General features: G+C 71.7%; 41 protein-coding genes and 2 pseudogenes (1 of these 43 only partly in view). 20 read left to right on the plus strand and 23 right to left on the minus strand.

Annotation, left to right across the window (positions count from 1 at the left end; all coding sequences use genetic code 11):
- Nucleotides 1–4614: pseudogene (locus Q5762_RS17175) on the minus strand (DNRLRE domain-containing protein) (it extends 4131 nt beyond the left edge of the window).
- Between the two features lie 315 nt (nt 4615–4929).
- Here Q5762_RS17175 and Q5762_RS17185 point away from each other — a divergent pair.
- Nucleotides 4930–5484 carry a hypothetical protein gene (locus Q5762_RS17185; protein WP_315892986.1) on the plus strand — a complete coding sequence of 185 codons (555 nt, stop codon included), beginning with the start codon at nt 4930–4932 and terminating at the stop codon, nt 5482–5484.
- 351 nt (nt 5485–5835) lie between these two features.
- On the opposite strand, the gene Q5762_RS17190 is transcribed toward Q5762_RS17185, so the two are convergent.
- Nucleotides 5836–7866: a sigma-70 family RNA polymerase sigma factor gene (locus Q5762_RS17190; protein WP_315892987.1), complete on the minus strand. Its 2031-nt coding sequence runs from the start codon at nt 7864–7866 to the stop codon at nt 5836–5838.
- Between the two features lie 361 nt (nt 7867–8227).
- On the opposite strand from Q5762_RS17190, the gene Q5762_RS17195 reads away from it, so the two are divergent.
- Together Q5762_RS17195 and Q5762_RS17200 are read left to right on the plus strand one after the other, a co-directional pair.
- Entirely contained in the window at nt 8228–9292 is a 1065-nt protein-coding gene (locus Q5762_RS17195) for a mechanosensitive ion channel domain-containing protein (RefSeq protein WP_315892988.1), read from the plus strand.
- Between the two features lie 108 nt (nt 9293–9400).
- The gene (locus tag Q5762_RS17200; protein WP_315892989.1) at nt 9401–10084 is read left to right on the plus strand and encodes a beta-glucanase; all 684 of its coding nucleotides are present in this window, start codon (nt 9401–9403) and stop codon (nt 10082–10084) included.
- Here the strand turns inward: Q5762_RS17200 and Q5762_RS17205 are convergent.
- Nucleotides 10068–10292: a hypothetical protein gene (locus Q5762_RS17205; RefSeq protein ID WP_315892990.1), complete on the minus strand. Its 225-nt coding sequence runs from the start codon at nt 10290–10292 to the stop codon at nt 10068–10070. The genes Q5762_RS17200 and Q5762_RS17205 overlap by 17 nt on opposite strands.
- A gap of 496 nt (nt 10293–10788) precedes the next feature.
- Between Q5762_RS17205 and Q5762_RS17210 the strand changes: the two genes are divergently transcribed.
- Nucleotides 10789–12606: an ABC transporter ATP-binding protein gene (locus Q5762_RS17210; protein ID WP_315892991.1), complete on the plus strand. Its 1818-nt coding sequence runs from the start codon at nt 10789–10791 to the stop codon at nt 12604–12606.
- Nucleotides 12607–12744: 138 nt separating this feature from the next.
- The gene (locus tag Q5762_RS17215; protein WP_315892992.1) at nt 12745–13317 is read left to right on the plus strand and encodes an antibiotic biosynthesis monooxygenase; all 573 of its coding nucleotides are present in this window, start codon (nt 12745–12747) and stop codon (nt 13315–13317) included.
- Here Q5762_RS17215 and Q5762_RS17220 read toward each other — a convergent pair.
- Complete coding sequence (locus Q5762_RS17220; RefSeq protein WP_315892993.1) at nt 13307–14242, minus strand: ketopantoate reductase family protein; 936 nt, start codon at nt 14240–14242, stop codon at nt 13307–13309. The genes Q5762_RS17215 and Q5762_RS17220 overlap by 11 nt on opposite strands.
- The gene (locus Q5762_RS17225) at nt 14239–14802 is read right to left on the minus strand and encodes a helix-turn-helix domain-containing protein (protein WP_315892994.1); all 564 of its coding nucleotides are present in this window, start codon (nt 14800–14802) and stop codon (nt 14239–14241) included. The genes Q5762_RS17220 and Q5762_RS17225 overlap by 4 nt, the downstream gene beginning before the upstream one ends.
- A gap of 180 nt (nt 14803–14982) precedes the next feature.
- Here Q5762_RS17225 and Q5762_RS17230 point away from each other — a divergent pair, with 180 nt between their 5' ends.
- From Q5762_RS17230 to Q5762_RS17245, 4 genes are all read left to right on the plus strand, one after another.
- The gene (locus Q5762_RS17230) at nt 14983–16191 is read left to right on the plus strand and encodes an ROK family transcriptional regulator (protein ID WP_315892995.1); all 1209 of its coding nucleotides are present in this window, start codon (nt 14983–14985) and stop codon (nt 16189–16191) included.
- 312 nt (nt 16192–16503) lie between these two features.
- Nucleotides 16504–17994, plus strand: a complete 1491-nt coding sequence (locus Q5762_RS17235; RefSeq protein WP_315892996.1) for an ABC transporter permease — start codon at nt 16504–16506, stop codon at nt 17992–17994.
- A gap of 67 nt (nt 17995–18061) precedes the next feature.
- A complete protein-coding gene (locus Q5762_RS17240; RefSeq protein WP_315892997.1) occupies nt 18062–18760 on the plus strand; it encodes an ABC transporter ATP-binding protein in 699 nt (232 codons plus the stop codon).
- A gap of 89 nt (nt 18761–18849) precedes the next feature.
- Nucleotides 18850–19578: a CDP-alcohol phosphatidyltransferase family protein gene (locus Q5762_RS17245; protein ID WP_315892998.1), complete on the plus strand. Its 729-nt coding sequence runs from the start codon at nt 18850–18852 to the stop codon at nt 19576–19578.
- Here Q5762_RS17245 and Q5762_RS17250 read toward each other — a convergent pair.
- Complete coding sequence (locus Q5762_RS17250) at nt 19559–20050, minus strand: adenylyltransferase/cytidyltransferase family protein (RefSeq protein WP_315892999.1); 492 nt, start codon at nt 20048–20050, stop codon at nt 19559–19561. The two genes, Q5762_RS17245 and Q5762_RS17250, sit on opposite strands and share 20 nt — an antisense overlap.
- A 196-nt stretch (nt 20051–20246) precedes the next feature.
- On the opposite strand from Q5762_RS17250, the gene Q5762_RS17255 reads away from it, so the two are divergent.
- Genes Q5762_RS17255 through Q5762_RS17265 form a run of 3 tightly spaced genes read left to right on the plus strand, consistent with a single transcriptional unit; the run spans nt 20247 to nt 24441 of the window.
- Nucleotides 20247–21452 carry a glycosyltransferase family 4 protein gene (locus Q5762_RS17255; RefSeq protein WP_315893034.1) on the plus strand — a complete coding sequence of 402 codons (1206 nt, stop codon included), beginning with the start codon at nt 20247–20249 and terminating at the stop codon, nt 21450–21452.
- Nucleotides 21449–23200 carry a lipopolysaccharide biosynthesis protein gene (locus tag Q5762_RS17260; RefSeq protein ID WP_315893000.1) on the plus strand — a complete coding sequence of 584 codons (1752 nt, stop codon included), beginning with the start codon at nt 21449–21451 and terminating at the stop codon, nt 23198–23200. The genes Q5762_RS17255 and Q5762_RS17260 overlap by 4 nt, the downstream gene beginning before the upstream one ends.
- The gene (locus Q5762_RS17265; protein WP_315893001.1) at nt 23197–24441 is read left to right on the plus strand and encodes a hypothetical protein; all 1245 of its coding nucleotides are present in this window, start codon (nt 23197–23199) and stop codon (nt 24439–24441) included. The genes Q5762_RS17260 and Q5762_RS17265 overlap by 4 nt, the downstream gene beginning before the upstream one ends.
- On the opposite strand, the gene Q5762_RS17270 is transcribed toward Q5762_RS17265, so the two are convergent.
- Entirely contained in the window at nt 24414–25943 is a 1530-nt protein-coding gene (locus Q5762_RS17270; protein ID WP_315893002.1) for a hypothetical protein, read from the minus strand. The two genes, Q5762_RS17265 and Q5762_RS17270, sit on opposite strands and share 28 nt — an antisense overlap.
- A gap of 158 nt (nt 25944–26101) precedes the next feature.
- Between Q5762_RS17270 and Q5762_RS17275 the strand changes: the two genes are divergently transcribed.
- Both Q5762_RS17275 and Q5762_RS17280 read left to right on the plus strand, forming a co-directional pair.
- Nucleotides 26102–26638 (plus strand): WcaF family extracellular polysaccharide biosynthesis acetyltransferase, encoded by a 537-nt coding sequence (locus Q5762_RS17275; protein ID WP_315893003.1) that lies wholly within the window; start codon nt 26102–26104, stop codon nt 26636–26638.
- Nucleotides 26635–27771, plus strand: coding sequence for a glycosyltransferase (locus tag Q5762_RS17280; protein WP_315893004.1), 1137 nt, complete (start codon nt 26635–26637; stop codon nt 27769–27771). Before Q5762_RS17275 ends, Q5762_RS17280 begins: the two co-directional genes overlap by 4 nt.
- 99 nt (nt 27772–27870) lie before the next feature.
- On the opposite strand, the gene Q5762_RS17285 is transcribed toward Q5762_RS17280, so the two are convergent.
- The 3 genes from Q5762_RS17285 to gmd all read right to left on the minus strand — a co-directional run bounded on the left by Q5762_RS17285 (nt 27871) and on the right by gmd (nt 32563).
- Nucleotides 27871–28560 (minus strand): hypothetical protein, encoded by a 690-nt coding sequence (locus Q5762_RS17285; protein ID WP_315893005.1) that lies wholly within the window; start codon nt 28558–28560, stop codon nt 27871–27873.
- 79 nt (nt 28561–28639) lie between these two features.
- Complete coding sequence (locus tag Q5762_RS17290; RefSeq protein WP_315893006.1) at nt 28640–31363, minus strand: DNRLRE domain-containing protein; 2724 nt, start codon at nt 31361–31363, stop codon at nt 28640–28642.
- 186 nt (nt 31364–31549) lie between these two features.
- Nucleotides 31550–32563: a GDP-mannose 4,6-dehydratase gene (gene gmd, locus Q5762_RS17295; protein WP_315893007.1), complete on the minus strand. Its 1014-nt coding sequence runs from the start codon at nt 32561–32563 to the stop codon at nt 31550–31552.
- 125 nt (nt 32564–32688) lie between these two features.
- Between gmd and Q5762_RS17300 the strand changes: the two genes are divergently transcribed.
- Nucleotides 32689–33657, plus strand: a complete 969-nt coding sequence (locus tag Q5762_RS17300; protein ID WP_315893008.1) for a GDP-L-fucose synthase — start codon at nt 32689–32691, stop codon at nt 33655–33657.
- A gap of 21 nt (nt 33658–33678) precedes the next feature.
- On the opposite strand, the gene Q5762_RS17305 is transcribed toward Q5762_RS17300, so the two are convergent.
- Nucleotides 33679–35154, minus strand: coding sequence for a sugar transferase (locus Q5762_RS17305; protein ID WP_315893009.1), 1476 nt, complete (start codon nt 35152–35154; stop codon nt 33679–33681).
- Between the two features lie 445 nt (nt 35155–35599).
- Between Q5762_RS17305 and Q5762_RS17310 the strand changes: the two genes are divergently transcribed.
- Together Q5762_RS17310 and Q5762_RS17315 are read left to right on the plus strand one after the other, a co-directional pair.
- On the plus strand, nt 35600–37141 hold the full coding sequence (locus Q5762_RS17310) for a glycoside hydrolase family 71 protein (protein WP_315893010.1): 1542 nt from the start codon (nt 35600–35602) through the stop codon (nt 37139–37141).
- A 64-nt stretch (nt 37142–37205) separates the two neighbouring features.
- Nucleotides 37206–37691, plus strand: a complete 486-nt coding sequence (locus tag Q5762_RS17315; protein WP_315893011.1) for a hypothetical protein — start codon at nt 37206–37208, stop codon at nt 37689–37691.
- 67 nt (nt 37692–37758) lie between these two features.
- Here the strand turns inward: Q5762_RS17315 and Q5762_RS17320 are convergent, their stop codons facing one another.
- Both Q5762_RS17320 and Q5762_RS17325 read right to left on the minus strand, forming a co-directional pair.
- A complete protein-coding gene (locus tag Q5762_RS17320) occupies nt 37759–38181 on the minus strand; it encodes a DUF350 domain-containing protein (protein ID WP_315893012.1) in 423 nt (140 codons plus the stop codon).
- Nucleotides 38182–38301: 120 nt separating this feature from the next.
- On the minus strand, nt 38302–38928 hold the full coding sequence (locus Q5762_RS17325; protein WP_315893013.1) for an HdeD family acid-resistance protein: 627 nt from the start codon (nt 38926–38928) through the stop codon (nt 38302–38304).
- 222 nt (nt 38929–39150) lie between these two features.
- Between Q5762_RS17325 and Q5762_RS17330 the strand changes: the two genes are divergently transcribed.
- Together Q5762_RS17330 and Q5762_RS17335 are read left to right on the plus strand one after the other, a co-directional pair.
- Complete coding sequence (locus Q5762_RS17330) at nt 39151–39690, plus strand: DoxX family membrane protein (protein WP_315893014.1); 540 nt, start codon at nt 39151–39153, stop codon at nt 39688–39690.
- A gap of 335 nt (nt 39691–40025) precedes the next feature.
- Entirely contained in the window at nt 40026–41648 is a 1623-nt protein-coding gene (locus Q5762_RS17335; RefSeq protein WP_315893015.1) for a phosphodiester glycosidase family protein, read from the plus strand.
- Between the two features lie 140 nt (nt 41649–41788).
- Here the strand turns inward: Q5762_RS17335 and Q5762_RS17340 are convergent, their stop codons facing one another.
- The 9 genes from Q5762_RS17340 to Q5762_RS17380 form a co-directional block, all read right to left on the minus strand.
- Nucleotides 41789–43111: an amidohydrolase gene (locus Q5762_RS17340; protein WP_315893016.1), complete on the minus strand. Its 1323-nt coding sequence runs from the start codon at nt 43109–43111 to the stop codon at nt 41789–41791.
- A gap of 208 nt (nt 43112–43319) precedes the next feature.
- The gene (locus Q5762_RS17345) at nt 43320–44594 is read right to left on the minus strand and encodes an amidohydrolase family protein (RefSeq protein WP_315893017.1); all 1275 of its coding nucleotides are present in this window, start codon (nt 44592–44594) and stop codon (nt 43320–43322) included.
- A gap of 172 nt (nt 44595–44766) precedes the next feature.
- Entirely contained in the window at nt 44767–45432 is a 666-nt protein-coding gene (locus tag Q5762_RS17350) for a GntR family transcriptional regulator (RefSeq protein WP_315893018.1), read from the minus strand.
- Between the two features lie 86 nt (nt 45433–45518).
- Nucleotides 45519–46400, minus strand: coding sequence for a PfkB family carbohydrate kinase (locus tag Q5762_RS17355; RefSeq protein ID WP_315893019.1), 882 nt, complete (start codon nt 46398–46400; stop codon nt 45519–45521).
- A 101-nt stretch (nt 46401–46501) separates the two neighbouring features.
- Nucleotides 46502–47491, minus strand: coding sequence for a zinc-dependent alcohol dehydrogenase family protein (locus tag Q5762_RS17360; RefSeq protein WP_315893020.1), 990 nt, complete (start codon nt 47489–47491; stop codon nt 46502–46504).
- Nucleotides 47488–48354 (minus strand): carbohydrate ABC transporter permease, encoded by an 867-nt coding sequence (locus Q5762_RS17365; protein ID WP_315893021.1) that lies wholly within the window; start codon nt 48352–48354, stop codon nt 47488–47490. Before Q5762_RS17365 ends, Q5762_RS17360 begins: the two co-directional genes overlap by 4 nt.
- Entirely contained in the window at nt 48351–49346 is a 996-nt protein-coding gene (locus tag Q5762_RS17370; protein ID WP_315893022.1) for a sugar ABC transporter permease, read from the minus strand. The genes Q5762_RS17365 and Q5762_RS17370 overlap by 4 nt, the downstream gene beginning before the upstream one ends.
- Nucleotides 49343–50701 carry a sugar ABC transporter substrate-binding protein gene (locus tag Q5762_RS17375; RefSeq protein WP_315893023.1) on the minus strand — a complete coding sequence of 453 codons (1359 nt, stop codon included), beginning with the start codon at nt 50699–50701 and terminating at the stop codon, nt 49343–49345. The genes Q5762_RS17370 and Q5762_RS17375 overlap by 4 nt, the downstream gene beginning before the upstream one ends.
- A 50-nt stretch (nt 50702–50751) precedes the next feature.
- Nucleotides 50752–51513: a DeoR/GlpR family DNA-binding transcription regulator gene (locus tag Q5762_RS17380; RefSeq protein ID WP_315893024.1), complete on the minus strand. Its 762-nt coding sequence runs from the start codon at nt 51511–51513 to the stop codon at nt 50752–50754.
- A gap of 383 nt (nt 51514–51896) precedes the next feature.
- Here Q5762_RS17380 and Q5762_RS17385 point away from each other — a divergent pair, with 383 nt between their 5' ends.
- Nucleotides 51897–52658 (plus strand): DeoR/GlpR family DNA-binding transcription regulator, encoded by a 762-nt coding sequence (locus Q5762_RS17385; protein ID WP_315893025.1) that lies wholly within the window; start codon nt 51897–51899, stop codon nt 52656–52658.
- Nucleotides 52659–52883: 225 nt separating this feature from the next.
- On the opposite strand, the pseudogene Q5762_RS17390 reads toward Q5762_RS17385, so the two are convergent.
- Nucleotides 52884–53083, minus strand: a pseudogene (locus Q5762_RS17390) (hypothetical protein); the annotation flags it as partial.

The raw sequence follows: 53083 nt of genomic DNA on the forward strand, positions 1-53083 counted from the left end.
GAAGAGGTCGGCCGAGAAGCCGTCCAGACGCGTCTGGTAGCTGTAGCGGGAGGAGTTCGCCGGGTACGTGCCCGGCGCGCATTCGGCGCCCGCGGGCACGCCGGCCTTGTTGTTCTCGGCGTCACGCGACCAGAGCGGGTAGCCGGTCTTCTGGTCGTAGCAGTACGCCGTCCTGGCGCCGTTGGCCTCCTCCATGTACGTGACGTTGTTGTCGGCGTCCCACGACATCTTCGTGGTCTGCGACTTGGCGTTGGTCGTCTGGACCGGGCGGCCGAAGTCGTCCGTCACGTAGTCCGTGGCACGGGACTCGGCGTCGGTGACCTTGGTGTCCGTGAACTTCGTGTTCCCGGCGTTCACCGCGTACGCGAAGCCCGTGGCGCCGTTCAGACGGTCGGTGATCGTCTGCGTCCACCAGTGGTACTTCGGGTCGTCGCCCTCCTTCGGGAAGTAGTACCCGAGGGAGGTGGCGTTGGAGCGCGGGTCGGTCGCCTTGACCAGCTTGACGTTCTTGTTCCCCTGCGTGGCGTCGTAGGTGAACGAGAAGACCTTGGGCTGGGCGGAGCCGGCGCCGTCGGTGATGCGGCCGAGCAGGCCCTTGTCCGTGTAGTGGAAGGTGATCGTGCGGCCCGAGACGTCCTTCATGGACTTCACGTGGTCGTAGATTTTGGAGTTGTTCAGGTTCGAGCCGGTGACTTTCGCGCCCGTGTTGTCGATGTACTCGTAGGACCCGTCACCCTTCTTGAAGTAGTCGACGGTGAGCGTCTGACGGCCGGCCGGGTCCGTGATGTAGAGCAGGAACGTGGTCGGCTTGTTGTTGGACTTGCGCTCCTCGTACGTGAACGTCTGGGTGTTGCCGTTCTTGTCGACCGTGGACGTCAGATAGCCGTCGCAGCCGAAGACGAAGCGGGTGCCGTCGGGACGGGTCAGCGTCCAGGCGTCCGGGACCGGGTCCTTGGAGGGCTTGCAGTCCAGGCCCGCCTTCATGGTGACCTTGTAGTGGACGCCCGCCGGGGCCTTCCAGGTGCCGTCGCCCTGCTTGCGGAAGACGTGCGTGGTGCCGTCGCCGTCCGGAAGACGGATCTCCGTCGGGTTCGGGTTGGGGTGGAAGTCCAGCGGAGCGCCGAGCCGGATCGGCCCCGCGGCCTGCATCGACCAGCCGTGACCGGCGACCGTGTCGGAGGTGTCCTGCGAGTTGTACGCGAACCGGACGAAGGTGCTCAGCCCCCGGCCCGGGTTGCTGAAGGCGTTGTACTGCCAGACGCTGTTGCCGGAGGCCAGGTTGTTCATCAGCGTCGAGCCGGCGCCGGTGTTCTTGCCGGTGTAGCTGTAGAACTTCTCCAGGCCGAGGCTGTTCGAGGTGGGGTCCTCGACCGCGACGTTCTGCTTCAGCGACGGGATGGAGCCGGTGCCGGCCGAGAGCCAGCTGCCGTCGGATATCTTGCGGACGTCCCAGCCGAGCACGTACTCGTTGCGCTTGTTGCCCGAGTCCGAGTTGATCGGGGTGGCGACCTGCGCCTGGATCGTCGCCGACTTGCCCGGCAGCAGCGCCGGGATCGCCGTCTCCAGCTGGTTGCCGCCGGTGGTGACGTCCGTGCCGTCGGGCAGCTTCCAGGTGTAGGACAGCTCGCGCTCACCCGCGGCCCACGCCGAGGACGTGGTGTTGGTGACGGTGAACTCCACCGTGTAGGTGGTGTTCGGGGTCATCCGGGACGGGGTCTGCGGCGCGTAGTAGGTGTCCTCCGTCGTGGAGTCCACGTAGATCACGCGCAGCAGCGGGCGCAGCTGCGGGTCGGGCGCGGCGGCGGACAGGAAGATGGAGCGTTCCTGCGGGCCGGCCGTCGTCTCGTCCTTCAGCTTGATCAGGGCGCCCTTGTTACTGGTGGGCGTCCTGACCCAGCCCTGGGTGAGGGACGTGGCGTCCCACCAGTGGCGGCCGAGGTCGGTGGTGAAGGCCGGGACGTAGTCGGAGACGACCGAGGAGTGGTCGCCGCCGGCCGTGGTCCAGGCGGTGGTGGACGTGGCGTTGTTCCAGGTGGCCTGGGTCTCGGTGAAGTCCCGGGTCAGCCCGTGGAGGTCGTACTGCGCCTTGGTGGTGCCGGTGCGCTCGGTGAGCGTGGACCACAGGAAGGCCCGGCTCTCCAGCACCGTGGCGGTGGCGGGGATGGTGGTCGTGGGCCACTTGATGACCGAGCGGGTCTTGCCGTACGTCGCCGAGTTGTTGCCGACGGTCAGCCAGTCCTGGCCGAGGGTGCCCTGCTCGATGGTGTTGAGGTTCGTCGTCGGCTTCAGCGACGACAGGGTGGTGTCGGTGACTCCGGCGCCCGCCTGGATGAGCCGCATGGTGCGGCCGGCCTTGGGGATGCCGACGACGCGGGTCGGGGAGCCGAGGAGCTGCCCGTCCGCCGTCTTGACCGCGATCTGGTAGTAGTACGACTTCCCGATCTCGGCGCTGCTGGAGTCCGGCGTCGGGACGGCGGTGGTGTCCGTGTACGCGGTGACCGTCTTGGCGACCGGTGCGACCAGGGTCGCGGCGGACGGGGTGAACACCTGCTGCGTGGAGCGGTGCAGCTGGTACTCGGTGATGTCGAGGCCGGTGTCGCCCGTGGTGTTCTTGTACGCGGCCCATGACAGCTCGGGGCCGGTGCCGTGGACGACGGTCGGCGAGTCGAGCGAGGTTCCGACCTTGCCGAAGGTGACCGTCAGGCGCGGGACGGTGGAGGTCTCGCCGCCGTAGTCGTAGTCCCCGGCCTGGTACTGGGGACCGCCGAGCGGAGCGGTGGAGGTCTCGTCGAGCGCCTTGATCACGAAGCCGTGGTTCACGGCCGTACCGGAGACCCACTTCTGGACGGTGTCGCCGACCCGGAAGTTGTGCCAGTTGTTGTACTCGCCGATGTCCTTACGGATCTGCGCCGGGTTGACCAGCCGGACACCGTCCGCGATCGTCCGCTTCGTCGCGTCGCCGGTGTCACCGAGGACGATCTTGCCCGCGTTGCCCTGGGCGAAGTCGATCTGCGTGGTGCCGAGTTGGCGCCAGCCGGTGGTGCCGGTGGCCTGGTTGACCGTGAAGTTCGCGGTCGGCTCGGCCGAGGTGACCGTGTACGGGGCGGCCGTCGCGCCGTCCGTCTGCACCGGGGTGTGGACCTCGACCTTGTAGTCGGCCGCCTCGGGGACCATCGGCTGCCAGGTGTACGACTCGCCGGTGGCGGTGTTCTTGTTGTACGCGTAGTCCCCGGCGTTGCCCGTGCCGCTGACGCGGGGCCACTCGCCGACCGCGGCGGTACCGGTGTCGCCGTCGTCCACGGTGACGGTCGTCGCGGACTGCTCACCCGCCAGGGCGCTGGTCTTCTCCCACGTCGCCGTGGTCTCGTCCCAGGCCCCGGTCGCCCGGCGGACCTCGACGTCGACATTGGTGGATCCAGTGGTGTGGACCTGGTCGAAGTACAGGCTCAGCTGGGCCGTGTCGATCTTCGACCCGGCCGGGATCTCGTCCAGCGGGAACTTGATCAGCGAACGGGCGATACCCGTGCTGCTGGTCTTGCCCGCCGACATGTTCCAGGTGCTGTTGAAGTTCGTCGTGGGCGCGTCGGAGCGGACCATGACGTCCTGCGACCCGGCCGCCGACGGCGCGATGGTGATCGTCGGGTCGATCACCACCGGGTACTGCCGCTCGGGGCGCCGCGAGCCACTTCGCGTCCGGGGTCACCGTCAGACGCCACTGCCCGCCGTGCCGGCCGAGGGCTGGGAGACCTTCGGACTCCAGGAGGTGCCGTACGGGGACGCCTTGTCCTTCTTGGCGTCCGTCATGAAGGCGGGCGGGATCACCAGGACCGGGTTCGCCGGGTCCTCACCGAACAGCGCGATCGAACCGTCGCCGCGCTCCTTCGGGGTGAGCTCGCCCGCGTCCAGCGTGAACACGAACTTCACCGGGGCCTTGGGCTGTTCGGCGAGGGTGATGTTCTCCTTCACCCGGCCCGCGGCGACCTCGTACGAGACGTCCGCGCCCGATGCCAGGCCCTTGTAGGTGACCGTGGCGCCCTCGGCGGTCGGCGCGACGCCCTTCGCGGCACCTTCGAGGCCGAGGGTGACCGCCTGGCCGTCCGCCGTCTCGAAGCGGAGCAGCTTCGCGGGGTCGGCGCCGAAGAAACTCCGGCCGGTGTTGGCGGTGTTGGAGAAGGCGAAGCCCTTGTCCTTCGTGGCGCGGACCGTGGTGTCGATCGGCTTCCAGGACGAGCCGGAGCGGTAGGACACGGGCGAGGCCGAGAGTTCGGCCTCCACCCGTCCGTCCGACATCTGCCAGAACCGCGTCTGCGGCGTGCGCAGGCCGGTCAGCTCCTTGACCCGCTCGGCGGGCGGCAGCTTCTTGCCTTTCGGGAGCTTCTGCCGGCTCGGGATTTCCAGGCTTCCGCCGGTCGGGGGCGTCGGGTCCTTCTTGTCGTCGTCGTCCGAGAACCAGCCGGCGATGGTGTCGACGACACTCCGGTCGTCGTCCTTGCCGGGCTCGGACGGCGGGGCCGCATAAGCGACCTGCGGCAGCAGTGTGCCTGCCACGGCTGCCACCACCAGACAGGAGATATATCTCCTGTACGGAATTTTCACGTCACTACCTTTCGGCATTGGCGTGCCTTTTCCGTCGAATGCGAAATGGGCACGCCGAACGAGCCGGAGCGCACATTCCCGCCCGGCCTGGACATGGCTGTGCGGCACCGCGCGAGAAGACGAAAGGCCAGGTCGCGTGGGCAGCAGCGGATTATTGAACCTTCGGCTGACGTCACGTCAACCCCTCAGACAATCAGGGCAATCGACCACCGGATCGGGGGTCGTTGTGCCCCGATTCCTCCGGACGCTCGCGCGGCGCGTTCGGTGTGGTGTATAACCGCCCGGTTCACTGTCAGTCGATTCGTCGAACGCACCGAAAGCCGGGGCCTTTTCATGCAATCCAAGGAATCCACGCAGGCCGAGGAGTCGACGAAGGAGGGCCCCGGGGCGGGGGTTGTCGAGGACGGCGCCGGGGTGGAGGCGGCCGGGGGCGGGTCCGGCGCGCCTGCCAGGTCGGGCAGGAGGGGCGGCGGGTCCGCTGGGGGCGGGGGGCGGGCCGGACGCGCCATCGGCGCGGCTCTGCTGCTCGCCTGCGGCGGCCTGGTGGGCTACGGCCTGGTGAACACGGAGGAGAAGCCGAAGCCCCGTGCGGTGCCGACGGTCGAGGTGACGTACGAGGTCACGGGAGAGGGGCGGGTCGAGATCTCGTACCTGGCCCCCGGCGGGTCGGGCACGGCGACCGTGGTCCGGGACGCTCGACTGCCGTGGCGCGCGGCGGTCCAGGTCCCGCTCGGCCAGGAGCCGACCGTGGCCATCACCCTCGGCGAGGAGGGCGGCCGCGCGGTCTGCACCCTCGCGATCCGCGGCGAGCACGTGCAACTCGCCACCGCTTCGGGCAAGTTCGGCCGCGCGACCTGCGCGGGCGCGCTGCCTGTCGCGGAGAACTGACCGTCACCGGGAGCGGGCCGGCGCCCGTAGCTTGTGTCGGTGGGTCCGGTCCGGGCCGGGCCGCATGCTGGCCGGGGCGAACGCAGCGCCGGTTGTGACGGACCGACCCGCTCGGGCTGTCCGTCGGAGTCCGCCGGGGCGTCAGCGCGTCACCCGGGCCCTGCGGGAGACGACGGCGTGCAGCACGCGGCGGCCTTCGGCGGAGATGTCCAGCGCGTGGCGCAGTCCGTGGCCGCCGGGCGGTTCAGCGACGCCCTTCGGTCCGGTCCCCCGGCAGCGCGCGAGGAGTTGGGGCCGTGGAGGACGTCCCCGCAGCCCTGGTCGCCCTCGCCGGCAAGGACCCCGTCAGCTTCAGCGTGCGCCGAAGACCTGGGTCCAGTAAGGACCGCCGTTGTCGTGGATGCCGACTCCGATCTCCTTGAAGGAGCAGTTGAGGATGTTGGCGCGGTGGCCCGGGCTGTTCATCCAGGACTGCATCACCTGCTCCGCGCTGGTCTGCCCCATGGCGAGGTTCTCGCCGTACGTCGACCAGGGGTACCCCGTGGCCGTGACGCGCTCGCCCGGGCCCTCGCCGTCGGGGTTGGTGTGGTCGAAGTAGTCCCGCGCGGCCATGTCGTCGGAGTGCCCCTGCGCGGCCCTCGTCAGCTGGCCGTTCGCGGTCACGGGGCCACATCCCGCCTTGGCCCGCTCGGCGTTGACCAGACTGATCACCTGGTCGGCGGTGGAGCCCGTGCCGGACCCGCCCTGCGAACCGGCGTCCGACCCCGGGTTCGAGCCGGAGCCTGAGCCCGCCTCCGAGCCAGGGTTCGAGCCCGAGCCGGAGCCGCGGGTGACCTTCGGCCTGGGCGCCGGTGACGAGGTGCGGGGGGCCGCCGTCTTCGAGGGCTCGGCCCGCGCGGTGCGGCTGGGGCGGGCGGACGGGGTCGCGGTCGCACCGGCCGATGTCGACGCCGAGGGCGAGGGCGTCTCCAGGAGGGTGGTCGGCTCCTGGGCGAGGGGCAGGTCCGGCCCGGGAGCCGCGGCACGGTTCGCCTCCACGTCGCCGTCCCCGTCGGGTCCGTTGCTGAGGTAGAAGGACCCGCCCGTGACCGCGACGACCGCCATACCGGCCGCGACGGCCGCCGCCCTGCGACGACCGCGTCGCCGTTCCTGCTCCCGCCGCCTCCGCGCACTCCGCGAGCCGCGGCCGCCCACCGGGGCCGGGGCCGGGGCCGGGCTGACGGTGGTCGGGGGCCCGTCGGACGCGAGGGGCGCGTCGGACGTGAGGGGCTCGTACGGTCCGACCGGCTCGCCCTGCCAGTCCGCCCCGTACGGTGCCATCGGTGTCGGTTCCTGCGTGGGTGTGCCGTACGGCGCTGTCGGCTCGTACGGCCCGGGTATCCCGTACGGTGCCGATCCGTCGTACGGCCCCGGTATCCCGTACGGCTCCGTCGTCTCGTACGCACCGTGCGTCTCGTACGCACCGTGCGTCTCGTACGGTCCAGGCGTCCCGTACGCGACAGGCATCTCGTACGTTCCCGTCGCCCCGTACGGCTCCGACGCCCCGTACGCGGCCTCGTAGCCGTACTGCTGCGCCGCCGCGAGTCCGAAGCCGGCGCTCTCCCGTACCGAGTTCAGCAGCAGCGCCGACGGGGGCACCAGGAGCAGACCGGCCAGCAGCCCCTCGGCGGGGACGAGGTTGCTCCACAGGCCTGCGCAGTGCGCGCAGTCGCGGGCGTGGCGGGCTATGCGCTTGCGCCAGAGGGCGGAGGGGCGGCCGTCCCACGTGCCCAGCTCGGACCGGAGGGTGGGGCAGAGCGGGTTCTCCGCCAGGGCGCGTACGACGACGCGGGCGGCGTCGAGCTGCGCCTTCATGCGCTGCACCCGGACCGCGGTGTGCTGCGGGGACAGCTCCAGGGCTGCCGCCACCTCGTAGCGGGTCAGCTCGCCGGCGCACTCCAGCCACCACAGCGACAGCAGCGCGCTGTCGTCCGGCTCCATCCAGCGGGTCGCCTCGGCGGTCTCGCGGCGCTGCCCGGACAGGTGGAGCCTGATCAGAGTCAGGTCAACGAAGTCCGCGCCGGGATGGGCGAGGTCACGGGCGTCGTCGAGGACGCCCGTGAGCGGGTGGGACTGCTGCCTGTGCCAGTGACCGCGGATCCCGTTCATGGTGATCGCGACGAGCCAGGACCGGAAACTGTCCGGGGCGCGCAGGCTGCCGAGCCCGTCGAGCGCCCGCAGCATCGTCTCCTGGACGACGTCGTCGACGTCGTGGTGGCCGTTCAGGGCCCGGCCCACGATGTTGTACACGAGGGGCAGATAGGCGGAGACGAGCTGGTCCTGCGCCCAGAGGTCCCCGTACTGCGCGGCCCTCACCAGCTCCGTACCGTGCTGTGTTCCCATGCCCTGATTCACTGTGCCTGTCCCGCCTGTTGTCGATGCCCGGCAGTTGGGAGACCGCGGGGCATCTCCCGGATAACAGGAAACGCCGAGAAATCCGCGACACGTTTTCGGGTGCGGTCCCGCCCGAAGCCCAGGAGCCTACGCCAAGGAAATTCGCGCCTTGTTGTCCCGGTATCACCGTGTCGGTCGCGATATGGGCAGAGGTCGAACGGTCCTGAACTCGGCCGAATCGAACCCATCCTCGCGGCTGCCGCTCGCCGCCCGCTGCCGTCGAGGGAGCGCTCGGGGTTTGCCGAGCGGATTGCCGGTGAGGCGAGAGAAGCGGTCCTGTAGACACGCACGACTCATCGACTGGGGAGCTATGGAAAGCCTTCTTCGACTTGCGCTCGTGCTCGGCGGTTCGGCGCTCGTGACGTTCGCCGTCGGGCGGGTGGCCGACCTGTTGCTGCGGCACGCGGACGCCCGCCATCCCGAGACGCCGCTCTGGGGTCTGCTGCGCCGGTGCCGCGCACCGCTGTACGCAGTCCTGGCGACCGCCCTGCTGAGGGGGACGCTCGGCGCGGTGGACTGGGCGCCGGTACGGGAGCACCGGGTGGCGGTCGCCCACGTCCTGCTGCTGTGCCTGATCGGCGGCGGCGCCTGGCTGGCGGTACGGGTGGCCTCGGCCGTCGTGGAGTCGTCGTACGCGCGCTACGCCGGCCGGTCCCGCGACCCGGCCCGGGTGCGCCGGGTCCGTACGCAGGTCACGCTCATCATGCGCGGGGTGGCCGTCGCGGTCGGGGTGATCGCCACGGCCGTGGCCCTGGTGACCTTCCCGTCCTTCCGTACCCTCGGCACGTCCTTGCTCGCGTCGGCCGGGATCATCGGCATCGTGGCGGGTGTCGCGGCGCAGTCGACGCTCGGGAATCTCTTCGCCGGCTTCCAGATCGCGTTCGGCGACATGGTGCGCATCGGTGACACCGTGGTGGTCGAGGGTGAGTGGGGGATCGTGGAGGAGGTGACGCTCACCTTCCTCGCGGTACGGACCTGGGACGAGCGCCGGGTCACGTTGCCCGTCTCCTACTTCACCTCCCGTCCGTTCGAGAACTGGTCGCGCGGCGGTGCGGAGATCACCGGTACGGTCTTCGTGCACTGCGACCATTCGACTCCGGTCGCGCTGATGCGCGCACACCTGCGGGAGTTCCTGGAGACCTGCCCGACGTGGGACCGCCGGGGCTGGGACCTGGTCGTCACGGACACCTCACCCACGGGGATCACGGTCCGCGCGCTGGTCACCGCACGGGACGCCGACGACCTGTGGGCCACGCGCTGTGCCGTACGGGAGGAACTCGTCGGCTGGCTCGCCCGCGAGCACCCTCAGGCGCTCCCGCGCATCGTCACCGGGCCGGCGTCTGGTCCTACACATAGTGACGAGTTCTCGACATGAAGTAACTGTCGGTGCATGGCGGCGGGTCCTGAGGGCAGGAATCGAAGGCAAGCACTTCCTGCTCGTTCCCGTTCCGTTCCCGTTCCCTTCTCGATCCGAGGAGTCGCCATGGCGCCGCCCGGGCCTCCGGCCTCCGCCTCCGAACCTGTCTTCACCGCGGACTTCGACTCGCGCGAACAGTGGCTCGCCGGCCACTCGTGGGCGTATCCCGACGGGGGGCCGGTCAATCCGGCGGACAACAAGCTGGACCACCTGGTGGAGGACCCCTCCTACAGCCGCTCCGGGGTCTTCCGCGCGACCCGTCGGCGCGACGGGCGGTGGGACACCGGACTGTTGACGACGGAGGGCAGCCCGGAGGGGTTCGAGGTGCGCGCGGGGGACGTGTTGGAGGCGCGGGTGCGGCTCCCGGAGGAGACCGGGGCCTGGCCCGCGATCTGGACCTGGCGTGACGGCGGGCAGGAGGTCGACGTCTTCGAGTACCACCCCGACAACCCTGACCTGCTCGAACTCTCGAACCGCGTGCGCGGCACCCACCTCTACCACCGCTCTCCCTCGGTGCGGCCCGGCGGGTGGATACGTCTGCGGACCGAGTTCGGGGCGCGGTCGGTGGTGTGGTGGCTGGACGACGAGGAGGTGTTCGCCGACGGGCGCGGGGTCGGATCGTCCTGGCACGCCTACCTGATCGTCAACCTCTCGGTCTGTGCGGGCCGTTACCACCCCGCGCCGGATGCGGGGACGAGCGAGATGTCGTACGAGGTGGGCGAGTTGCGCGTGTTCAGACCGGGCGGGTGACACGCGGCGGGCCGGGCTCGTGACTGGTCACGATGACGGAGCGCCAGGACTCGTTTCGCGCGCTCTTCGTGATGTCCAGGTCCGCGATGGCCAGCGCGCCGAAGGGCTCGATGATCAGGGCGCTGGAGGTGCCGACGATCTCCAGGGTCGTCTGGGATCCGATCCGCAGGTCATGCCGGACACGAGGCGAGCCGCCCTGCGCGGGCATGGCGTGGATGCGTGACGCCGGGTAGTCCAGCGCCACCAGCCTGCTGCGCAGAGCCTCGGCGCTGGTCGTGCCCTCGCCGCCGAAGGCCTCGCGGATGCGGTCCGCGTGCCGGTCGGCGATGCACCGACCCTCCCCGTCCGGCGGGACCTCGGTGAAGTCCTTGGGTGTGAACTCGTGGACGTACTCCTCCGCGGGGCCTATGAAGACGTTCGGGTCCTGGCCGATGCCGTCGACCGACTCCCAGCACCGTTATCAATCCGCCCAGCAGGAATTCCATTCAAGCCCCCCGAAGTGTTCGGTTTTCAGAGCAGATCGTCGTCCATGCCGTCCGCCCCGGGCAAGAGGAGCGACGGCTTGTTCTCGACAGCCCTCTGCGCGCCGGATGGGGCGGCAGGGGCTGCCGTGACGGGTGCGGCGGAAAAACGCTTGGACCCCGCGCTCCGCGACGCGGGAGACTCGCTCAGCTCACCTTTCGTTACGAAAGCACAGGGTTGGGATGGGATCTCCGCAATCTCCCGAAGGCGCCCCGAGCAGGGGCTCCGTACTCCTCGCACTCCGCTACTACGGACGGGAACTGGCCCGTCTCCGCCAGATGACCGTGCCGGCGATGCTGATGCCGGCCCTCGGCAACGTCGGCATTCATTACATCGCGCCGCTGATCGTCGCCAAGCTCGTCGGCCGGATCGCCGGCGGCGAAGGCGCCACCGGCATCGGCCCGATGCTGCCGTACGTCCTCGGCTTCGCAGGCGTCCTGCTGCTCTCCGAGGTGCTGTGGCGCATCGGTCTGCACTGCCTGAACCGCCTCGACGCCCGGGGCATCGAGCACCTGTACGTCGTCGGAATGGGTGAACTCTTCGCCAAGGACACCGCGTTCTTCCACGACAACTTCGCCGGATCGCTGACCAAACGCGTCCTCAGCTTCGCCTCCCGCTTCGAGGAGTTCGTCGACACGCTGACGTTCTCGGTCATGGGCAGCCTCGTACCGCTGACGTTCGCCTCGGTGGTGCTCTGGCAGTACGACCCGCTGCTCGTCGTCGGCCTGCTCACGTTGATCGCGATCACGGGGCTCGTCGTGGCCCCGCTCATCCGGCGCCGGCAGGCGCTCGTCGCCGAGCGCGAGCAGGCCATCGCCCGCGTCTCCGGCCATGTCGCCGACAGCCTGATGAACATGGACACCGTCCGGTCCTTCGCCGCCGAGGACCGGGAGGCCGCCGAACACCGGTCGCGCGTCGCGGAGTCGCGGCGCCTCACCCTCCGTTCGTGGGACTACGGCAACCTGCGCATCGACACCCTCGTCGCGCCGATGTCCGTCCTCACCAACGTCCTCGGACTGCTGCTCGCGCTCACGCTCGGCGCGGGAGAGCTCGGTGTGGAGGCGGTCATCGTCGCGTTCACCTACTACGCCCACGCCACCCGGATCATGTTCGAGTTCAACCAGATCTACCGGCGGCTGGAAAGCTCCATGACGGAGGCCGCGCAGTTCACCGAACTGCTGCTGGAACCACCCACCGTGGTCGACCCACCGACCCCAGAACCGCTGCTCGCCCGGGCCGCCGACGTGCGCTTCGAGCGGGTGACCTTCTCCCACGCGGGCGCCGAGCCGCTCTTCAAGGGCCTCGACCTCGCAGTGCCCAGCGGGGCGAGGTTCGGCCTGGTCGGCAGGTCCGGCGGGGGCAAGACCTCTCTCACCCGGCTGTTGCTCCGGATGACCGACATCGACGACGGCCGGATCCTGATCGGCGGACAGGACATCAGCCTGCTGCGCCAGGCCGACCTGCGCAGCCAGATCGCGTACGTACCGCAGGACCCGTCCATGTTCCACCGCACGCTCCGCGACAACATCGCCTTCGCCCGGCCGGACGCCACCGAGGCCGAGATCCGGCGCGCCGCCGAGGCCGCGCACGTCACCGAGTTCGCCGACGCGCTGCCGGACGGCTTCGACACCATGGTGGGCGAGCGCGGGGTGAAGCTGTCCGGCGGCCAGCGCCAGCGGGTCGCCCTCGCCCGGGCGATCCTGCGGGACGCGCCCATCCTGCTGCTCGACGAGGCCACCAGCGCCCTGGACTCGGAGAGCGAGATCCTCGTGCAGGACGCGCTGTGGCGGCTGATGGAGGGACGGACGGCACTCGTCGTGGCGCACCGGCTGAGCACGGTCGCCACCATGGACCGCCTCATCGTCCTCGACCGCGGGCAGATCATCGAGCAGGGCTCCCACCAGGAGCTGCTCGCCACGGGCGGCGCCTACGCGAAGCTGTGGCAGCACCAGTCGGGCGGCTTCCTGGACGACGGTCCCGTGGGGGTGGAGGTGAACTGAGGCTGGGGGTGGGGGGTACGGGGGGGTAGGGGATGCGGATCTCGCGGGCCCCCGCACTCCCGGGCGGCCGCCCCGCCCGGCCGGGTCTCGGCGCCGCGTACAGTGTGGTCGGGCGCGGCGTGATCACGAGGAGTACCAGTGACCGCGGTGAGTCTTGAGCACGCCACCGTCCCCGCCGACACCGGCGAGGTGACCCTGCTGATAGCCCGCCGGGTGGAGCCCGGCTACGAAGCCGCCTTCGAGCGGTGGGCCAAGGGCATTCTCGAAAGCGCCGCCGCCTTCCCCGGTCACCTCGGATACGGCTTCTTCCGCTCGTCCGGCGGCGACGCCCCCTGGTTCCTGGTCCACCGGTTCCGGGACGCGGATGCCTGCCGGACCTGGCAGGAGTCGCCGGAGCGCGCGGCCTGGTTCGCCGACGTCGAGGGCCACCACCACACCGAGATCGCCCGGCGGAAGCTGACCGGCATGGAGACCTGGTTCGCCAAGCCGGGCTCGACGCGGCCCGCGCCGCCGCGCTGGAAGATGGCGATCAGCGCGACGCTCGCGATCTATCCGATCTCCCTGCTCGGCAGCTATGTCCTCGTGCCCCGGCTGACCGCGCTGCCCCTCGTGCTGAGCAGCGCGGTCATCGCCTGCGTCTTCAACGTCCTGATGACATACGTGGCGATGCCGGCCGTGAGCCGGCTGCTGCGGGGCTGGCTCAGCCGCTGACGGGAGCTCCGCCGGCCCGTGCCTGGTGGACACGGAGGTGGAGGGTGGCCAGGTCGAGCAGCGGAGTGGGCACCGACAGGGCACGCGCGCGTGCCACCAGGTCGCCGAAGAGGTGCTCGACCTCCGTCGGGCGTCCGGCGACCAGGTCCCGGTACAGCGAGGGCACCATGGGCGACCCGTTCGCGGTGACGATGCCCAGCGTCGCCGTCCGTTCCGCCTCCGGTACGGGATGGCCCGCCGCGGCCGACACCGCCGCCGCCTCGGCGAGGACGGCCGGGCCCAGCTCGGCTCCGCCCGCGATGGCGTTGACCTCGCCGACCGTGCCGCGCATCAGGCTCGTCACCGCGCCGAAGGTGGTGATGAAGACCCACTTGTGCCACATGGCGGTCATGACGTCCGCGGGCACCAGGACGTCGATCCCGGCCTCCGTAAGGACGGAGCGGATCTTCTCCACGCGGGCGGAGGGGGTCCCGTCCTGCTCGCCGATCGTCAGATGGGCGAGCGGCGCGAGACGGACGATGTCCCCGGCGTCGTCGAGGGTGGTGACCACCTTGGCGACCCCGCCGAGGACCGGCGTGGCGCCGAAGCGGGCGTTCAGGGCGTCGACATGGGCGAGCCCGTTGAGCAGCGGCACGATCGCCGTGTCCGGGCCGACGGCCGGGGCGACGTCCTCGATCGCCTGCTCCAGGGCGGTGGACTTCACCGACAGGAGCACGAGATCGTACGGAGCGGTCAGCGCGTCGGCCGTGACGAGCCGGGGCTCGACGGACCACTCCTCGCCCTTGCCGACGACCCGCAGGCAGCGCTCGCGCAGGGCGGCGGCGCGCCGCGGACGGACCAGGAACGTGACGTCCTGTCCGGAACGGGCCAGCAGGGCCCCGAAATAGCCTCCGGTGGCTCCGGCGCCGACGACCAGGATCTTCATGAGTGCGGACCTCTCGGGGAGCGTGGGGTGGTGGACGGTACGAGCAGGGGGCGGAGCAGCCGGTGCGGGCGGGCGAGTGCAGCCGTCACCGGATCGTCGTCCTCGGCGGCGGGGGCGAGCCCGGGGCCGGGCGCCACGAGGATGTCGCCGACCGGGACGGCGGCCCCGCAGCCCGTACAGCTGCCGTCCCCGTCGATCGGCGCGTCGTCGTCGGCATGGCGGAACACGCGGCGCGGGCCGCCGCCCGTCCCGTAGAACTCGTCGCCCCAGGAGGTGAGCGCGCGGACGGCGGGCCAGAGCGCGACGCCCTTGGCGGTCAGGGCGTAGACCTCGCGGCGGCCCGTGCCGGGCAGCCGGGTGAGGACGTCCGCCGCGGTGAGGGTGGCGAGCCGGTCGGTGAGGACGGCGCGGGGCAGACGGAGATGGCCGGCGAACTCGCCGAAGCGGCGGACCCCGAAGAAGGCGTCCCGCACGATCAGCAGGGTCCAGCGTTCACCGACGACCTCCATGGAGCGGGAGAGGGCGCAGGCCTGACCGCCGTAGTCGCGGGGGAGGGGCATGGGGCAGACAGTAGCGCAGAGAGTTCGTTGGTTGAACTCTCTTGCGGGAGGAGGGATGCAGGGAGGAGGGATGTAGGGAGGAGGGATGTAGGGAGGAGGGATGTAGGGAGGAGAGGTCTGGGAAGAGGGAGGAGAGGGATAGGAGGGAGAAGAGGGGGTGGGGGATTAGGCTCGGCGACGATGAAGACGACTCCACCGACCCGGGAGCCCAAGGCCGACAAGGCGAGCGTGCGGCGGCACAATCTCAGCCTCGTCCTGCGGACCGTCCACCAGGCCGGGGAGACGACCCGCGCGGCGGTCGCGGCGCGCGTCGGGCTGACCCGCGCCGCCGTCTCCTCCCTCGTCGAACAGCTCCTGGACCAGGGCTTCCTGGTCGAGTCGGGCAAGACCTTCAGCGGCCAGGCGGGCCGGCCCGGGACGGTGCTGAAGCCGGCGGACACGGGTCCGGCCGGGCTCGGCGTCGAGGTCAACGTGGACTACGTGTCGGCGTGCGTCGTGGACCTCGCCGGGGCGGACCGGTTCAGGGTCACCGAACCTCTCGACAACCGGGCGGCCGAGCCGGACGAGGTCCTCGCGCGCGCCGCTGGAATCGCGGCGCGGGCCCTGCGCGGCGCGGCGGAACGGGAGTTGCGTCCGGCGGGGGTACGGCTCGCGCTGCCCGGTCTCGTCTCGTACGGAACCGTCCACCAGGCCCCGAACCTCGGCTGGAACCGGGTGCCGGCCGACCGTCTTTTCGGCGAGGCGCTCACGGCGCTGCGGGTGGCGGAGCCCGAGCTTCCGGTCACCTCCGACAACGAGGCGAACGCGGCGGCGCTGGCGGAACTCTGGTTCGGCGCGCTGGGGGACGTACGGAGCTTCCTGTATCTCACGGGCGAGATCGGCGTGGGCGGCGCGATCGTCGTGGACGGCGAGCTGCTGCGCGGCGCCCACGGCTTCGCCGGCGAGATCGGCCACCTGCCGGTGGACGCCGACGGGCCCCTGTGCCGGTGCGGTTCGCGGGGCTGCCTTGAGCAGTACGCGGGCCAGTCGGCGCTGCTGCGGGCGGCGGGAGCGGCCGGGGTGGAGTTGCTGGCGCGCGCCGCCGACGCGGGGGAGCCGAGGGCGGTGGCCGCCGTCGAGGAGGCGGGCCGGATGCTGGGCCTCGCGCTGTCCGGCGCGGTGAACCTGCTCGACCCCGAGGCCGTCGTCCTGGGCGGGATCTACCCCCGGCTGATGGCCCGGCTCGGCCCCGCCGTCGACGCGGAGCTCGCCCGCCGCGTGGTGTCCGGCCTCTGGACCCCGGCCGCGGGCCGCCTCCGCGCCGCGTCCCCCGCCACCCCGGCGTCCCGCGGCGCGGCCGCGTTCGTCATCCGCCAGGTCCTGACGGACCCTCTCGCGTACGCGACCTGAGCGCCCGTCCGTCCGACGGCCGGGACGCGGCACGGCCTCGGGCGAGCGGCGACCGGCGAGCCGACGACCGAGGCGCCCCCCCCAGCCCGGAACCGCGCCCACACCACCGAATCCCCGACCACCGCGGCCCCTTGTCCGGTCCACCGCCGGCCTCCTGACCTCCGCGGCCAGCCTCCGCCCCCACCCGCGGCCGTGCGCCCGTGCGGCCGCGCCGCCCGCGCGCCCCGCCCCCGGCCGCGCCGCGCCCCACTCTCATCCCACTCTCACGCCGGCCTTATCGAGCCATCACGGCGCGCCCCTAGCTTCGCGCACATGTTCTTCACCTACCTCCGGCGCGAGCTGCGCCGTCGCAGAAAGGCGGCGCTCGTCGTCGCCTCCGGGCTTGCGCTCGGGATCGCGTTGGTCATCGTCGTCAACTCCGTGTCCTCCGGTATGAAGCAGGCCCAGACCCAGGTCCTGGAGTCCCTCTACGGGCTCGGCACCGATCTGACCGTCACCAAGGCCCGCGAGGAGCCCGAGGCCGGTGAGCAGGCGCAGCGGCCGCGGTTCCAGTTCGACGCCAACGAGGACGGCGAGGAGCAGAGCAGCGACCGGCTGATGGTCCAGGGGTTCCAGACCCTGCCCACCTCGACCGTCGCCACCGTCGCGAAGCAGACGGGCGTCGCCCAGGCCGTCGGCGGCCTCAGCCTCACCAACCTCAAGATCGACGGCGAGTTCAAGCGCGGCGAGTTCAAGCAGGTCCAGCCCGCCCAGCCCGGCGGCACGGGCGGCGGCAACGGCGGCAACGGCGGCGGCAACACCGGCGGCAGCGGCCGCGTCGAGGGCGGTGGCGCCGCCTTCGACGTCAACTCCTTCAGCCTCTACGGCACCGACGTCACCGCCCCCGACCTCGGCCCCCTCACCACCTCCACCATCTCCAAGGGCCGCACCTTCAAGAGCACCGAGACCGACGCCAAGGCGGTCGTCGTCGACAGCGCCTACGCCAAACAGGAAGGCCTCGACGTCGGCGAGACCCTCACCGTCAAGGGGGTGAAGTTCGAGGTCATCGGCATCGCCACCGCCGACAGCGGCCAGGCCGCCGCCCAGGTCTATCTGCCGCTCAAGCAGGCGCAGACGCTCTCCGACTCCAAGGACAAGATCACCACCGTCTACGTCCAGGCGGCCGACTCGACACAGATCGAGGCCGTCAAGTCCGCCATCCAGAAGAACGTCACCGGCACCACCGTCACCACCTCCGCCGACCTCGCCGAGACCGTCTCGGGTTCCCTCGACACCGCCGCCAACCTGGCCACCAACGTGGGCAAGTGGCTCTCGTACGCGGTCCTGGTCGCCGCCGTCCTCGTCGCCGGTCTGCTCACCTCCTCCGCCGTCAGCCGCCGGGTCCGCGAGTTCGGCACCCTCAAGGCGCTCGGCTGGAAGAGCGGCCGGGTCACCCGCCAGGTCATGGGCGAGGCCCTCGTCAACGGCCTCATCGGGGGCGCCCTCGGCATCGCCGTCGGTCTCGCCGGCGCGTACCTCGTCACCGCCGTCAGCCCCACCCTCACCGCAGAGCTCGGCTCCGGCGCGCTGACCGGCGGCGGCGCCGGTGGCGCGCGGATGCTCGGAGGCCCCGGCATGAGCGCGGTCCGCGACGGCGCCGCGGGCGGCAACACCCTCGACATCGCCCTCACCGCGCCCGTCAGCGTCACGACCGTCGGCCTCGCCGTCCTCCTCGCCCTCGGCGGCGGACTCGTGGCGGGCGGCTTCGGCGCCTGGCGCGCCTCGCGCCTGCGCCCGGCGGACGCGCTGCGCCGCGTCGAGTAGCCGCCACGCCGGCAGCGCAGGCCGCGCCGGCAGCCCGAACCCCTTCACGTATCGCAGGAGTTGCACCATGTACGAACTCACCGGCGTCACCAAGCAGTACCGCAGGGGCCAGGAGAGAGTCGACGCGCTCGCCGGCGTCGACCTGACCATCAGGGAGGGTGACCGCCTCGTCATCCAGGGACCCACCGGCGGCGGCAAGTCCACGCTGCTCCAGATGCTCGGCGGCCTCGACCGGCCCACGTCCGGCAGCGTGGTCCTCGACGGCGTCGATCTGGCCAAGTTGCCGGAAAGCCGGCTGACGGCCGTCCGCAGCCAGAACATCGGTTTCGTCTTCCAGTCCTTCAACCTCATCCCCACCCTCACCGCCCAGGAGAACGTGGAGACCGCGCTCGTCCCCATGGGCATCAAGGCGGGCGAGCGGCGCACCATGGCGGCCGAGGCGCTGGAGTCCGTCGGTCTCGGCGAGCGCCGGGCGCATCTGCCGTCGGAGCTCTCCGGTGGACAGCAGCAGCGCGTCGCGATAGCCCGCGCCCTGGTGAAGCGGCCCAAGGTACTCCTCGCCGACGAGCCGACCGGCAACCTCGACGAGTCGATGCGCGACGAGATCGTCGAACTGCTCGAAGGGCTCTGGAAGGAGCACGGCCTGACCTTCGTGATGGTCACCCACGACAGCGCCATCGCCCGCCGCGCCCCGCGCCTTGCGACGATCCGCAAGGGCCGGATCACGATCAAGGAGAACCGTCACGCGGAGGCGGTGGACGCGTAGGACCAGCCACCCCGGGCCCCCCGGTAGTGCCATGATGTGCGCCATCACGTACAAAAGTACGAAACTCGCACAACGACCCGGGGGGGTTCGTGGGAACGGGAACGATCGGCGCCGCGCTGACCGAGCTGAGATCCGCCCAGAAGTCCGCGAAGGGGGTCTCGCTCTACTCCCGGTTCGTCAACCGCCCGGTGGGGCGCCTCCTCGCGGCCGGCTCGTACGTCGCCGGACTGACCCCCAATCAAGTCACCCTGATCAGCGCTGTGTTCAGCTTCGCCGCCGTCGCCGGACTGGCGCTCGGGACCCCGTCCTGGACGCTCGGCCTGCTGGTCTGGCTCGGTCTCGCCGTCGGATTCGCCTTCGACTCCGCAGACGGGCAGCTCGCCCGGCTGCGCGGCGGCGGCAGTCCGGCGGGGGAGTGGCTCGACCACGTCGTGGACTGCGCGAAGATCACCGCGCTGCACCTCGCGGTACTGATCGCCTTCTACCGCCACCCCGGCCACTTCGGCACGGACGCCGACGCCTGGTTCCTGGTCCCGCTCGGTTTCCAACTCGCCGCCGTGGTCACCTTCTTCGGCGGTCTGCTGACCGAGAAGCTCAAGCCCCGCCCGGCGCCCGGCACCCCACCCGCCCAGCCCTCCACCCTGCGGGCGGTCGCGCTGCTCCCCGTCGACCACGGCGTCTTCTGCCTGGTCTTCCTGCTCCTCGGCGGCGGAACGGCGTTCCGCTGGACCTACACCGCACTCGGCGCGGCGAGCGCGCTGTTCCTGCTCGCCTTCCTCGCCAAGTGGTTCCGCGAACTCAGCGCAGCCCCTCGCTGACACCACCGGCCCCGCCGACGGCCGTCTCCGTCGTCGTCTCCTGGGTCAAGAGGTCGAGCGCGCGCCGGAGTTGGGTGCTGGAGGTGTGCATCGTGTACGGGAAGTAGACGATCTCCACCCCCACCCCGGCGAAGTCCCGCTCGAGCCGTTCCCCCTTGGGCGTACCGCGCCAGTCGTCACCCTTGAACAGCACGTCGAACCGGACCTGCTTCCAGGTCTCCAGCTTGTCCGGCACCGTCTCCACGAACGCCGCGTCGACGTACTTCACGTTGCGCACGATCTCCAGGCGCTCGACCAGCGGTATCACCGGGCGCCGGCCCTTGGCGAGCTCCGCCATCTCGTCCGAGACCACCCCGGCCACCAGGTAGTCGCACTGACTGCGCGCGTGGCGAAGGATGTTGAGATGCCCGATGTGGAAGAGGTCGTAGGCCCCCGGTGCGTAGCCGACGCGATACGGCCTTCCTGCGGTCATGAGCGAAACCCCCCAGGTACGTTCGCGCTCCCCAGCGCGAAGAAGTTCCGACGATAGCGTGCACGTTCCGTTGAGAGTGGGTGAACGACTAGGGTGAGGTCGGGTTCGCGTCACGGGGGAGAGGGGCGGTCGCGTGAGCGAAGTGACGGCGAGGGGCGCTGACTTGGGATCACGGGCCGCGCGCAGACGGCTGCTGATGGTGTCCACCAACTACGCACCCGAGCACGCCGGCATCGGTCCCTACGCGACCCAGATAGCCGAGCACTGGGCGGCGAGCGGTCACGAGACCCACGTCCTGGCCGGCATGCCGCACTACCCCTCGTGGTCCCTCGACCCGGCGTACGCGAGGGTCTGGCGCCGGACCGAGGAGCGGGCCGGGGTCGTCGTCCACCGCAGACGCCACACCGTCCCCGCCCGCCAAACCGCCCTGAAGCGCGCCACGTTCGAGGCCAGCGTGCTCGCCCACGGACTCCTCACACCCCCGGACATGGCCCGGCCCCACGCGGTCCTCGCCCAGATGCCAAGCCTGGCCGGCGGCGTCATCGGCGCCCGCCTCGCGGCCCGTTGGCGCGTTCCGTACGTCCCCGTCGTCCAGGACCTGATGGGCGCCGCCGCCGCGCAGAGCGGCATCAGGGGCGGGGACCGCGCCGCCGCCCTCGCCGCCCGCGCGGAGTCGTACGCGCTGCGCCGGGCCGCGCTCGTCGGCGTCATCCACGAGACCTTCGTGGACAAGGTCGCCGCCATGGGTGTCGAGCGCCGCCGCATCCGCATCGTCCCCAACTGGTCCCATGTGACCGGCCCTTCGACGCCCCGCGCCGAGATCCGGCAGCGGCTCGGCTGGGGCGACGGCGAGACCGTCGTCCTGCACTCCGGGAACATGGGCCTCAAGCAGGGGCTCGACGTCCTCGTCGAGGCGGCCCGACGCGACCCGAAGATCAGGATCGTCCTGCTCGGCGACGGCAACCAGCGTGCGCACCTTGAGCAGTCGGGCACCGGAATCCCCAACCTCGACTTCATGCCACCCGTCGGCGACGACGAGTTCCCCGACACCCTCGCCGCGGCCGATGTCCTCGCCGTCACCCAGCGGGCCTCGGTCCTCGACATGAGCGTGCCGTCCAAGCTGACCTCGTACTTCGCCGCCGGACGCCCCGTCGTCGCCTCCGTGGCCGCCCAGGGCGGCACCGCCCAGGAAGTGCTGCGCTCCGGAGCCGGGGTGCTCGTACCTCCGGAGGATCCCGACGCGCTGCTGGCCGAGATCCGTAGACTCGGCGGGGACCCGGCGGCCGCCGAAGCGCTCGGCGCGCAGGGGCCACGCCACGTCGAGGCCCATCTGACCCGAGCGGCCGGCCTCGCCCGGATCGACGCACTGATCGACGAGGCTCTGGGGGGTCCGGGCACGTGACACACTCGCACGTCACCGCGGTGCAGGACGACGAACCGGAGCTGCTGCGCGACCAGTTCCGCCAACTCCTGCGCTACCGCGCGATCATCGGCGCCGGCATCGGCATCGGCCTGCTCGGCGGCGTCTGGTTCGGGATGTCCAACGCGGACACCTATGTCGCCACCAGCCAGGTCGTGCTGCGCGCCCCCGTCAACGACCCCTTCAACCCCAGCATCTCCCAGGACAAGACCCTGAACATGGGGTCCGAACGGCAGACCGCGCTCAGCAGCAGCGTCGCCGAACAGGCCGCCAGGAAACTCGGCTGGACCGGCACCATCGGCCGGCTCCAGAAGGACCTCCAGGTCACCAACCCGCCCCAGAGCCAGGTCCTCCAGTTCACCTACACCGCCGACACGCCGCAGGCCGCCGCCGACCGCGCCAACGCCGTCACCCAGGCCTATCTGGGCCTGCGCGAGAAGCAGTGGACCGACCTGCGGGGCACCCTGCTCGCCGGACAGCAGCGGCAGCTCGACGAGGTCGCCAAGAAGCACGACCAGAAGACCAAGGAACTCGACCGGATGCCCGACGGGGCGGCCCGCGACGCCGAATACAGCGTCAAGACCAACCTGCTCAACCGCATCAACGAACTCGACGCCCGGATCAGCCAGCTCAAGTCCCTCGACATGTCGCCCGGCACCGTCATCCGCGTCGCCACCGCCCCCGGCTACTCCGACGGCCCCGGACTGCCCATGAGCCTCGGCCTCGGCGCCCTCGTCGGCATCGCGCTCGGCCTGCTCGCCGCCTGGGTCCGGCTCGTCTTCGACCCCGCGCCCCGCTCCGCGGGCGACGTGGCCCGCGCGGTCCGCGCCCCCGTCCTCGGCACGCTGCCCCGCGGCGCCACCGACGTCCTGCTCGCCGACGACCACACCGACGCCCGGGTCGCCGAGGAGTACCGCTCCGTCGCCTTCCGGCTCGCCTACGACCAGCGGTTCGCCGACCGCCGGCGCCTCCTCGTCGTCGCCCCGCGCGGCTCCAACGAAGCCGCCGTCGCCGTCGCCTCCCACCTCGCCGCCTCCTTCGCCGAGACCGGCAAGGACGTCCTGCTCATCGAGGCCGACCTGCGCGACCCCACGCTCAAGGGCCGGCTCCGTGCCCACGCGGCGGCCGCGCCGCGCTGGAGCAGCCCGGTGGAGAGCCGGGAGAACGAGGAGGGCGGCTGGCCCAGCAGGCGCCAACTCTCCGTCGACGCGGGTGAGTCGGGTTCCTTCGGTCTGGTGCCCGGCGAGCGGGTGCGGAACGTGGCGCGGGCCCTCACCGGCCCCCGGGTCTCCCGGCTCATCGCCGAGGCCGACTCGCCGAACTCCACCGTCGTCGTCCTCGCCCCGCCCGTCCTCAACTACGCGGACGCCCTCGCGCTCGTCGACCGCGTCGACGGGGTCCTCGTCGTCTGCGACCCGCGCGGAGTCCACCGTACGGACCTCCAGCGCATCCGCGAACTGATAGCGGGCGCCGGCGGCACCGTCCTCGGCGCCGTCGTGCACACCTCAGGCCGACGCCGCCGCCGCGCGGCCAAGAAGCAGGGCGGCCGACGCGGGTCCGGCGGGGGCCATTCGTACCCGCCCCCGCCCGGGACCGAGGAGTTCGCCGCCGAGCCCGAGCAGATCCTGCTCGGCGACGGCTCCGACACCGTCGCCCTGCGCTCGCTCCGTGCCGAGGACCTGCGCACCGGCCCGGCAGCCGGCCGCGACATCCGCGCGGGCGACCGTTGAGACGTGCCGTCACCGTCGCCGTCTCGGTCCTGGACCAGGCGGCGGCCAGTCTCACCAACATCGCCGTCCTGGTGATCGCGGCCCGGGCCTCCAGCGTGGACGGCTTCGCGTCCTTCTCCATGGTGTACATCGTCTTCACCGTCCTCCTCGGCCTGAGCGCGGCGTACGTCGGGCAGAGCGTCGTCCTGGAGAAGGGTGAGGCGCCCGAGGTCGGCGCGGCGGCCCGGTCCGCCGTCACCTTCACCGCCGCAGCCTCCACGGCCGCCGGGGTCCTCCTGCTGGCGGCGGGAGCCGTCATCGGCGGCGTCACCGGGCACGCGCTGCTCGCCCTCGGCGCCGTTCTGCCCGTCGTGCTCGTCCAGGACGGTCTGCGCTACGCCTTCTCCGCCCTACGCCGTCCGCACCTGGCCCTCGCCGCCGACCTGCTCCGGCTCGCCTGCGCCGTACCGGCTCTGCTGCTCCAGCCGGGCGGCAGCTCACCGGCCCGGCTCGTCCTGGTGTGGGGCCTCTCGGCGCTGCCCGCCGCCCTCCTCGGGCTCGCCCTCCTGTGCCCCTCCGTACGGAACCTGCCGGGCGGCCCCGGCCGCTATCTGCGCAAGGGCCACCTCGGCCGCCGGTTCGCCGTCGAGTTCGCCGTCGGCAACGCCTCCAGCCAGCTCGCCGTCCTCGCGCTCGGCATCCTGGCGAGCCCGGCCCTCGTCGGCGCGCTGCGCGGCGCGACCACCCTCTTCGGTCCGCTCAACACGCTGCTCACCTCGGTCAACGCCTTCGGCCCGCCGCTGCTCGGCAGGGCCGGCTCCCGCCGCGCCACGGTACGGGCCGCCGCCGCGCTCGCCGCCGTACTCGCCCTCGTCGCGCTCGCCTGGGCCGCGGTCCTGTACGCGCTTCCCGACCACCTCGGACGCCAACTGCTCGGCGCCACCTGGCAGTCCGCCTCCCAACTGCTCCCCGCCACCGGCAGCCAGTACGCGGTGATGGCGGCGGGCACCTGCGCCCTGGTCACCCTGCGCGTCCTCAGGCCCCGCGCCACCCTCTCCGTACAGGTGGTCTTCTCGCTCCTCTCGGTCGCCCTGATGCTCGGCGGCGGGTACCTCCTCGGCGGGGCCGTCGGCGTCGCCTGGGGGCTTGCGGCCGGCTCCGCGCTGAAGGCCGTCGCCGCCTGGACGCGCGTGGCCCGCACCCGCCCCGAGCCCACCCCGTCGGGGCAGGGCGGTCAGCGCAGCGCCGCGCCCTTGTCCTGACGCCAGGTGGTCACCAGGGCGATGCAGATCAGGGCGATCGCCACCCGGCCCGAGGCCTGCAGCAGCGGGCCCCGCAGCAGGATGAACGAGTACCCCGCCACCAGCGGTACGACCAGGGAGATCAGGCTGCCCGGCGGCGCCCTGCGCGTACCCCGGCGGGCGAACCGGCCGTCGACGCGGGCCGCCGCGTAGCCGAGCCCCGTCATCCCGGCCGCCATGCCCACGGCCCCGAAGTCGATCCACAGCTCGGCCCAGACGGGGGAGGAGAGATTGGTGTTCACCGTCCCCATCCACTGGCCGACCATCACCCCCGTGTCGCGCGGCTTGCCCGGCCACACCGAACGCGGCACCGCGAAGAAGACGGAACCGGCCAGCTGACGGCCGTACCGGTGCCGGCTCCCCGAGTTCACCAGCGTGATGGTGTTGGCGAACATGCCCACCTGGTCGTAGTCCTTCAGCGCCAACGGCTCCAGGACCGACGTCGTCTCCACCGGGCGGTAGTTCTTCTCGTCGTACCGGAAGCGATCGGAGAACGGGAAGACGATCAGCGCCATCACCACCCCCAGGCTCAGCGCCGACCGGTACATCGCGGCGCTCACCGGGAAGGCGGTGAACAGCAGCGAGAACATCACCGTCAGGAACCAGTAACGCGGGTTCGAGATCGGGTTGTTCACCACGCCGTTGAGCAGGACGAGCGCGAGGAACACGGCAAGCACCGTCGGCCGGCGTCTGGCCCGCTTCGAGGTCACCAGCCAGCGGCAGTACACAAGGAGCGCGAAGAGCGCCGGGACGGTGCCGAAGCCGCGCAGGAACGCCTGCCCGGCCTGCGAGTCGGCCTGCGAGACGCCCGCCTCCTCGATCCCCGCGATGATCTCCTGGCGGCTGGAGAAGAACACGGCGGGCCCGCCGAGCTTGACGACGAACAGGCCACTGCACACGAACGCCAGCAGGACGAGCAGATACAGCCGTCGCCGGTGCACCAATGCCGGTCGTCCCTCGGAGCGTTGGGATGCTCCCGAGCGGCCCCGGGCCAGTAAGGCGCCCACGTCGAACGCGGCGCAGCCGACCAGGACCAGAGCCACCGCCGTGGTCAGATCGGAGCGCGGACCCACCACCGGCGTCGGCACCCGGCCCAGGACCGCCTGGGCGAGGGGTGCCACGCCCATCGCCATGTAGACCAAGAGCCAGAACGAACCCTGAAGCAGCTTGCGCCGGTTGGTGAGGATCATCGCCGAGAGCCGCGCCCCCGCGTACATGGTCAGCGCGATCTGGAGGTAGTACGCGGCGTCGTGCACGCCCGCACCCGGCTGGATCGCCACCAGCAGCGGCAGGAACACCGTGAAGCCGAGCACGAGCGGGATGGAGAGCGCCCGCGAGAGCAGCGTGCGCGGGGACACGGCGGGCGCGAGCAGCAGCGGCGCAGGCGCGGCCGTCGCGGTCCGTGTCCCGGTCCCGGTCTCGGCCCGCGCCTGGGTCTCCGTACCGCGTGCATCGGTCGTCATGCCGCCCCCTGGAGCCAGGAAGCCACGGCTCCCCGGACGTCGAAGTCCCCACCCCGGCCCCTCACTTCGCGCCAGTCTAGCGACGCCCCCCTGTCACCTCCCGGCAACCGTTAGTCTGAACGCCAGGCGCCTGGGGAGGCGCCGGTGGGGGTGAACTCATGCGAAATCTCCCGGCGTTCACGCTGGCCGGATACGACAAGGGCCGCGGCAGACTCACGCAGGCCCTCTGGTTCGCGGTGATGAACACGGTCTTCATGGCCTGGTTCTGCCCGGCCCGGCTGCGGGTCGCGCTGCTCCGGGCCTTCGGCGCGACCATCGGCGACGGCGTGCTCATCCGGCACCGGGTCAGGGTCCTGTGGCCGTGGAAGCTGACCGTCGGCGACCACACCTGGATCGGCGAGGGCGCCTGGCTGCTCAACCTGGAGCCCATCACCCTCGGCGCCCATGTCTGCGTCTCCCAGGAGGCGTTGCTGTGCACCGGCGGCCACGACCACCGGGCCGCCGACTTCCGCTACCGCAACGCCCCGATCACGGTCGAGGACGGCGCCTGGGTCGCGGCCCGCGCCACCGTCCTCGCCGGCGTCACCGTCGGCCGGCACGCGGTCGTCGCCGCAGGTACGACGCTCCACAAGGACCTCCCGGAGCTCACCCTGCACACGGCCGAGGGCCGCCGCCCCGTCCCGGTGCCCGCGTGAGCGGCCTCAGGGTGCTGCACGCGGTGACGCTGCACAGCCCCACCCACGCCTTCGGCGGCCCGGTCAGGGTCGCCGTGAACCTCGGCCGGGGACTCGCCGCACGCGGTCACCAGGTGCGCCTGACCGCCCTCGGCGACGGCTTCCCCGGCGCCCTGCCGACCGACGTCGACGGCGTGCCCGCCCGGCTCTACCCGGCCCGTACGATCCTCCCGCTGGGCTTCAGCGGCATCACCTCGCCCGCGCTGCTCGCCGGGGCGGGCGCGCTGGTCAAGGACGCCGACGTGGTCCACGTCCACCTCGCCCGCGACCTGGTGACCCTGCCCGTCGCGCTCGCCGCGCTGCGGGCCGGTCGCCCCCTGGTGCTCCAGACGCACGGCATGGTCGACCCGAGCGACAGACCGCTCGCCAAGCTCCTGGACGCGGTCGCCGTCCGCCGGGTGTTGCGGGGCGCCTCGGCCGTCCTGTATCTGACGGACCGCGAGCGCAAGGACCTGGACGCGGTCGTCGGCGGCCCCCTCAGCGGAGCCGTACGCCTGGTCAACGGCGTACCGGCGCAGGAGCCGCGCCCGGCGCCGACCGGGCCGCCCCGCATCCTGTACGCCGCCCGGCTCCAGGCCCGGAAGCGGCCGACGGACTTCGTGGCGGCCGTCCCGGAGATCCTGCGCCACCACCCCGACGCCACGTTCGTCCTCGCCGGACCGGACGAGGGCGAGCGGGCGGCCGTGGACGCGCTCGTCGCCGAGCTGGGCGTCGGCGAGCGGGTGAGCCGCCCGGGTCCGCTGACGTCCGAGCGGATGCTCGACGAGCTGCGCCGGGCGCACGTGTACGTCCTGCCGTCGGTGGCCGAGCCGTTCCCGATGTCCGTACTGGAGGCGCTTTCGGTCGGCACCCCCGCTGTCGTGACGACCTCCAACGGACTGGCCCGGGACATCGCGGAGGCCGGCGCCGGCCGGGTGGTCGAGGACGCGGCGGGCCTGGCTCCGGCCGTGTGCGCGCTCCTGGAGCCGGGCGCGAACGAGACCGCGTCGGCGGCGGCCCGGAAGCTGGCCGCCGAGGCGTTCTCGATGGACGCGGTCCTGGACACGCTGCTCGGGGTCTACGGGCGGGCGACGGCGCCCGCCGCCCGCTCGTAGAGCCGTACGCCTGGCTACGCCGTACGCCTGGCTACGCCGTACGCCTGGCTACGCCGTACGCCTGGCTACGCCGTACGCCTGCCTACCCCGTACGACCGGCTACGCGGGCAGCCAGGCGTAGCACCCGCTGGAGGTGAACTCCCGTGCCCCGGCCGGGACATTCGCCCGCACGTTGCCTGCGGACCCGGGCGCGGGGCCCTCTGCGAGGACCTTGCCGTCGGCGCCGAGTGCCTGCCAGGCGCAGGCCGGATTCGTGGTCAGGGCGCGGTAGGTCCCCGCCTTGGGCGCCGTGACCGTGCCCTCGCCGAAGCCGGTCCTCGCGGTCGTGAGCAGCGGCATCTGATCGGTGCACAGGTGGGTGATCACCCCCTCGGCATCGGGGATGTCCCCCGCGATGATCGCGCCGACGGCCGCGTCCTTGTCCCGTTTGGCGGTGCGGCTCAGGCGCTGGCAGGACTCCTGGCCGGTCTGGAGCACGGCGGCCGGGTCCGTGTTCTCCGGCACCCGCCCGCTCAGATACTTCCTCTCCGTGGCCGTGAACGACCCGGTGACCGGCTTGAGTTCGGAGTCGGGAACCGTCGGACCCTTGGTCGCGGACGGAGTGGGACCGGTGGGAACGGTTTCGGCCTGCCGGTCGGGCACGGCGGCCGAACGGGTGGGCCCGGCGGCCTTCGACTCGCGAGGCGGCTCTGCGCCCCCCTCGCCTCCGGAGGAGCAGGCGGTCAGGGCGAGCAGCGCGGCGAGGACGGCCGCCGCCGCTGCCGGGCGCCGGTGAAGAGGTCGACGCATGGGGGAACTCCCGTGGTACGTCGGACGAGGGACCCGGTCTCGCGGGCCCCTCGTCCGGTGATGGAGGTACGGCGACCGGTTACGGCGCGCCGAAGGTCAGCACCAGCTGCGGAGTGCCCTCCGCCGCCGTCGCCTCGGACGACCAGAGCCACAGCGGGTCGGTCCCGGTGCTCGTCAGCGCCAGGCTGTACGAGCCGCCGAGGGCCGCCGTCACCGCCGAGGTGTCCAGCGTGGCCGAGTACACGGTCGAACCGTCCACCGCCCCGCTCAGTGTCCCGATCGAACTCGCCCCGAGTGCGGGCCGGTTGGTGTACGTCACCGTGTCCTCGGCCCATGCCCCCGTGACCGGCACGACCGAGACGGCGTCGGTCGAGCCTGCGCCGGTCATCGTGGTCGTCTTCACCGCGAGTCGGACGCTCTTGAGGACCTTGCCGGCCGGAGCGGCGGGCAGCGGGAACCGCAGGTACGACTCGTACGCCGAGGTGCCGCGGATCGCCAGCGAGCTGGACGTGCCGTAATTCGTGCCGGGGGCGCCCGCGTTGGCGTAGGTGTCCTCAGTGGCCGTCACCGTGGTGACCGTGTCGGCCGGGGCGGACGCCAGGCTGTGGTGCTGGGCGACCTGGGTGCCGGTGAGCGCCGACGGGTAGACGGCGGCCTCGTCGATCTGGCCGGCGAAGAAGGTGCTCGTCGGACGGAGCGGCCAGCTGCCGAGGTTGTCGGCGCCGACGCGCCAGTAGCCGTCGAACTGCTGGTTGGTGGTGACGCTGTTGGAGCCGGCGAGCTTGCCGTCGATGTACAGCCGCATGCCCTCCGGTCCCTGGGTGCCCACGGCGTGGTGCCAGGCGCCGTTGTTGTACGAGCCGAGGGACGTCAGCGTGCGCGCCGACCCGTTGTACACGCCGAACACGACGTTGCCGCTGTTCGTCATGTACAGGTGCTTGTCGTAACTGGTGCTGTTCCGCGTGGTGTTGTTGCCGAAGCCGATCAGCTTGCCACCCCGGTTCGTGGTGGTCCTGAACCACGTCTCGATGGTGAAGGAGCCGGTGACGGTCTGCCGCCGGTCGCTGTGGATCTGCTCGTCCGTGCCGTTGAGCGCGACGGCCGTGGACGCGCCGGAGACCGCGCCCGGAGTCTGACGCAGCGCGGGGGCGTTGATGTACAGACCGCTGTTGTCGCCGCCGTCGGAGGAGTCGGCCGCGTACGGCGTGGTCGACTCGTCGAAGCGCCAGTACAGCGAGGCGCCGTCGGCGATCACCCGGGAGGCGTACGGCTCCGGGGAGGTCGGCACGGTCACGGTGGCTGTCGCCGACAGGGCGCTGGTGTTGCCTGCCGCGTCCCCGGCGGTCACCCGGTAGCTGTAGGTCTGGCCCGGGACCACGCCGGTGTCCTTGAACGAGACCTGGGGGCGGGACCAGTGCAGCGAGTCGCCCTGGACGGTCGCGATCGGGGTCGCGGAGCCGTTGCGGTACACCTTGTACGTCAGCTTCGAGTCGTCCAGGTCGAGGCTGGAACGCCAGCGGACCTGGACCGCGCTCGGGCCGACGGCGGCGGCGCTCGCGACCGGGACGGTCGGCGCGCCGGTGTCGGGGCCGGACGCGAAGCGGGTCAGACCCTGCGCGGGAGCCCCGTTGGTGGTGGTGAACTCCCCGCCCACCCAGAGGAACTTGGTCGCTCCGCTGCCCGAGATGGTGAAGGCGCGCGGGCCGATGCCCTCGCCGATGCCGTCGTTGGTGTCGGGGAACCAGCCGAGCTTCCCGGTCGAGGTCGTCGGCTGCGCGAGCAGGTGGTAGCGGCGCCCGTCGGGGAACTCGCCCACGCTGGCGCAGTCGTGGGCGTGCGAGGCGCTGTACAGCACGCCCTGGTACGAACGGACGGCCTGCGTGGCGCCCAGGCACGTGTCGCGCCAGCGCTGCCCGAAGTCCGAGAGGTTCAGGGCTATCCGGCCGTCGAAGACACCGCCGCCGGTGCCCTCGTTGCCGGTGTAGAAGCCGGTGGCGTCCGTCTCGATGTCCTTGACGACGGAGTTCTGCGGGATCCAGCCGTTGGGGTACGCCTTGGTGACGGCGCCGGTCGTGGCGTTCACCACTGCCAGGGCGTGCGAGTTGGCGCCGTTGACGGTGAAGAAGTCGCCGCCGAGCAGGACGTGTTGCCCGTCCGGGGTGACCTCGACGGCGCGGCCCGGTTCGTCGGCGTCGGCCCTGAACGGCAGCAGCGCGCCGGCGCTCGTGATGGCCGCGAACCGCTGCCGGGTCTGCCCCTCGACCGTGCCGAAGTCACCGGCCGCGTAGATGGTCGTGTCGGTGACGGCGAGCGCCCGCACGGTGGCGGGGAAGCTCGGGGTGAAGGCGGCCCTCGGCGTACAGGTCGCGATGTCGATCGCGGCGAGGCTGGAGACCGGGGTGCCGTTGACGGCGCCGAAGTAACCACCCGCGTACAGCGTCTTCTTGTCCGGTGAGACCACCAGGGTCCGTACGGTCGCGGTGCCGCTGCCGACGGTGAAGGAGAGGGTGCAGTCGGTGGGCGCGCCGGTGGCCGCGTCCATGGCCGCGAAGTTCACGGCGCTCTTCGGGGCGCCGCTGCCGCCGTCGGGCGGGCGCACCTCGGAGAAGGTGCCGCCGACGAAGACGGTGTCGTTCGCCTCGGCCAGCGCCCAGACGACGCCGTTGGTCTGCCAGGTCGGCAGATCGTCCGCGGTGAAGGCCACCGGCGGCGTCAGGGCCGCGGCCGTCGGAGCCAGCGAGCCCCCGGCTCCGGCCGCGACGGTCAGGACGAGGGCAGCAGTGAGCCCCCAGGATCTACGCATGTTCCCCCCAGGCGTGATAGCCCAGTCAATGTGGCGTGAAGTGGTGCAACTGCCATGTGATGAATGCGAACTGTACGACGAAGTCACAACCGGACAAGGCCACTTGACCAATCCGGTACCTTCCGACCCGGCAGCCGCCGGGGACGCCACAGCCCCGTGGGCCAGGCGCGGGCCGGAAGCCGCAGCTCAGCGGTCGATGCGTACCGTCGCGCCGGCCAACTGGTCCTCCACGAGCCGGACATCGGCGTCGACCATGATCCGGGCCAGTTCCTCCACCTGGACGGTGGCCTTCCAGCCAAGGGTGTCCCGCGCCCTGCTCGCGTCGCCGATCAGCGCGTCCACCTCGCTGGGGCGCTCGTACTTGGGGTCGTACCGGACGTGCTCGGCCCAGTCGAGCCCCACGTGCGCGAACGCCGTCTCCACGAACTGCCGTACGGTCGACGGGACTCCGGTCGCGACCACGTAGTCCATCGGTTCGTCCCGCTGGAGCATCCGCCACATCGCGTCGACGTACTCGGGGGCGTACCCCCAGTCCCGTACGGCGTCGAGGTTGCCCAGATAGAGCCGGTCCTGCAGGCCCGCCTTGATCCGGGCGACGGCCCGGGTGACCTTGCGGGTCACGAAGGTCTCGCCCCGGCGCGGCGACTCGTGGTTGAAGAGCACCCCGTTCACGGCGAACATGCCGTACGCCTCACGGTAGTTGACCGTCGTCCAGTACGCGAAGACCTTGGCGGCGCCGTACGGGCTGCGCGGGTGGAACGGGGTCTGCTCGTTCTGCGGCGGCGGGGTCGCGCCGAACATCTCGGAGGAGGACGCCTGGTAGATCCGGGTGTCGATGCCGCTCGCCCGGATCGCCTCAAGGAGCCGCAGGGCGCCCAGGCCCGTCACGTCACCGGTGTACAGCGGGGCGTCGAAGGAGACCCGCACATGGGACTGCGCGCCGAGGTTGTAGACCTCGTCGGGGCGGATCTCGCGCAGCAGGTTCACCAGCGCCACACCGTCCGAGAGGTCCGCGTGGTGCAGGACAAAGGAGCGGTTCGCCTGCTGCGGGTCCTGGTAGATGTGGTCGATCCGCTCGGTGTTGAAGCTCGACGAGCGGCGGACCAGGCCGTGCACCGTGTAGCCCTTGGACATCAGCAGTTCGGCCAGGTACGAGCCGTCCTGCCCGGTGACGCCGGTGATGAGTGCGGTCTTGTTCATGCGTGGTGCCCCTCCCTGACGGACCGGCCCCCAGCCGGTCCGTGTCATGCGGATATGGTGTGGTACAGGCCTTAATTCCTGATCTGAGGTACTGCGGCCCCGGTGGGCCTGGCATGATCCAGGCCATGACTGAATCGACGAGCGCCGCCCTGAGCGCATCGACGTCGTACCTGCCGGACCGAGCCCGGATATTCGTCGCGGGACACCGCGGCCTCGTGGGCTCCGCCATAGCTCGCCGGCTCACCGCCGACGGGCACGAGGTGATCACCCGGACCCGCGCCGAGCTCGATCTGCGCGACGCCGCGCGGACCGCCGCGTTCCTGGCCGAGACCCGCCCCGACGCCGTCGTGCTCGCCGCCGCCAAGGTCGGCGGGATCATGGCGAACAGCACGTACCCGGTGCAGTTCCTGGAGGAGAACCTCCGGATCCAGCTCGCCGTCGTCGCCGGCGCGCACGCCGCCGGCGTCCGCCGCCTGCTCTTCCTCGGCTCGTCCTGCATCTATCCCCGGCTCGCCCCCCAGCCCATCACCGAGGACGCGCTGCTGACCGGCCCGCTGGAGCCCACCAACGAGGCCTACGCGCTGGCGAAGATCGCCGGGATCGTGCAGGTCCAGGCGTACCGCAAGCAGTACGGCGCCGCCTACATCTCGGCGATGCCGACCAACCTCTACGGCCCCGGCGACAACTTCGACCTGGAGAGCTCGCACGTCCTGCCCGCCCTGATCCGCCGCTTCCACGAGGCCCGCGAGGAGGGCAGGGAGGAGATCAGGCTCTGGGGCTCGGGCACCCCGCGCCGCGAGTTCCTGCACGTCGACGACCTCGCCGCCGCCTGCGCCGTCCTGCTGGACCGCTACGACGGCGACGAGCCGGTCAACATCGGCTGCGGCGAGGACCTCACGATCCGCGAACTGGCCGATACCATCGGTGGGGTGACGGGCTATCAGGGGCGGATCGCCTGGGACACGAGCAAGCCCGACGGCACCCCGCGCAAGCTCCTCGACGTGTCCCGGCTGACCGGTCTCGGCTGGAAGCCGGCCGTCGCCCTGCCGGACGGGATCGCCGCCACCTACGCCTGGTGGCGGGACCAGCACTGATCGCATGCGGCGGCCGGCCCGTCAGTACGCTCCGCGACCGTCGACGACGGCGCGGAACGTACGGGCCATGACATCCACATCGCTGGTGAACGACCAGTTGTCCACGTAGTGCAGATCGAGCTCCACCGTCTCGTCCCACGACAGGTCCGAACGCCCGCTGATCTGCCAGAGCCCCGTCATCCCCGGCCGTACGGCGAGCCGGCGCAGCTCCACGTCCCCGTACCGCGCCACCTCCTCCGGCAGCGGCGGGCGCGGCCCGACCAGCGACATCGAACCCAGCAGTACGTTGATCAGCTGCGGCAGCTCGTCGAGCGAGGTGCGGCGCAGCATCCGGCCCACCCGGGTCACCCGCGGATCCCGGCGCATCTTGAACATCGGCCCGTCGTGCTCGTTCGCCCGCTCCAGCTCCGCCTTGCGGGCGTCGGCGTCCAGGAACATCGTGCGGAACTTCCACATCACGAACGGGGCCCGGCCCTGGCCGACCCTGACCTGTCGGTAGAAGACCGGACCCTGCGAGCCGAGCCGTACGGCGGCGCCGATCGTCAGGAACACCGGCGACAGCAACAGCAGCCCGAGCGCCGCGCCCGCCCGGTCGAGGACCGACTTCAGGACCGGCTGGACCCCGCTGCGCAGCGGCGGAGCGACCCGGAGCAGCGCGAGCCCGGCCGCCGACGTGGTCTCCAGACGTTTGACCGCGCACTCCACCAGGCCAGGCGCCAGGGCGAGTTCGGTCCCCGCGTCGTGCAGGCCCCAGGAGAGCCGGCGCAGCCGCTCGCCGGACATCAGGGGGCCGGCCGTGACGAGGACGACGTCCGCCTCCAACTCCCGGGCAGCGGTGAGGACATGGCAGGTGTCACCGTCGGCTGCCTCGGGTGGCAGGACGCCCAGGCGTGCGGCCACCGGGGCGCCCGTGCGGACCGGGCCCTCGCCGATCGCGACGACGCCGACCACCACGTACGGGTGCTCGGTCCGGCCCGCGAGATGCTCGGCGACGTCACCCGCGGCCGACGGCTCACCGAGGACCAGTACGCGCGTGACCACCTGCGCCTCGCGCCGCGCCGCCACCAGGTGATGCCAGGTCAGTTTCGTGCACACCAGGGTGAGTACGGGCGCCGGAAGCAGCGCCGCGAGACAGAGCAGCGCCGGGTGGTGCAGATCGGCGGCCGCCCGCAGGACGGCGAGCACGCCGAGCAGGATCAACCAGTCGTGCAGTACGGGCAGACTGCCCCGGGACTCACCGAGTTCACGCCGCGCGTACCGTCGGCGCAGTGACCGCACCGCGACCCAGGACAGGGCGGCGACGAGCGCGCTCGCGTAGACGTACGGCTGGCGCTCGACCCGGAGGATCAGCGCGACCGGCGCGCCCACCCCCAGGGCGTCGACGGTCAGCGCGACGACCGGATACCAGCCCGCCTTCGCGCGAGGGCGCGTCGCGGCGGTCGGTGAACCAGGCGCGGTTCCGGTGGAGTTGGTCTCAGTTGTGCGGGCATGCCACATGTACCCCCCAGGCACGTGTCGACGTTCGCCATCTTGTTCGTCGACCCCCTGATCGATGAACAAGCGTCGCAACGGCGGAACAGTACGACATACGCGCGCACGTCCGCTGCAGTTCACGCGAACGACCTCAGAAGGTGATGGCCCATTCATCTCGTGACATCGTGGCCGGTCTCGTCACAGCCGCCCGCATCATACGTCCGCCCAACGGGAGTTGACGCACGTGAGGCCGTGTGAAGAAGAGGCGGGGGCGGGGTGAAGGGGCCGGCGTCAACGCCGGGGGAGAGCGCCACGGATGTGGCGGAAAGCACATCGCTCGTCACGGTCCGTGCCCGGTCGCCACGGGCCCGACGGTGGTTGTTCCACCGCCGGTCATCGGCTGTACTGCAGCCAGTCCCGCGCGGGGCCCCCCGCGGCAGAGCAGCTCCCAACAACCCGAGGACCGCACATGGCTGACAGGTCTTCAGGCCGAACCCATCGGGTTCCGGGACGGCGCAGGCTCCTCCCGGGCGTCACCCTGGGAGCACTGCTCCTCGGCGCCTGGGCCGGCCTCGGAACGGCGGGCGCCCTCCGCGCCGACGCGCCCGAGGTCCCCGACGGGCCGACCGCCGGGCCCCCGAAGGCGTACAGCACCGCCCTCCCCTTCGACCTGCCGCCCACCGGCCAGCTGCGCCGCTCGGACAGGCTGGTCTTCGCCCACTACTTCACCCCGTACCCCCTCTCCCTCGACAACGAGCCCGCCGAACGCGACTACTACACGCGCAACTACCTGACCCCGGACGGCGAGAAGGGCAAGCACCGGGCCTACGGAGGGCTGCTCCGCGACCGCCCGCTCCCGGCCGCGCCCGAGCCCGGGAACTGGGAACTCGCCCATCTGCGCCAGGAGGTCAGGACCGCACGCGACGCCGGACTCGACGGCTTCACCCTCGACCTGCTGTCCGAGACCGGACGCCACCGGGACCGCGCCGAACTGCTGCTCCAGGCCGCGCACGAGGAGGACCCCGGCTTCCGGATCCAGCTCATGCCCGACATGACGGCCCTCGCCACGGCCACCCCCGCCTCCCTCGCCGACTTCCTCGCGCGACTGGCCCGGCACCCCTCGGCGCACCGGCTGCCCGACGGCCGGCTCGTCGTCTCCCCGTTCAAGGCGGAGGAGAAGGAGCCGGACTGGTGGCGGACGGCGATGCGCGAACTGGAGACCCGGCACGGCATCAGGACCGCGCTCGTCCCGCTCTTCCTCGACTTCACCGCCGAGCGGGAGCGGTACGCGCCCATCAGCCACGGCTTCGCGGAGTGGGGTGCCCGCAGCCCCGGCCGGCAGGCCGGCGCCGGGGCCGACGCGGCCCGGGCCCACCGGCTCGGGAAGGTCTGGATGCACCCGGTCTCCGTCCAGGACGCCCGCCCCAACCAGGGCGTCTACGACGAGGCGGGCAACACCGAAACCCTGCGGGCGAGTTGGGAGGCGGCCATCGACTCCGACGCCGACTGGGTGCAGCTCACCACCTGGAACGACTACAGCGAGGGCACCCACATCGCGCCCTCGCTCCACAACGGCCACGCCTACCTGGACCTCTCCTCCTACTACCTGACCCGGTTCAAGACCGGCACCTGGCCGAAGATCCTGCGCGACACGCTCTACCTCACCTCGCGCGTCCAGTTCGTCGACGACGTCCCGCCGACCGCACGCCAGCCCCGGGTGATACGGCCCCGCGCGGGCACCGCCACACCCCGCGACGCCGTCGAGGTGCTCTCCTTCCTCACCGCCCCGGCCGACGTCCGTACGCGAACGGGGTCCACGTCGGCCGGCTATCGCGCACCCGGTGGGGTGCACGCCAGGCTGCTCCCCCTGCGCACCGGACACAGCTCCGCGACCGCCGTGCGGGCCGGGACGGCCACGACGACGGTCACCAGCCGCTATCCGGTCCGGCGGCCGGTCGACCGGCAGGACCTGCAGTACTACGCGGTGACGAGCGGGCGCGGCCGGCGCTGATCATGGCCCATCCCCCCGGGGCGGCCTCGGAGGGGGTGTCAGTGCCGGGTCCTACCGTGGGGACATGACGACGAACCGGGGGACCTTCGAGGCGGCGACGGGCGACGACCCGCCGCTGCCCGCGGGAGACGTGGAGCAGCGGTCACGTGAGGTGCGGGCGGCCGTCGAAGGGCTGCGCCAGATCAGGCGGCTGACCGGCGGCGGGGGCGTCGGCGATCCCGGGCGGCGGCCCGCCGAGTGGGAGCGGATACGGCCGGTCCGGGCGGTGGCGCTCGCCCTGGAGGCGGCGGGGTTCACGCCCTCCGCGCTCGACGCCTCGGGTACGCGGGTGGCGACGGGCTATCGGGTCACGGCAGGGGAGCGGCCCGGCACTGCCGTCGTGGAGTGGGTGGGGCCGCCCGGTGGCGGAGCCGCCCAGGAGGAGGAGTCCGCCCTGGGCGCCTGCGTGCCCGCGCTGGAGCGGCTCGGCTGGGAGGCGCTGCTCTACCGGGGGCCGCGCCGCAGACGGTTCCTGGAAGTGGAGCCGCTCGGCGGCGCGCCGCGCGCGTAGCGGGCCGCCGAGCGTAGCGGGCCGGGCGGGCAACCGGCCGGGCGGGCAGCCGGCTGGGCGCCTCGGCTCAGGCGATGGAGGCGGAGACGATCGCGGAGACCGCGATGTTGCAGGAGGCCGTCACCCAGACCGCCGGGTGCGGCTGCGGGTCGACCAGGGTGGCGCCCAGCTTGCCCGGCGTGACCAGGTCCACCACCAGGAACGCCACGGCCATCATGACCAGGCCGAGCAGACCGAAGGCGGCCGTCGACGCGAGGCCCTTGCCGAAGTCGTCGTACGTCGTCCAGATGGAGGTGAAGACGATGCCACCGATACCGATCAGCGCGGAGCTGAGCAGGGTCGCGGCGTTGCGGTTCCGCTCCTGCCATATCTGGCGCCCGAGCTTCCCCGGCGTGAGGACGTCCACCAGGACGATGCCGAGTATCAGCAGCACCACGCCGAGGGCGCCGTAGGCGGTGGCCCGGCCGAGGCCGTTGACGATGTCGCTCATGGGTTGCCGGCTCCGAGGAGAGTGTGATCGTGAATGATCGCGGTCAAGGACCGGCAAAATGTAGCGCATGCGCCGTGGGCCCCGGCCAGGCGGCCGGGGCCCACGACCGGGGCATACGGTTCAGAGGCCCGGCGGCAGGTCCTTCGCCCGCGAGCGCACCCGGAACGCGGTGACGATCTCGACGGCGCCGACGACCAGCAGCCACACGCCGCCGAGGACGGTGAGCACCGCCGCGGATTCGAGCGGGGAGACGATCAGGACCACGCCCGCGAGGGCGTTGACGATCCCGAGGAAGACCTGCCAGCCACGCGCGGGCATCCCCGGGTCGGAAGCCGCCGCCACGGTCTGCGTGATCCCCCGGAACAGCCAGCCGATGCCGATCCACAGCGCCAGGAGCAGGATCGACTGCGTCGCGCCCTTGAAACAGAACAGGCCCAGCAGGACCGACAGCGTGCCGCTGATGAACGCCATCACCCGCAGCGCCGTCGAGGCGTGCGTGCCGAAGGCCGCCACCAGCTGCATCACGCCACTGAAGAGCAGATACAGGCCGAACAGCACACCGGCCACGAACAGCGAGGCACCCGGCCAGACAAGCACCAGGACACCGAGCACGAGCGAGGCGAGCCCGGCGACGAGCAGCGCCTGCCATGCCGCGCCGGCCAGCACACCGAGCGGCCCGGGCGGAACGTCCCGGTCCCCGCCGCCATAAGGGTCGGAGTCGGAGGAGCTGTGGTGAGTCTGCGTCATGGAACACTCCCGTCCGCTCAGAGCGGTGTCGCGTACGTACTGAGGCGCTCGGACCTTTTCCTTGCGGCCTGCTTCCGAGCGCGGCAGAAGCCCTCCCACTCAAGCAGTACGGAACAAAGCCCGCAAAACGGTCCCCAAGTGGAGCAACAACACGAAGGCGTCGGCGCCCAGGGCGGCGACAGTGGAAGACGTACGCCTCCGCCCCCGTCCAGGGAGACCCAGATGACCACCCTCAACCGACGCGACCTCGGGCTCCTCGTCCTCCGGGTCGGCACCGGCGCCGTCCTCGCCGCGCACGGCACACAGAAGCTCTTCGGCTGGTTCGGGGGCGGCGGCGTGGAGGCCACGGCGAAGGGTATGGAGGCGATGGGCTTCCACCCGCCCCGCGAGAGCGCCATCGCCGCCGGCCTCGGCGAGGCGGGCGGCGGGCTCCTGCTGGCGCTGGGCCTGGCCACCCCCGCGGCCGGCGCCGCCGCGGCCGGAGCGATGGCGGGCGCGGTCGCCGTCCACCTTCCCGCCGGGTTCTTCGCCCAGGGCGGCGGCTACGAGTACCCCGCCTTCCTCGGCTTCACGGCCGCCGCCATCGGCGTCGCCGGCGCCGGCCGCTACTCCCTCGACCACGCCACCGGCCACGTCGTGGACCGTCCCTGGGTCGTCGCCACCGCCTTCGTCGGCAGCGCCCTCGCGGCCGCCGCCGTCGTGGGCCGCCGGGCCCAGTCCCGGGCGGTCGCGGCGGAGGAGGCGGAGGAGAGCACCGCCTGACGCGCCGGCGACCGAAGAGAACCTCACAGCACCGACCCCACAGCGCGGCACCCCGCCTTCACGGCGGGGTGCCGCGCCGCTGTGCGCCGCGCTGCCGTTTCGCCGTTCGCCGGGCCCAGGACGAACGTTCCGGCACTCCAGTGGGCGCAACCTTTCGCGTGTTCGCTCGTGATGACGATGTGTGAGCCGGGACGGCGGGTGCGGCCGAAACGCGCCGTCCGGCACATCGGAGCGGAGCCTTCCACCGAGCTGCCTCGTCTGTTGGACTACGAGTCACCTTCCGGCAACTGACTGCGCTTTGCCTTGCCTTACGTTCCTACGACGGAAGGACGCTCATGCAGCGCAAGTCCCTTTCCCTCCTGGCGGCGGCCGCGACGGTACTGGGCACGGCCGCGGCCTCGCCGGTCGCGGCGGCGCCTCCGCGGTCCTCCGTTTCCGCCGCCCCGGCAGCAGCCCCGGCAGTCGCCGCGGCCGTCGCCAACGACCCGCGCTGGTTCCTCCCCAGCGCCCCCGCGGTGAGCACCACGGTGGCGCCCGGAGTGACCCTGACCACGATGACGTACGGCGAACAGGACGCCGACGACCGATGGACCGTCCACGTCTATCTCCCGGCCACCCCCGACGGGCCGCTCGCCACCGCCGGGACGGCGCTCGGCCCCCGGGCCACCGCCGACCAGGTCGCCACCGCACTGCGCGCCAAGGGGTTCGAGCCCCGCGTCGAGGAGGTCGAGTCCCCGGCCTTCGCCGACCACCGGCCCGGAACGCTCGGCTGGACCGTGCGGATCGGCCGCCACGCGGAGCTCGCCGACGCGACCGCGGAGCTGAGCCGGGTCAAGGCCGCCGGATTCGCGGGCGGGACGCGCTACACGGCCCAGGACGGCACCGACCGGCACGCCCCGCAGAAGGTCCACGCGCTGAAGCTGGACTTCCGTACGTTCAAGGGCAGCGTGGCCACGAACTTCGGGCCCACACTGAACGGGACGGAGAAGCTGACCGACCTGATCGCCTCGTCGGGAGCCATCGCCGGCATCAACGGCCAGTGGTTCTACAACCAGGCTCCCGGCGGCCTGTACGTGAAGGACGGCAAGCTGCTCGGCTCCGCGACCCAGGGCCGGGCGGGCCTCAAGGTGACCAAGGGCGGACGGGCCTTCGACGTGGACACCTTCACGGCCCACGTGACGCTCCGGGCCGGGTCGGAGAGCGTCGAGGTCGACGGCGTGAACCGGATCCCCGGCGACGTCTGGAACTGCGGCGGTGTCGGCGGCGACCAGCCGACCCAGGAGCCCCAGCACGACCTGAAGTGCACCGACAGCAGCGAATTGGTGCGGTTCACCCCGGAATGGGGGAAGCCGCCGGCCGGTGCGGGCGCGGAGGCCGTGCTCGACTCCACCGGGCGGGTCACGGCGGTGAACGCCTCGCGCGGTGCGAGCGTGCCCGCCGGCGGGTCGACCCTCCAGGCGATCGGCGACAGCGCGCAGTGGCTGCTGGAGCACGCGGTGGTGGGCGAGACGCTGACGTTCACCGAGCAGGTGAAGGACGGCCTGGGCCGTGTGGTGCCGCTCACCGCGGACACCACGATCCTCCAGGTCGGCCCGACCCTGGTCCAGGACGGCCGGGTGTCGGTCAACGCCCAGCGGGACGGCATCATCCGCGAGGGCACGGACCAGACCTTCACGTACAACTGGACCCTGCGCAGCAACCCGCGCTCCATGGTCGGCGTGGACGACCGGGGCAGGCTGATGCTCGTCGTGGTCGACGGCCGCCAGGCCGGCTACAGCGAGGGGCTCGGCATCGCCGAGACCGCCCAGCTGATGAGGCAGCTCGGCGCGCAGGAGGCGATGAACCTCGACGGCGGAGGTTCCAGCGTCCTGGCCACGTCGCGCGGAGGGATCGTCAACCGCCCCTCGGACGCGACGGGCCAGCGCTCCCTGGGCAACGTCCTGCTCGTCCGCCCCTGACGGACGGACGGACGGACGGACGGACGGCCGCCGACGCAACCGTCGCATCGCCGCCCCTCGCCGGAACCTTGGGCGAGGGGCGGCGTCGCGGGACCACGGTGACGCGCGTGCTTCACCACGGTCCCGGTGTGCCGCGTGCGTCAGTCGAGGAACTCCCCGTCGCGGGCGACGACGACTCCGCCGTGGACGACCACGTCCCGCCGGGGCATGTCCACGACGACCTGAGGCAGGCACTCGCCGTCGACCAGGACGAAGTCGGCCGGGGCGCCCGGCTCCAGGTCGGCGTGGGCGAGGCCCATCACGTCCGCGCCGCCGTGGGCCGCGACGCGGTAACAGTTCGTCAGCTCCTCGTCCAGACGTACGTCCGTCACCCAGCCGAGCAGATGGGCGCGGTGCAGCATGTCGGCGTTGCCGAACGGGCTCCATGAGTCGCGCACACCGTCGGAGCCGAGCCCGACCCGGACGCCGTGCTCGCGCAGCCGGGCGATCGGCAGCACCAGGGAGGCGGACGGAGCCACCGTGGTGAGGGCGATGTCCTGCTCGCCCAAGTCGGCGGCGATGACGGAGAGTTCACGGTCCGTCAGACCCGGCAGGCAGAAGACGTGGCTGACGGTGACCTTGCCGGCGAGGGACAGCGCGCGCGTGCGCTCGATGATGCCGCGCATGGCCTTGATGCCCTGCTCACCGTCGTCGTGCAGGTGGATGTCCACCCCGATACCGTGCCGGTCCGCGATGCCGAAGACGAGATCGAGCTGCTCGTCGAGAGCGTGGTCGAAACCGATCGGGTCGATGCCGCCGATCATGTCGACGGTGCCCGAGCGCGCCGCCTCCTCCAGCAGTTCCGCCGTGCCCGGGGTGCGGACGACACCGTGCTGCGGGAACGCCACGATCTGCACGTCGAGGGCGTGACGCAGCCGCTCACGGGCCTCCACCAGGCCCTCGACGCCCGCGAGTCCGTAGGCCGGGGCGACGTCGGCGTGGGCGCGCATCGCCCGCGTGCCGCGCGCGACGGCGTGGGACATGAGCCCGTACGCCCGCTTCGCGACGGGGCGGCGCTGACTCCGGAACAACTCCACGTCCTGGGCGACGTAGTCGGCGATGCCGCTCGCCGGCCGCCGCGACACCCAGGATCCGCCCCAGGTGGTCTTGTCGGGGTGGATGTGGGCGTCCACGAGCGACGGGAGCGCGATCCGGCCGCCGCCGTCGACGACCTTCGCGCCGCGCGGCGCCGGACCGCCCGAGACGCGGCCGTCGACCACCACGAGATCCGTCGACTTCGCGGTCCCGAACGGCCGTACGTCACGGAACACCACGGCCTTGCCACGATGCCCCGCACCGGCGGGCGCGGCGGTGGGCGCGGCGGCGGCGACACCGCCGGTGGCCGTCGCACCGGCCAGGGCGGCGGCACCGGTCAGCATCGTGCGGCGGGAGAGCGAGCTGGGGGATGACGAAGTCGGCTGCATGGGGCTCCTTCGGGGTGAGGGCGCGGAGGAAGGGGGGTCTACGAGAAAGGGCGGCGGGCGCACGGGCAACTGCGCCGGGGGTAGGCGGAACCGGCGTGCATGGAACGGGATTTGGGCGTACGGAACGGCAGCGGACGCACGAGCGACGGCGGCCGGGGCTCGGAGCGACGGCAACGGCGGCGGGCTTCGGAGCGCGCCGCCGTCCGGGTCAGACGGCGAGGCCCGCCCGGACCACCCGTACCGGCTGCTTGAGCACGGTGACGTCGGCCAGCGGGTCGCCGTCGACGAGGATCGCGTCGCCGGCGAAGCCGCGCGCGAGCCGGCCCACCGTGCGCTCCCGCCCGAGGAGGCGGGCGGCGCCGGTCGTGGCGGTACGGATCGCGTCGAGCGCCGGAAGACCGGCCGCGCGCATCAGCTCGACCTCCCGGCCGATCGGGCGGACCGTACCGCCGGACGAGTCCGTGCCGGCGGCGAGCGGGACGCCGAGTTCGTGCGCCGCGAGCACCGCGCTCTTCAGGACGGGGAGGTAGGCGCGCCCGCGCTCGGCGAGGACCGGGTTCGTGGACTCGGCCAGGCCGGCGATGGCGGTGAGGGTGGGCGTGAAGTACGTACCCCTGCGGCGCATCTCGCGCAGTGTGCGCTCGCCGACGAACGCGCCGTGCTCCAGGGAGCGGACGCCGGCCGTGACGGCGTCGTGGCAGCCCTGCTCGCTGTAGCTGTGGCAGAGCACGCCCTTGCCGCGACGCCGGGCCGCGGCCACGATCTCAGCGAGCTGCTCGTACGAGTACACCTGGGCGAGCGGGTCCTGCTCCGGGAGCCCGGCGCGCTCGTTGACCCGCGTCTTGATCACGTCCGCGCCGCGGGCGAGGTTGACCTCGACGACCCGGCGCAGCGCCTCGGCCGAACGGACGCCGTCCTTGAGCCGGGCCAGCGGCGTGAGGTCGGGGTCGGCGAGTACGGTCTCGCCGAGGTCGGGGGTGACGAAGACGCCGGCGGCCGTCAACCGGGGTGCGAGGGCGGGGCTGTGCCGGGCGAGTTCGCGGACGGCGATGTCCTGGTAGAAGGAGGTCGACCCGCTGCGCGCGCTGGTCGCGCCCTGGCGGACGGCGGCACGGGCTTCGGCGGCGGTGCTGAGGTGGATGTGCGCGTCGACCAGGCCCGGCAGGACCCAGCGGCCGTGCGCGTCGAGCACCTCGACCCCGCGCGGAACGGTGACGCCGCCCCGACGGCCGGCGGCACGGACGGTCCCGTCCACGATGACGACCACGGCGTCCTCGACGACCTCGCCGGTGCCCGGGTCGAGGAGCGTGCCGCCCTCGATCACGAGGTCGCCGCCGGTTCCTCCGTTCCCGCCGGTCCCGCCGGGGGCGGCCACCGCCGGGCCGGTGGCGGCGGCCATGGTCCCGGCGAGCGCGGCCGCACCGGCGAGGACACCGCGACGGGTCAGCCGGCCGGCGGGCGGCGGCGTGGCTTCGACGCACATGGGGACTCCCTGGGGACGTAGGGCATCGACGGGTCCCCGTTTTGTATACCAACCAACCTGGACCCAGCAAGGGTCGCGAAAGAGATGGAGGATATGCCCCTATGTAGTACCGAGTAAGGGCGATGGGAGCCATCCGCCCGTATCGCGGGAATGCAAGCGGTATACAAAAGACTCAGTCGGTGCCGAAGAGGGACCGCAAGGCGACGGCCCTGCTGTCGCGTACGTGCAGCAGCGTGCACGCCGCCGCGGCCTCCGCGTCCCCGGCGGCGATGTGCCGGTACATCTCGGCATGCTGGGCCCGCATATGGGCAGGCTCCTCGCGCAGGCCGAACAGCAGCCGCAACTGCCAGCTCAGCTGCTCCATCGTCCTGGCCAGCAAGGGGTTGCCCGCCATCGCCACGACGCCCTCGTGGAAGGCCGTGTGGGCCGCCACCTCACGCGTCCCCTCGTCCGCCGCGGCCGCCGACTCGGCCTGCCGCAGCGTCCTCTCCAGTGCGGCCAGCCCCTCGTCGCCGCCGGCCGCCACCGCCCGCGCCGCGAGCCGCGAGGCCTGGACCGTGAGCGGTTCCCAGACCTCGTACAGGTGCTCCACGTCGACGCGCTCCAGGCGCCGAACGCGTACCCCGCTGTTCGGCAGCAGTTCCAGCAGCCCCTCGGCGACCAGCGCGCGCAACGCCTCCCGCACCGGGACGCGCGACATGCCGAGCTCCTCGGCGACCTCACGCTCGACGAGCCGGGCCCCCTGCGCGTACCGCCGGTCGACGATGCGCTGCAGCACGGCCTCACGCGCCCGCGCGCTGAGCGAGGCCGAGCCGCCGCCTCTCCCTGTGTCCGCCACCGTCGCCGCCCTCTTCCGTCCGTCGTTCGCCCTGCCCCGGGCGAGGATACGAGTTCGCGGCGGCCGTCGACGGCGTGTGCGTGGCGTCAGTGGTCCGGGCGGGCCTCGGTACGTCGGCACACCTCGGCCGCGACCGACGACGCGTACCGCAGCAGCTCCTGGGCGGACGCGATCGACAGGGTGCCGGGACCTTCGCCGTCCAGCGCCCCGGTGTCGTCCAGCCGAGCCAGTACGGCCGCCATGAAGGCATCGCCCGCCCCGATCGTGTTGGTCACGGTCACCGGCTTCGCGGGTACCGACACCTCGGCGCCGTCCGCCAGGAAGACGGTGCTGCCCCGGGCGCCCCGGGTGAGCAGCACGAGGCGGCCCTCAGCAGCCAGCTTTCGACATGACTTCTCGGGTATGTCGGCAGAGGGCCAGAGCAGACAGGCGTCCTCGTCGCTGACCTTCACGATGTCGGCCAGCGCGCAGAGTTCCCGTAGGCGGTGCAGGCTGCCCGCCGGATCGAGGGTGCGGTCCACCCGGACATTGGGGTCCACGGCCAGCACCGCGTCGCGCCCCGCCGCGACCGCTGTCGCGAGCACGGCCTCCGCCGCGGGCGGCACGACGGCGGCCAGCCCGCCGACATAGACCGCACGCACGCCGCCCACCTCGGCCACTCGGGAACGGAGCTGGAAGGTGGCCGTGTCCTGGTGGTGGAAGTGGTAGCCGGATTCCTGCCCGCCCGGATCCGCCACCGCGAGTGCGGTGGGCAAGGCGAGGCGCTCGCACAGATCGAGCTCCACACCGGCCGACCGGAGCCGACGTTCGATCAGACGGCCGAACGAGTCCGTCCCCAGCGCGCCCGCGAAGGCGGTCCGGGCACCGAGACGGGCGAGTTCCGTGGCCACATTGGCGGCGGCTCCGCCGGGCCGGGGGCGCAGGCCGCCGTCCTCGGCCGGAACCAGGTCGACGAGTGCCTCGCCCATGACCAGGATCCGTCCTCGGCCGTCCGGCCTGCCCGCAACCCTCCTGCCCGCAACCCACCTGCCCGCATCCCTCCCGCCCGCGCACGGCTCGCCGTGGCGCGTCACGGCTCCACCACGATCTTGCGGCCCTGACCCGCCTGGAAGCGGTCCATGGCCTGCGGATACTGCTCCAGCGGCAGCCGGTCACTGATGAAGATCCCCGGGTCGAGGACGCCGGTCGCGAAGAGTGCGGCGGCGCGCTCGAAGCTGTGCAGAACGGCCATCGAGCCGGTGATGGTGATCTCCTGGTTGTAGATCCGGTACGGCTCGATCACCGCTGTCGCCCCGTAGTCCGCGACCCCGAACTGCAGGAACGTGCCGCCCTTGGCCACCCGTCCGAGTCCGTCCTGGATGGCGGACGCGTTGCCGGTCGCGTCGACGACGACGTCCCAGCCACTCGGCCGTTCGAACCCGGCCGCCTCGGCAGCGGCTCGCGATACCCCCAACCGCCGGGCTGTGGCGAGACGTTCGGGGTTGATGTCGACGATGTCGACCGCGGCGGCCCCCGTGCGCTTGGCCAGCTCCAGCATCATCAGGCCCATCGTGCCCGAGCCGTAGATCAGCACGTTCGCCCCGAGCGTGCCGCTGAGTACGTCGTAGCCGCGCACCGCGCACGACAGCGGCTCGATGAGCGCCGCGTCGCGCACGTCGACGTGCTCGGGCAGCCGGACGCAGTTCGCCACCGGCGCGACGGCGAACTCGGCCGCGCCGCCCGGCACGGTGACGCCGATCGCCGCCCACCGGTCGCAGAGGTTCCCGCGACCCGCGCGGCAGTACCGGCACTCGTGGCAGTGCAGGGAGGGGTCGACGGCGACTCGGTCGCCGATGCCGAGCTCGGACACCTCGGAGCCGATGCCGACGACCTCGCCCGCGAACTCGTGCCCCGGCACGATCGGCAGCGTGGGAGCGAACTCGCCCTGGAGAATGTGCAGATCGGTTCCGCAGAGGCCGCACGCGGCGATCTCCACGACCACGTCACGGGGCCCCGGCGTGGGATCGGGAACGGAGGTGACCACCACCTTGCCCGGTGCCTCGACGATCGCTGCCCTCATTTGACGGCTCCAAGGGAGAGGCCCTGGACGAGCTTGTCCTGGGCGGCGAAACCGGCGGCCAGCACCGGCAGGGACACGACGACCGACGCGGCACACAGTTGGGCGAGAAACAGGCCCTGGCTGGTGACGAATCCGGTCAGGAAGACGGGGGCGGTCTGCGCGGTGACACCGGTGAGCACCCGGGCGAACAGCATCTCGTTCCAGCTGAAGATGAAGCAGATGAGCGCGGTCGCGGCGATCCCCGGAGCGGTCACCGGGGCGACGATCCGGGTGAGGATCGCCGGCAGCCTGGCCCCGTCCATCTGTGCGGCCTCGATGATGGAGACGGGCACGTCGGCCAGGAACGACTGGAGCATCCACACCGCGATGGGCAGGTTCATCGAGGTGTACAGGATGACCAGGAGCCAGATGTTGTCGAGCATCCCGGTGTTCTTGGCGAACAGGTAGACCGGAAGCAGACCCGCGACCACCGGCAGCATCTTCGTGGAGAGGAAGAAGAACATCACGTCGGTCCACTTGCGCACCGGCCGGATGGACAGCGCGTACGCGGCCGGCAGCGCGAGAACCAGCACGAGCAGGGTGGAGAAGACGCTCGCCGTCATGGAGTTGATCAGCGGAGGCCAGGGGCCCGCCCCGCCGCCGGAACCGAAGAAGTTCCGATACCCGTCCAGGGTGAGCGAGGCGGCGAGCGAGGGCGGATTGGTCGCCGCGTCCGCCTCGGAGTGCAGGGACGTGAGCACCATCCAGAGCGCCGGCAGGCAGAAGAGCAGGCCGACGATCCAGGCCAGCAGGCCGAGCCGGGCCGAGCGGCGGCGCGCCGAGCGGGCCGCCGGCGGGAGCGTGGCGCCATCGTGCGTGGTCATCGGCGGTTCACCTCTTCGCTGAACAGGGACGAGACCACCCGCAGGGCGAACGTCGCGATCACGATCGTGCCGATCACGACGAGCACACCGGCCGAGGAAGCCAGCCCGTACTCATGAGCCTGATAGAAGGTCTGGTAGATCGTGTACGGCAGGTTGGCGGTGCCGAGGCCGCCCGAGGTGATGGTGAAGACCGCGTCGAAGTTCTGGACGATGTGGATCGAGCCGAGCAGAACGCCGAGTTCGAGATAGCGGCGCAGATGGGGCAGCGTGACGTAGCGGAACATCTGCCAGGCGGAGGCACCGTCGAGGCGGGCCGCCTCCATCACTTCCAGCGGCCGCGACTGGAGCCCCGCGAGCAGGATCAGCATCATGAACGGCGTCCACTGCCAGACGAGCGCGGCCTCCACCGCGAGGAGCGGCGTCTGGGAGATCCAGTCCGGCTGGGCGGGCGAGTCGTCGCCGAAGAGTCCGGAGACCCCGCTCCAGACCCCGTTGAACAGGCCGTACTCGGGGTTGTAGAGGACATGCTTCCACAGGAGCGCCGCCGAGACGGGCACCAGCAGGAACGGGGTGATGAGCAGGGTGCGCACGAACCCCCGACCGCGGAACGTCCGGTCCATGAGCAGTGCGAGCAGCAGTCCGAGGACGACGGACACCACCACCACGCTCGCGGTGAGCAGCACGGTGGTCAGGACCGATTCTCGCAGCGCCGCGTCGGTCGCGACCGTGGCGTAGTTCTCGAACCAGGTGAAGGAGCGGGCGTCGGGGGCGAGCGAGTTCCAGTCGAAGAAGGAGATCACCAGCGTGGCCAGGAAGGGCAACTGGGTCACCGCGATGAGGAAGACCAGGGCCGGCAACAGTGGGGCACGGGTCGCCCAGGCGCGTGCGCCGCCGGCTGTGAGCGCGGTACCCGACCGCCTCGCGTGGCCGCCTGCTTCACCTCCCCGCGCGGTGGACTCCGTGGGCGGGGAGGACCCGACCTGTGTGGTCACCGGTATTCCTTCCCGACGTTCTCCGCGAAGGTCTGGCTCTTCCGAAGCGCCTCGTCGACGGACTGGTGCCCCGCGATCGCCGAGCTGATCTCGTGTGCCACCTTGGTGCCCAGGTCGGTGAACTCCGGGATGCCGACGAACTGGATGCCGGGAGCGGGCCGCTCCTGCACGCCCGGATTGTCGGGCCGCGCGGAGCCGATCGCGTCCAGGGTGACCGCGGAGAAGGCCTGCGCCTCCTTGACGTAGGCGGGGTTCTGATAGGTCGATGTCCTCTTGCCCGCCGGTACGTTGGCCCAGCCGATCTCCTTGCCGACCAGTTCCTCGTACTTCTTGCCGGAGGCCCAGGAGATGAACTTCCAGGCGTTGTCGGTGTTCTTGGCGGCCTTCTGGATTCCCCAGGCCCAGGTATAGAGCCACCCTGAGCTCTCCGTCCTGTCCACCGGGGCCCGCACGTAGCCGATCTTGCCCTTGACGGGCGAGTCCTTCGCTTCGAGAGAGCCGGCGGCAGCGGTGGCGTCGTACCACATGGCGGACTTGCCCTGGGTGAGGTTGTTCAGGCACTCGGCGTAGCCCGCCTGCGGAGCTCCGGCTTCGCCGTGTGCGCGCACCAGATCGACGTAGAAGCTGGTGGCCTTCTTGAATTCGGGCGAAGTGAGCTGTGCCTGCCAGTCCTTGGTGAACCAGGTGCCGCCCATGGTGTTGACGACGGTCGTCAGTGGCGCGATCACCTCGCCCCAGCCGGGCAGGCCACGGAGGCAGATGCCCTTCATTCCCGGCCTGGCACCGTCGGCCTTCGCGGCGAGGTCGGCCACCTGTTGCCAGGTCGGCCGCTCGGGCATCCTCAGTCCCTTCTCGGCGAAGACGTCCTTGCGGTACATGAGGAAGGACGACTCGCCGTAGAAGGGCTCCGCGTAGAGCTTGCCGTCGGCGGCGGTGAGGGACCTGGTGAGGGGTTCGAGGATGTCCTTCTGGTCGAAGGCCGAGTCCTTCGCGACGAGTCCGTCGAGTGGGTGCAGCCAGTTGTTCCTGGCGTAGATCGGCACTTCGTAGTTGCTGATGGTGGCTATGTCGTACTGACCGGCCTGGTTCGCGAAGTCCTGGCTGATCTTGTCGCGCACGTCGTTCTCCGGCAGGACCGTGAAGCGGACCTGGATGCCGGTGTCCTTGGTGAAATGGCTCGCGGTGAGCTTCTGGAGCTCCATCATCTGGGGGTTGTTCACCATGAGTACGTTGAGGGTGTCTCCCCCTGAGGAGTTGCTGCCGCCCGCCCCGCTGCAGGCGGCCAGCAGCGCGGCCGTCGCGACGGCCGTCGCGACGCGGGTGGGTATGGCACGGCGGGACTTCCGGACAGGCATGACGGCCTCCTGAGGTATGTGCGGGTGGGTGGGCCGGGCCGCGGGTGTGTTCACACCCGGATGACCTGGGGGCCGAGCAGGGAATAGCGCTGGGCCTCCGACGACGGGAGGCCGGTGTCCGTGACGATCGCCTCGACGTCCCGGACTTCGGCGAAGCGACAGAAGCCGACGGTCCCGAACTTGGTGTGCGCCCCGACGAGGACTCGGCGCCTGGAGCCGCGTACGGCCAGGCTCTTGACCTCGCCCACGGCAGGATCGGGGGTGGTGAGGCCGTGTTCGCGGGAGATGCCGTTGGCGCCGACGTACGCCAGGTCGATGGCGAGGCCGGCCAGCATCCGCGAGGCCCAGTGGTCGACGGTGGCCAGAGTCGAGGGCCGCACGCGGCCGCCGAGCAGCAGGACGGTCGTCCGCTCGGCGTCGGCCAGGATGCGCGCGACGGCGAGCGAGGCGGTGACCACGGTCAGCGGTCGGTCATGGGGGAGCGCGGCGGCGATCAGCTGCGGGGTGAAGCCCTCGTTGATGAAGACGGTCTCAGCCTCCCTGAGCAACTGCACCGCGGCATCGGCGATCCGCGTCTTCTGCGGCACATTGCGTGTGGTGCGCTCGACGAGGGTCGACTCGAAGCCCGCGCTCTCCAGCGGGCGGGCACCGCCGTGGGAGCGGCGGATCAGGCCCTCCTGCTCCAGCAGGTTCAGATCCCGACGGATCGTCTCTCTCGCGACGCCGAAGCCGGCGGCCAGTTCGGACACGTCGACGGATCCCGCGCTCCGGGTGAGACGGAGGATCCGTCGTCGGCGTTCTTGGGCGTCCACGCCACACCTTCCACCGGTTCGGCCGATTGCCCGTTCGGGCCTCTGGGATTTTGTACAAGCGCGGTAAGGGCCGTGGCCAGGCTGTTCGCAGCGCAGATGGTGCCCGTTCATGCCCGACTGTCGGGCACCGTTTGCCCTGATCACGTGGCCGGCGGCGGCTGGAACCGGCTCTGCCGCTGCCCGTTGGCGGGGTGGGCGGGGCCCTCTCCGTGCCCGTTCGTGCTCGACGGGGGCATTGCCGGCGGATGGCGAGTACGTGTCACCAAGTCCATGTGCACGCGGCGGCGGGTGTCACATCATGGATCGCGGCTGGGGCGCATCGGCTCCCGCCGGAGGTTCTGGACGCCGTCTCCGGGCCTCCCCTGAGGGAAGTGGTGAGGGCTGTGACACCTGAAGACCGGCGCCATGCGATTCTCGCGGCCGCCCGTCGTGGCGGAGCGGTGGAAGTCACCGCTCTGGCAGGGAAGTTGGACGTGTCCCTGGAGACAGTGCGCAGGGATCTGCGGGTCTTGGCGGATCAAGGACTCGTGCGCCGCACTCATGGCGGGGCCTGCCCGGTGGAGAGCGCGGGCTTCGAGACGACGCTCGAAGCCCGTACCGTGCGCTTCGTGCCGCAGAAGGCCCGGATCGCTCAGGCGGCCGCCGGCCTGCTGGGCGAGGCGGAGACCGTCTTCGTCGACGAGGGCTTCACTCCCCAGCTGATCGCGGAAGCCCTGCCGGCCGACCGGACGCTCACCGTCATCACCGCCTCGCTGGCCACGGCCTCCCTCCTGGCGACACGGCAGCGGGGAACGGTGCTGCTGCTCGGTGGGCGTGTCCGGGGCCGCACGTTGGCCACGGTCGACCACTGGACCAGGCAGATGCTCGCCGGCTTCGTGATCGACCTCGCGTACGTGGGCGCCAACGGCATCTCGCGCGAGTACGGGCTCACCACTCCCGACCCCGCCGTGGGCGAGGTGAAGGCACAGGCGGTGCGCTCGGCGAGGCGCAGGGTCTTCGCGGGGATCCACACGAAGTTCGGAGCGGTGAGCTTCGCCCGGTTCGCCGAGGTACGGGAGTTCGAGGCGATCGTGACCGACTCGGCACTTCCTTCGGCCGAGGCACACCGGTACTCGCTGCTCGGCCCTCAGGTCATCCGCGTGTAGACGAGGGCCCTCACCCGCCGTTCGAGTGGAACCACTTGCCTTCGCTCCACGCACGGCTTGTCGGCCTCGGCGCGGTAGGGCTGGACGAGGGCACTGGTCCACTCGGGGCCGTGCTCGGGGGTCGTGTCCAGGTACGCGGCGATCTCGTCACCCCGCTCGCCGCTCGGGTACGCCTCCCACCTGGTCGGGGCCCACTCTCCAAGGTCCAGGCCCGAGGTCCCGTGCTCACCGGCGTACGGCCGCCAGGACCACGCTGTGGCCGTACTGCCAGACCGTGCCCACCGCCCCGAACCCGGCCTCGGGTACGTCCCAGACCCACCCGTCCAGCTCCGGCAGTTCGATGTCTCTGGCGAGCTGGTGGGCGCCGTACGTGGTCCAGGTGCCCACGTTCTGTGTCTCGAAGTCCTTCATCGGTTTCTCCGCGG

The sequence above is a fragment of the Streptomyces sp. P9(2023) genome, from assembly GCF_032436795.1.
Lineage (GTDB): Bacteria > Actinomycetota > Actinomycetes > Streptomycetales > Streptomycetaceae > Streptomyces.

Coding starts and splice junctions, on each gene's coding strand:
- Q5762_RS17225 (WP_315892994.1), bottom strand. CDS start 14,802: ATGCCCCTCCCCCGCGACTACGGCGGTCAGGCCTGCGCCCTCTCCCGC.
- Q5762_RS17210 (WP_315892991.1), top strand. CDS start 10,789: ATGGGATCTCCGCAATCTCCCGAAGGCGCCCCGAGCAGGGGCTCCGTA.
- Q5762_RS17340 (WP_315893016.1), bottom strand. CDS start 43,111: ATGCAGCCGACTTCGTCATCCCCCAGCTCGCTCTCCCGCCGCACGATG.
- Q5762_RS17365 (WP_315893021.1), bottom strand. CDS start 48,354: ATGACCACGCACGATGGCGCCACGCTCCCGCCGGCGGCCCGCTCGGCG.
- Q5762_RS17285 (WP_315893005.1), bottom strand. CDS start 28,560: ATGCGTCGACCTCTTCACCGGCGCCCGGCAGCGGCGGCGGCCGTCCTC.
- Q5762_RS17360 (WP_315893020.1), bottom strand. CDS start 47,491: ATGAGGGCAGCGATCGTCGAGGCACCGGGCAAGGTGGTGGTCACCTCC.
- Q5762_RS17200 (WP_315892989.1), top strand. CDS start 9,401: ATGGCGCCGCCCGGGCCTCCGGCCTCCGCCTCCGAACCTGTCTTCACC.
- Q5762_RS17290 (WP_315893006.1), bottom strand. CDS start 31,363: ATGCGTAGATCCTGGGGGCTCACTGCTGCCCTCGTCCTGACCGTCGCG.
- Q5762_RS17315 (WP_315893011.1), top strand. CDS start 37,206: ATGACGACGAACCGGGGGACCTTCGAGGCGGCGACGGGCGACGACCCG.
- Q5762_RS17185 (WP_315892986.1), top strand. CDS start 4,930: ATGCAATCCAAGGAATCCACGCAGGCCGAGGAGTCGACGAAGGAGGGC.
- Q5762_RS17220 (WP_315892993.1), bottom strand. CDS start 14,242: ATGAAGATCCTGGTCGTCGGCGCCGGAGCCACCGGAGGCTATTTCGGG.
- gmd (WP_315893007.1), bottom strand. CDS start 32,563: ATGAACAAGACCGCACTCATCACCGGCGTCACCGGGCAGGACGGCTCG.
- Q5762_RS17190 (WP_315892987.1), bottom strand. CDS start 7,866: ATGGGAACACAGCACGGTACGGAGCTGGTGAGGGCCGCGCAGTACGGG.
- Q5762_RS17345 (WP_315893017.1), bottom strand. CDS start 44,594: ATGTGCGTCGAAGCCACGCCGCCGCCCGCCGGCCGGCTGACCCGTCGC.
- Q5762_RS17270 (WP_315893002.1), bottom strand. CDS start 25,943: ATGACGACCGATGCACGCGGTACGGAGACCCAGGCGCGGGCCGAGACC.
- Q5762_RS17310 (WP_315893010.1), top strand. CDS start 35,600: ATGGCTGACAGGTCTTCAGGCCGAACCCATCGGGTTCCGGGACGGCGC.
- Q5762_RS17230 (WP_315892995.1), top strand. CDS start 14,983: ATGAAGACGACTCCACCGACCCGGGAGCCCAAGGCCGACAAGGCGAGC.
- Q5762_RS17275 (WP_315893003.1), top strand. CDS start 26,102: ATGCGAAATCTCCCGGCGTTCACGCTGGCCGGATACGACAAGGGCCGC.
- Q5762_RS17235 (WP_315892996.1), top strand. CDS start 16,504: ATGTTCTTCACCTACCTCCGGCGCGAGCTGCGCCGTCGCAGAAAGGCG.
- Q5762_RS17205 (WP_315892990.1), bottom strand. CDS start 10,292: ATGCCCGCGCAGGGCGGCTCGCCTCGTGTCCGGCATGACCTGCGGATC.
- Q5762_RS17375 (WP_315893023.1), bottom strand. CDS start 50,701: ATGCCTGTCCGGAAGTCCCGCCGTGCCATACCCACCCGCGTCGCGACG.
- Q5762_RS17355 (WP_315893019.1), bottom strand. CDS start 46,400: ATGGGCGAGGCACTCGTCGACCTGGTTCCGGCCGAGGACGGCGGCCTG.
- Q5762_RS17300 (WP_315893008.1), top strand. CDS start 32,689: ATGACTGAATCGACGAGCGCCGCCCTGAGCGCATCGACGTCGTACCTG.
- Q5762_RS17250 (WP_315892999.1), bottom strand. CDS start 20,050: ATGACCGCAGGAAGGCCGTATCGCGTCGGCTACGCACCGGGGGCCTAC.
- Q5762_RS17335 (WP_315893015.1), top strand. CDS start 40,026: ATGCAGCGCAAGTCCCTTTCCCTCCTGGCGGCGGCCGCGACGGTACTG.
- Q5762_RS17255 (WP_315893034.1), top strand. CDS start 20,247: ATGGTGTCCACCAACTACGCACCCGAGCACGCCGGCATCGGTCCCTAC.
- Q5762_RS17320 (WP_315893012.1), bottom strand. CDS start 38,181: ATGAGCGACATCGTCAACGGCCTCGGCCGGGCCACCGCCTACGGCGCC.
- Q5762_RS17240 (WP_315892997.1), top strand. CDS start 18,062: ATGTACGAACTCACCGGCGTCACCAAGCAGTACCGCAGGGGCCAGGAG.
- Q5762_RS17330 (WP_315893014.1), top strand. CDS start 39,151: ATGACCACCCTCAACCGACGCGACCTCGGGCTCCTCGTCCTCCGGGTC.
- Q5762_RS17195 (WP_315892988.1), top strand. CDS start 8,228: ATGGAAAGCCTTCTTCGACTTGCGCTCGTGCTCGGCGGTTCGGCGCTC.
- Q5762_RS17305 (WP_315893009.1), bottom strand. CDS start 35,154: ATGTGGCATGCCCGCACAACTGAGACCAACTCCACCGGAACCGCGCCT.
- Q5762_RS17325 (WP_315893013.1), bottom strand. CDS start 38,928: ATGACGCAGACTCACCACAGCTCCTCCGACTCCGACCCTTATGGCGGC.